Raw genomic sequence first — 50,856 nt, 5'->3', positions numbered from 1 at the left:
CAAGTTGTCACAGATCCTGATCAATCTTGTCGGAAATGCTGTGAAGTTTACGGAGATCGGCGAGATTGTTGTCTCAGTGGACCTTGGTGGAGAGGTCGAGAAGCCGATGCTTGTCATTGGGGTGCGCGATACCGGCATCGGGCTCGGTCTAGAGCAGATGTCCAGCCTGTTCAAACCTTTCTCCCAGGCCGATACCCGCATATCGCGCCGATATGGCGGGACAGGTCTTGGGTTATCGATCTGCAAGCAGCTTGTCGAGCAGATGGGCGGCAGGATCGGCGCGGAAAGCAAGCCGGGTCAGGGAAGTACCTTTCGCCTTGCCATTCCGTTGCGTATCGCGAGCGAGGATCGATCTGGCATCGTTTCGCCGACAACGATGGGCGACCGCCATGTCCTGATCGTCGACGACAGCGCCAGCGCACGTGAAGCACTAGCCGACATCGTGACATCCTTCGGCATGACGGCGACCTGTGTCACTGGCGGCGCGGAAGCTCTCGAAGCGCTACGCCTTGCGTCTGTCGCAGCGCGCTCATTCGACCTCTTGTTGATGGACTGGCGCATGCCGGGCATGGACGGACTGGAGGTGGCTCGTCGCATTCGTTCTGACGAGCAGATCCGGCGCCTCCCCGCGATCCTGATGGTAACGGCTTTTGCCCGCGAGGAAATCATCAGCCAGGTCGATGCGTTGGACTTGCAAGGGCTGTTGATTAAACCGGTGACGCATTCGATGATGTTCAACGCGCTTCAGCACGCGCTCGGCTCGACCGAGTTAGGCACGATCCAGTCGGCACGTCGGACGCGCGTTAAACTGGCGGCTGCCGAAGTACTGGCCGGCCGCCGGGTTCTGGTCGTCGATGACAACGCTCTCAACCGGGAGGTCGCCGAGGATTTTCTCAAGCTTGCCGGTATAGTCGTAGACACAGCGACAAGCGGTGCGGAGGCGTTGGAGCAGCTCGATCGCGCGTCGTATGATGCGATACTCATGGATATGCATATGCCTGATATGGACGGGCTCGAGACAACCCGTCGGATACACGCCAATCCCGACTGGTCGTCATTACCGGTGATTGCGTGTACCGCACAGGCCCGCTTGGAAGATCGTGATGCTGTAATCGCGGCTGGCATGGTCGCGCATGTTACAAAGCCGATCAACGAGACCGTGCTGTACGGAACGCTTGCCGCGATATTCTCGGGACAGAGTGCTCGAGTGGACGAGAGATCGTCAGGTATCACCGACAATCTGTCATCTAAACAGCTTGATGCAGAACCGATCGATCTCAACCTTGCCTTTGAACGCCTATTTGGCCAAAGGGGCAGACTGGATCGCCTATTACGCGGGTTTCTTCGTGATTTTGCCGACATGCCGGTAAGGCTTCGACGCGCCGCCGATCATGAAAACTGGCCGGAGCTTTCAGAGCTCGTTCATCTAATCAAAGGGAGTGCCAGCTATCTCGGGGCGCAGTCGCTAACAGATGCCGCGCAGGATATCGAGCAGGCGAACCTCGACAACAACAGTCCTGCAATGTTTGCATCGCTTCAGGTGTTTATCACAAGTCTTGAGGCTGTGCTGGCCCGTGTCGAGGAAGCCTGTTTCAGCATGTCTACATCATTGCCCGCCGCTCCTGCAACTCCATGGACAGAAGCAAAAACACTCGCGGACCGGATCGGGCCCCTTCTTGAGCGCGGCGATTATGCCGCCAGCAGTCTGCTGCTGGAACTGTCGGGATATATGGAGGGTAGCGAACTGGCACCGCTGGTGGAAGAGGTTCGGACATATTTCGACGACGTCGAACTCGGCAAAGCTTTGGACGCGCACCGGCGCCTCCAGGCCATGCTTTTAGGGATGGAAAAGGAACAGACGACATGAGCGAGATCACCCGACCTACTGTACTCGTTGTGGACGATGAAAGGATCAACCGCACTCTCCTTGCCGAGTTGTTGCACGACGAATGCCGGGTCATCGTGGCCAAGGATGGTGCTTCCGCATTGCATAGGCTAGGCCAAGAAAAGATCTCGCTCATTCTTCTCGATGCGAGGATGCCGGACATGGACGGTTATGAAGTACTACGCCGCCTGATGGCTGACGAAACCAGCAGAGACATCGGCGTCATCTTCGTCACCGGTCAGGCGGATGAAGAGGACGAAGAGCGCGGTCTGAGACTTGGCGCTGTGGACTACATTACCAAGCCGATACGCCCGCTCCTCGTCAAAGCGCGTGTGCGCAACCACCTGAAGCTGGCCCGACAGCGCGAGGAACTCGAGCAACTGACCCTCCGTGACGGGCTGACCGGTATCACCAACCGCAGAGGTTTCGATCAGGCTTTCCGCCTTGCGTGCCACAAGGCGGTCATAACGGGCGAGGCGCTAGGCCTGGGAATGATCGACGTAGACCACTTCAAACTCTACAATGACCATTATGGCCATGCCGCCGGAGACGAGACGCTTCGACGGGTCGCTAGCGTTCTTGCCGGCGTTGCGCAACGATCGTCAGACATTGTCGCCCGTTACGGAGGCGAGGAATTCGCACTGGTGACGCAGCGTGCCGCCGACTTGCCCGCCCTGCTGGAGAGCGCCCGAGCCGATCTCGAAGCGATGGAGATTGCCCATACGACATCAACGACAACCAGTTCGGTAACCATCAGCTGCGGCGGTGTGATTGCCGCGGGCGCGGGCGCGAAACAACCGGAAGCCCTACTACAGCATGCCGATGGGGCACTCTATGATGCCAAACGTCAGGGGCGAAACCGGATTGTGATACGAGACATGCGGGTCACCGGCCTTGTGTCGCAGGCTTATCGAGCATAGCGTGGAGGTGTTGATGGCACGATCCGAGCACCGAATGTCGGGTAGCAGATGTGGATCACAAGCCTATGGCGGTGCTCTAGTCCTGCAAACAGAAGATTACGGATACCGGAGACAACGAAACACTTCAAGAGGCACAAGCGCGCAGATCGCTCGATCCAGTGCGGCCGAGATGGCACCATGAGCGCATCACGTCCGACTATCCTCATCGTCGATGACGATCGTTTGAGCCGCACCATCCTCGCCGAGCTCCTACAGGATGAATACACCGTCCTGGTGGCTAGGGACGGGCCGGGCGCACTGGAGCAGGCTCGCCGCCATGCGACGGAGATCGTGCTCATCCTTCTTGATATCTCCATGCCTGGAATGGACGGCTATGAGGTGTTGTCTACTTTAAAATCTGACAAACAAACAGCAGAGATGATGGTGGTCTTCATCACTGCACAAATCTCGGCAGCCGATGAGGAACATGGCCTGAAGCTTGGGGCGGTCGATTACGTCCACAAGCCGATCCGGCCGGCGATCGTCGGCAGGCGTGTACGTAACCTCGTCGATCTCGCCCTTAAGAACCGCTCACTGACGCGGCTCGTCCATCTGGCGGGTTTTGGCGAAGGCATCATGCTTGTCGATCAGAACGAAGGCATCGTCTGGGCGAATGAGAAAGCTCTCGCCGTTCACAATGTCGCAACGCTAGAAGAACTCGGGCAGACGCCGGAAGGATATCAGGACCGGTTCTGGCTTCGAAGCCTTGATGGTAACGACTTGAGCTTTGAGCGGTATCCTCTCAAGCTCCTGCTTGGAGGGGAGTTCATTGACAGCATAACAGTGGAGGTGCGACGGAGAGGGAGCACAACCGAGGGTAGCTGGAGCTGCATTCACGAAGTGCGAGGGCAGAGTCTCGTGGATGCGCAGGGATATAGAACCTCCTTCGCACTTGTCATCCTCGATGTCACGGAGCGCGTCAGAGCTGAGAAGCGTTTCGAACAAGCCTTCGAAACAGACCTTGCTCCTGCTGTCATCTGTAGGCTTTCTGATCTGCATTACGTGAGAGTCAACCTTAGTTTCCTTCATATGACAGGGCTGGCACACAAGGACGTCGTCCACCGATCCATCTATGACCTGGATGTTCTGGAGAATGCGCCTAACAAGCATGAAGCCATAGCGAACCTGCGCGCGGGCCGCCCGATCGCGCAAACCGAGGCCACGCTACATATCGGTGAGAGTGTTCGAGCCGTTATCGTCGCTGGCGAGCCGATCGACGTTGGCGGTGACCGGTGCATGTTGTTCACCTTCACCGATATCGAGCCGCGCCGAAAAGCTGAGGTCTCCCTGCGCCAGAGTGAGGAGCGATTTTCGCAGGCCTTTCGTCTGATGCCAATTCCCACGATGCTAGTGATGCGCAACAGCTTTCAATTTCTGGATGTTAATGACGCTTTCGTTTCGGCCTTCGGCTATGCCGAAACGGACGTAACGTCGCGGCCTGGCGCCGCGTTGCGGCTATGGTCCGACCCTCGCGCAGCCCACCGGATCGAGAGCCAACTTGAAAAAGTCGGCAGTTTGCGGAACATTGAGGTTCAGCTTACCACCGTTCGGGGGGAAACCCTAGACTGCTTGCTCTCGGCCGTGACTATGCCGATTGAAAGGGAGAAATGTGCTTTGATGGTGGTCCAGGATGTCAGCGAACGCAAACGCACGGAGGCCGAACTGATGGCCGCCATTGAGACTGTTATGCAAGATACGTCATGGTTCAGCCGTAGCGTCATTGAGAAACTCGCTAACCTACGGTCGGGAACCAGCACCCGAGCGCATGTTCGGGAACTCGCGAATCTAACAGATCGCGAGCTCGAAATCCTCGCGATGATGTGCCGCGGGCTAAGCGATAGCGATATCGTCAAGGAGCTGCGCCTGACCCGAAATACCGTCCGCAATCATGTCGCTCGAATCTATAGCAAGGCAGACGTTCATAGCCGCGCTGCTGCGGTTGTCTGGGCGCGGGAGCGAGGGTTTACGGGAGCGGATTACAGGCCTGCGCGTGTAGCGCGATGAGCTCAGCTTAGGGTGTATGTCATTCGAACCGGTCAACTCGTCAACCGGCCCAGAATAATGGCTCGCGTGTGTTCAACGAGAACTTCCAGGTCAACGGACTTTACAAGGTCGAGGTCATCCATCGGCGAGGACCGTGGCGAAACTTCGAAGCCGTGGAGTTCGCCACGCTGGAAGGGGTAGATTGGTTCAACAACCGCCGCCTTCTGGAGCCAATCGGCAACATACCGCCAGCCGAGGCCGAAGAACGATACTATGCCATGCTGGACGCGCAAGCCATGGCCGCATAACTTAAGCCAAACGGTCTCCGGTTAAGCCGGGGCGGTTCAAACCGCGCGGAATCATCGACCGCAGATCGGAAATTTAAGGCGATGACCGCCTGATGCCAGGCATCGACATCAATAGCCTGCACACCGCGTCGTTCTTACACCGAAACGGGCGCACAAGCTTCTCGGCGATATGTGTGGGCGCAGCCGAAATCTTCTGGATCTTAATCAATCAGTCGTGAGTCTCGTTGACCCCGGTATGTAAGATTTAAGGAACCAAAGCGTCTGGAATAGCCCTACAGTTCGCGCAACAGGAAATCGTAGAACCTCGGATCGTCGGCGCGCGAGACATTGATGCGGATGCCTCTCGCAAATTGGCTTTGCTTGTCGATGCAGAAGACGCTGCCCGGAGCGATGAGGATGCTTTCCTTCGCGCCCTCGCGGGCTAGGTCTATGTCACTGATCCCGGTCGGTAGCATGAGATACTGGTAGAAGCCCCCGACCGCTTGGGAGAAGGTGTGCCAGCCGGCCTGATGCAGCCGCCCCTGCACGCTTTCCGACGCCGCTTCGATCCTCTGCCAGAGGCGCTTCAGGTGTCGCTCGTAGTGCCCGTCCGCCATCAACCGGTGCAACAGGCGCTCGACATGGCCCGAACTGTTGACGGTCGTCAGCATCTTCAACTGCGCCAGCGAGGCGATCTGCTCCCTGTGCGCGACGATGTAGCCGGAGCGCAGGCTGGCTGACAGCGTCTTGGCAAATGTCCCGATGGAGATGACGCTGCCCAACTGGTCAAGCGTTGCCAGCCGGTGCGTCGAGGCCAGCGGAAGATCGGCAAAAGGATCGTCCTCGACGATGGTCAGATTGTGCAGGCCGGCGGCGGTCAGGATCGCATGCGCCACCGGAAGCGTGATCGATCCGCCGGTCGGATTATGCCCAAGCGACTGCGTGAAGAACAGCTTCGGCCGCTCGCTCGCAAGCTTGGCTGTGAAATCGGCGACATCGGGACCTTCCGGTGTCCGGCGAACGCCGACCATCCGGACCTGTGCCAGCGCGAGCTTGGCGAAGAGCGGATAGTAGCCGGGATCATCGACCAGCACCGTGTCGCCCGCCGAAAGCAGGCCGCGGATCACCAGGTCGAGCGCGTGGTTCGCGCCGAAGGTCATCAGGACGTTGTCTTCCCGCGCCTCGATCTGCTGGGCGGCAAGGCGCCGGACAATCTGCTGCCGCAGCGGCAGAAAACCCAGGGCCGAGCCATAGGCATCCGCATCAGCCGGCAGTGCCCGGCCATAGGAGCCGAGGTGACGCTTGATTTCCGACTGTTCCGTCCAGGATGCCGGCGGCCGCCCGTCTCCGACGCGGATCTCGAAGCTCTGTTCGAGTTGGGCACTGAGTAGCGAGGCGATGTCGACCGCTTCGGCAACGTGTTTTGGACGATGCCGTCCATCGATGTCGGGGGCCTGCAGGACGACGAAGCCGGATCCCCTCCGCACCGCGACCAGCCCCGCGGCGACGAGACGGTCATAAGCCTCGACGATCGTGTTCTTGGAAACGCCTATGGCCTCCGCCGCCTTGCGGATGGCCAAAAGCCGCGTGCCGGCCGGCCGGCTGCCGGAGACGATCTCCTCCCGCAGCCGCAAGACAACCGAATCCACCAGGGAAGTCCCTCGGCTGTTCAATCCACCTGTGGCTGTCACGATGCTCTCCGATGGGTACAATTGCGGACAATTTTTTTTAACTGTACCTTTTCATCACGGTAGCAAAATGGCCATAAGCCTTACAAGAGGTTTTGAATTACGCATGGGAGGCGGCCTTGGCCGACGTGAACAGGGGTGCATCGCGCCCGTCCATCAACTCGCGCCTGGAAAACATGCGCAACCTTTCGCCTGCCGAGCGGCTAGCCAAGGTTGCCGACGCAGTGTCGCTTGCCGACGCCGACAAGAATGTCTTCAGCCACGCCGGATTGCCCCTCGCCCTTGCCAACGGCATGATCGAAAACGTCATCGGCACGTTCGAGCTGCCGATCGGCATCGCCACCAACTTCACGATCAATGGCCGCGACTATCTGGTCCCGATGGCGGTAGAAGAACCCTCCGTCGTCGCCGCCGCCTCCTATATGGCGCGCATCGCCCGCAAGTGCGGCGGCTTCCAGACGTCGAGCACGGGGCCGATCATGCGTGCCCAGGTACAGGTGCTGGAGGTTCCGGACCCGCATGGCGCAAGGGCAAGGGTGCTGCGCGAACGCGAAGCGATCATGGCCGCCGCGAACGCCCGCGACAAGGTGCTGATCTCGCTTGGCGGCGGCTGCCGCGATATCGAGGTCCACGTTTTCGAGGATACGCTTGTCGGCTCGATGATCGCCGTGCACCTGCTTGTCGACGTGCGTGACGCGATGGGGGCCAACACCGTCAACACCATGGCTGAGACCGTGGCACCGCTCATCGAGACGATCACTGGCGGTGTCGTGCGCCTGCGCATCCTGTCCAACTATGCAGATCTCAGGCTGGCGCGCGCCATGGTGTCGCTGAAGCCGGATGCGCTGAAGACCGAGGACTATTCCGGCGAACGCATCGCACGCGGCATCGTCGAGGCCTGCGCCTTCGCCCTCGTCGATCCCTATCGCGCCGCCACCCACAACAAGGGCATCATGAACGGCATCGACCCCGTGGTGGTCGCCACCGGCAACGACTGGCGGGCCATCGAAGCCGGCGCCCATGTCTGGGCGGCCCGGTCAGGTCGCTATACGTCGCTGACGCGGTGGGAGATGGACAAGAAGGGCGACCTCGTCGGCACGCTGGAAATGCCGATGGCGCTCGGCCTTGTCGGCGGCGCGACGAAGACCCATCCCGCCGCCCGCGCGGCGCTGAAGATCCTCAGCGTCGAAACCGCGCAGGAACTGGCGGAAGTCACAGTCGCCGTTGGCCTCGCCCAGAACATGGCGGCCCTTCGCGCGCTGGCGACCGAAGGTATACAGAAGGGGCACATGGCACTGCATGCGCGCAACATCGCCATCGTGGCGGGTGCCGCGGGCGACGAGATCGAAACGATTGCTACGGTGCTTGCCGCCAACCACGATGTCCGCGTCGATACCGCCAAGGAAATGCTGGACGTGCTCCGCACCGGCAAGAGCTGAGTCCGATGAACACACCCGCCGCCCGTGATGACACCCGCCTGCGACTGCGCCTCCTGCGCAGCCAGGAAGGCATCGTTTTCGTACTGGCGCTGCTTGCCTTCGTGCTCTTTTCGATTCTGCTCCCCAGCTTCCTCAGCCCCGGCAACCTACTCGTGCTCGTCCGCAGCGTCTCCATCCTTGGCCTTCTCGCCCTCGGCATGGCGCTGGTGGTGATCGCGCGAGGCATCGACGTGTCGATGATCGCCATCATGGTCGTTTCGGTGTCCTGGGCCTTCGTCATCACGCGGGCCGGTTATTCCTTCGAACTTTCGCTTCTGGTCGGGGCAGGTTTCGCCATCCTCGCCGGCATCATGATCGGCGCGCTGATCACCTTTGGTGACGTCCCGCCGATTTTCGCGACGCTTGCGGCCGGCTCGGTGATCTACGGCACGGGACGGACCTTCTTCTTCACGCTCGAAATGCAGAACGTGCCGCCGGATACGGACTGGTTCGGCGTGATCGGCCAGGGCAGCGTGCTCGGCATTCCCGTCACGATCATCGCCTTCGCCGTGCTGGCAGCACTGTTCCATTTTCTGCTGACCTACACGCGCTTCGGCTGGATGGTCTACGCCATGGGCAACAACCCGAACGCCGCGCGCGTCACCGGCATAGCTTTCCGGCCCATGGTGCTGGCGCAATACGCCATCAGCGCCTTCGTCGCCTTTATCGCCGGCCTGATCCTGTCGTCCTCGGCGGCCGCCATCAATGCCCGGCTTTTCAATTCGACGATGATCTACGACATTCTGCTCGTCGTCGTTCTCGGCGGCATCGGCCTCAATGGCGGCCACGGCAGCGTGCGCAACGTCATTCTCGGCACCGTCTTCGTCGGCATCCTGCTCAACGGCATGACGATCATGAACATCGACTACACGATCCAGAACCTCGTCAAGGGCGTCGTCCTGCTGCTCGCGATCATCGCCGATTCCATCGTCAACCCGCGCGACGAACAGACGTCGCAACAGGGAGACCTGTAACCGCATCACGAACCGTGTTCGAACTGGGAGGAGAACATGAAACCCGCATTCCTGAAGACAATGGCGCTCGCAGGCGCCGTTCTGGCCGTCGGCGCCTCGTCATTGACGGCGCAGGACAAGGGCCTCGAAAATCCCCGCAGCACGAGCTTTCACAGCGTGCTGAAGGACAAGAAAGTCGCTTTCGTGCCGCTTTCCATGGGCTTCGACCTTACCGAGGGCTGGGCCGCGCAGATGCGCAAACAGGCCGATCGCCTCGGCTACAGTTTCGAAATTCGCGATCCCGCCTGGAGCACGGATGCCGGCACCAAGGCCATCCAGTCGCTGATCTCGGAAAAACCCGACCTGATGGTCATCCATAACCCCGACATCCAGTCCTATGCCCGCCTTCTCAAGCAGGCGCAGGCGGCCGGCATCAAGATCGTCCAGATCAACCTCGAATCCAACACCACGACCGATTCCTACGTCGGTGCGGACTGGACCGAAATCGGCCGCAAGGCCGCCGAAGCGGTCGTGGCGAAATGCGATGCCGGCAAGGGCGTTTCCACCAAGGTGGCGATCGACACGGGTGTGCCGACGGCGGCCTCCGACGTCTTCCAGCTCGACGGCATCTACAAGGTGCTGGAGGCGCATCCGGATATCCAGGTCGTTTCCCAGCAGGCGACGGAATACAATCCCGAAAAAGCCCGCTCGATCATGTCGACGGTGCTGCAGCAGCATCCGGACCTGTGCGGCGCCATCGGCATCTGGGACAACCAGGACACCGGCACGGCATCCGCGATCAAGGAAGCGGGCAAGAGCGATCAGGTCTTCCTCGTCACGTCAGGCGGCGGCAACCGCGTAGGCTGCGAGAACGTCGAGAAGGGCCTCTTCAACCTCTACATAAGCTACAACGTTCCCTTGCAGGGTGACCTGCTGAACCAGGAAATCGTGCGCCTGCTGACCTCCGAAAGCCCGGCGGGTGAAATCAAGACTATGTATTTCAATCCGCTTACCCTGATCACCAAGGCCAATGTCAACCAGCGCAATTGCTGGACGCTGGAAGAACTGAACTGAGGTGACGCAGGCCATGACGAACAGCAACGCGCTGACCCGCCTGCGCTACAGATATTTCTCCGGCCGTCTGGTCGGAGAAATCCTGTCCAAGAGCTGGATCGACAGCGCAATTCCCGTCGCCGCCCTCCTGGTGGTGACGATCATCATGGCCTCGCTCATCCCCGGCCTGTACAATGCCGCCTATCTGTCGGATCTTTCCCGCCAGCTTGCCGAATTCGGCCTGATCGCATTGGCGTTGACCATCGTGATCATGTCCGGCGGGATCGATCTTTCCGTCGGTTCGATGTTTGCGCTCTGCGTGCTTGCCGCACTCGTCGGCATGAATGTGCTTGGCCTCCCCTTCCCGGCAGCGCTTGCCATGACGCTCGCGACGGGCCTTGCCTGCGGCCTGCTGAACGGTGTCCTGATCGGTTATCTCAGGCTTCGCGCCTTCATCACCACGCTGGTGACGCTCGTCATCTATCGCGCGATCTACGACATCATCTTCCCGCGGCTTGCCAGCGCGATCGTCGGCAGCATGCCGGAATCGCCCGCCTGGGATTATCTCGGCTTCGGCGATTTCTACGGAATAGCGGTTTCCTTCCTGATTTTCGCGATCATCGCCGTGCTCATCCATATAGCCCTGTCGCGGCTCAGGCCTGGTTGGCGGCTGCGTGCCGTGGGCGGTGCGCGCAAATCCGCCTATAATGCCGGCATCGACGTCAAGCGCACGGTCTGCATGGCCTATGTGTCATCAGGCATCCTGACGGCGATCGCCGCCTTTCTCTTCGCAGCACGGCTCAGCAGCACGGGCGCCGATACCGGTATCGGCCTCGAGATCCAGGTCCTGACCGCTGTCGTGCTGGGGGGCGTCTCATTGGGTGGCGGGCGCGGATCGGTTGGAAGCGCCATCATCGGCGCCATCCTCGTGCTGGTCCTGACCAACGGCCTGATCCGCCTCTCGACACCCGGCTCCGTCAATCAGTTCCTGCTTGGCCTGATCCTCATTCTCGCCGTGCTGTTCGATGCGAAGTGGGTCAAGAACCGAAGCAAGATCCTCAGCAAGGTCTATGTTTCTCCGACCTATCTAGAGCTGCCGAAACGCGCGCCCTCTGCGGATGCACCGTTTGCGCTCAACAACCGGCTCGCCGACGTCGAGACCATCGGCGTCGGTGATGTCGAGGGGCCGGAGGACGTGGTCCTCGACCGTGACGACAATCTCTATACGGGCACGCGTCACGGCACGATCGTCCGCTTTCTCGCGCCGGATTACACGAAGAGCGAAGTCTTCGCGCGCATCGGCGGACATCCGCTCGGCCTTGCCTTCGCCGAAAACGGCGATCTCGTCACCTGCGTCGGCGGCATGGGTGTCTACAAGGTCAGCCCGGCGGGTGAGGTGTCGCGTGTCACGGACGAGACCAATCGCAGCTGGCTGTCGATCATCGACGATTCCCGCCTGCGCCTTCCCGACGATCTCGACGTGGCACCTGATGGCCGCATCTTCTTCAGCGAAGCGACGATCCGCTACGAGATGGCAGACTGGGTTGTGGACGCACTGGAAGGGCGCGGAAACGGCCGCCTGATCTGCCATGATCCGGCCACCGGCAGGACCCGCACGTTGCTGCGCGGCCTAATCTTCCCGAACGGCATCACCATCTGCCGCGATGGCCAGTCGCTCCTCTTCGCCGAGACATGGGCGTGCCGGATTTCACGCTACTGGTTCGACGGCCCCAACAAGGGCAAGCGCGAAACCCTGGTCGCCAACCTGCCCGGCTATCCTGACAACATAAACCGCGGCTCTGACGGCACCTACTGGATCGCTCTCCTCGGCACCCGGACACCGACCTTCGATCTCGCCATGCGGGAACCGGCCTTCCGCCGCCGCATGGCGCGACGCATCGCGGCGGACGAATGGCTCTTCCCGAACGTCAATCGCGGCTGTGTCGTGCAGGTCTCAGAAAACGGCGACATTCTCGATGTTCTCTGGGACGAGGCAGGCGAGAACCACCCGTCGATAACCTCGACCTGCGAGCACAAGGGTTATCTCTATCTCGGTGGCGTCTCCAACAACCGCATCGGGCGCATCCGTCTGCCGAAGGCCAGTCCGGACTGGACCGCACGCAAGGATTATTGGGGGAACGACTGATGGGTATTTTCTCCCGGATCGCCACTTTTCTGGGCCGTAGCGAAGAGGATGCCCTGAGCATCCCGCCGATGGACGGCGTCTTCAAGCCCAACACCCATCTGGATACGGCAGAGCGCGTGCTGGACGTGCCCGCCATCGACAACCTCGTGGCTTCCGTCGATGGCAATCTGTTTTGCTCGAGCGGCAACCACCTTCTTCGCATACACCTCAAAGGTCGGATGGCCAGTCTCGTTCACGCATTCGACGGTCCGATCAGCATGATCGCCCCTCGTCCCACCGGCGGTTTCGCCATTGGGGTGGAGGGAACGGGCCTCGTGATTTTGGACGAAGGCGGCAACACGCACGCGGCAGGCCTGCCGCCTGAATACGCCTCCTGCCTTGCGGCCGGGCTTTTCGAGGACGACGACACGCTGCTGCTCGCCATCGGCTCGCGCCGGAATGCGCTGTCGGACTGGAAGCGCGACCTGATGAGTCATGGCGCAAGTGGCCTCATTCTCCGCTACTCGATCAACAGGGGGGAAAGCCTCATCCTGGCAGATGGCCTTGCTTTTCCTTACGGCCTGGCAAAACGGCCCGAAGGGACCATCGCCGCGACGGAAAGCTGGCGCCATCGCATTATCTCGGTAGCGCCGGGTGCTGCGCGCCCCGCGGCCGTTTTGCGTGATCTGCCCGCCTACCCCGCCCGGCTCGCGCCGGCCCAAGGCGGCGGTTACTGGCTTGCGCTTTTCGCGCCACGGCGGCAATTGACGGAACTGGTGCTGCGCGAGGACGGCTATCGCCTGGAAATGATGGCGACGATCCCGCCGGAAGCCTGGATCGGCCCCGATTTTGCCGATGGAGGCAATGTGGATCAACCACTGCAATCCGGCTCGGTGCGCCAGATGGGCATCATGAAGCCCTGGGCGCCGTCGCGCTCCTATGGCCTCGTCGTTCGTCTTGATGCCACCTTGCAGCCCGTCGCGAGTTACCATTCCCGCGCCGATGGCAAGATACACGGCATCGCTTCCATCGCCGAAGCCGGAGGCTCCCTTTATGCAGCCTCGCGTGGCGCCGGTGTGCTTATCCGCCTCGGGGCCGTGTCGGGAGAGGCAGCATGACGGACATCGTTGAGTTCAGAAATGCCACCAAGGAATTCCGCAGTGTCGCTGCCTTCAGGAATGTGAACTTCACCCTTCGCAAGGGGGAAGTTCATGCCCTGCTCGGTGAAAACGGTGCCGGCAAATCGACCCTCACCAAGGTTCTCGCCGGCCTGTATCCGCTGACGGGCGGAGAGATGCTGGTCGACGGAACCCCTTGCAGTTTTGCCTCGCCTGCCGAGGCCCTCGCACACGGCGTCGCGATGGTCTTTCAGGAGACCAACCTCATTCCCTCCATGACGGTCGCGCAGAACCTGTTCCTCGGCGAGGAAAATTTCTTCAATCGTCTGCGCGGCATCAACATCAAGGCCCAGCAGCAGTTGCAGCGGCTGAGCTTCCATGTGGAGCCGACGGCCCTGGTCTCCTCGCTTGGAGCGGCCAAGAAGCAGATGGTCGAAATTGCCCGGGCAGTGCAGCATAACGCCCGGATCTTCATCTTCGACGAACCAACGGCAACGCTCACACCGGAGGAGAAGCAGCATTTCTTCACGCTGGTCGAACGGCTGAAGGCCGATGGCGGCTCGATCATCTTCATCAGCCATGCGCTGGAGGAAGCGCTCGCCATCGCCGACCGCGTCAGCATCCTGCGCGACGGCGAACTTGTGATCACCGACGATGTCGGGAACTTCACGCGCGACCGCATTGTGCAGGCGATGGTCGGCCGCCAGCTGAAGGACGAACTCTACGTCAATCCGGCACGACGCACCGGCCGTCCGGCAGGCCGCAAGGTGCTGGCACTGGAAAACGTCTCCATGGGCAAGGCGGTGCGCAGCGCGACCCTCTCCGTCTATTCGGGCCAGATCACCGGCATGTTCGGGCTGGTGGGTGCTGGGCGGACCGAAATGATGAAGATCGCCGCCGGCGTGCTGAAGCGCGATTTCTTTCATGGCGGTCGTATCAGGCTGAACGGGAGGACGGTGCGGTTCAACGTTCCGCGCAGTGCCGTCAGGAACCGCATCGCCTATATCACCGAGGATCGAAAGCTCGACGGCCTGTTCGATACGATGGGCATCGCGCAGAACATCTTCTACGGCAAGCTTGTGAAGAGCGCCAATCCGGCATCCCTCATCACCATGGCCCAGGTCCGCCGCGATGCGACGGAATGGATGGAGAAGCTGCATATCCGGACGATCCGGCAGGATGCCAAGGTCGTCGAACTGTCCGGCGGAAACCAGCAGAAAGTCGTGATCGCCAAGAGCCTGATCCAGGCGCCGGAGCTGATCATATTCGACGAGCCGACGCGCGGTGTCGATGTCGGCGCCATCGCCGAAATCCACGACATGATCCAGAAGCTGGCCGATGCGGGCGCCGCTGTCGTTGTGATTTCCTCATACCTTCCTGAAATCCTTGCCTTGTCGGACCGTATCCTCGTCGCAAGGCAGGGCCGCATCGTCGAGGAATTGTCCATCGAGGAAGCAACCGAGGAGAAGATCATGTACGCGGCGGTGCATTGATGATCACCACGGAACAGCGTGTAACGATCGTCGAAGTCGGGCCTCGAGACGGCTTGCAGAACGAGAAAGGCGTGATTGCCACCCAGGAAAAGGTGGAACTCATCCGCCTCCTGGCGGAGGCCGGTCTTCGCCGCATCGAGGCGACCGCCTTCGTTTCTCCCAAATGGGTTCCGCAGATGGCCGACCACGATCAGGTGATGCGAAGCGCCACTCGAAAGAAAGGGCTTCTGCTTTCCGCGCTGGTGCCGAACGAAAAGGGAGCCATCGCGGCAACCGAGGCCGGGGCGCAGGAACTGGCCGTCTTCGCCAGTGCTTCGGAAACCTTCGCGATGAAAAACACCAACTGCTCGATTGCCGAAAGCATCGAGCGGTTCGTTCCGATCCTGGCCCTGGCGGCAACGCACGGCCTGCCAGTCCGCGGCTATGTCTCCTGCGCCGTGGATTGCCCCTACGAGGGCGCGATTGCACCCTCTGCCGTGGCGGGCGTAGCCGAGCGGCTGTTACGGATCGGCTGCACGGAGATCGCCGTTGCCGACACGATCGGCCGTGCCGTGCCGGAGCGTGTGGATGCCATGCTGCGTTCCGTGCTGGGGCTCACGCCTGCCGAGCGGCTGGCGTGCCATTTTCATGATACGTCCGGAATGGCGCTCGCCAATATCGATGTGGCGCTCATGCATGGCATCCGGATCTTCGACAGCGCGGCGGGGGGCCTGGGCGGATGCCCCTATGCCCCGGGCGCCGCTGGCAATCTCGCGTCCGGTCGGCTTGCGCGACATCTTTCGAGCCTGGGCTATAAACACCAAATCAACCTTTGCTCACTAGACCAGGCCGAGAAGTTCGCAAGAGAGTTAGGCGCCCGCGCCAAACGAGTTCCAAGTTCCATTCGACTTGGCTTTTGAGCGGAATCGAACCCTCGACCCGTTTGATCGATAAGGTGTCAGGGAAAACGGACATCGTGCAACACTATCAACACACCGTCACAGTCCGTGGATCATCAATCGAAGCGCGCCCGCATATTCTTCAACCGCGCATTCTGCAGTCGGAGCTTGTCCGTAAGCTCGGTTCGGAGCACGGCAATCTCCTCATCGAGACTCACCATGAATTCGCGGGCCCGTGCCAAACAGAAAACTGGCTCAAATCCTGCTGACACTCAGCAGTGGGGTTACGACGGCGCTTACGACTCAACTCTGCAACAATCTTAATAAACCGACGCCGTCATCTAGCGGCTGGCGCGTCCTGCATCTCCGCCGCCCACTCCAAATAATCTACGGTTGGTTCCGCGACCAGAAGCGGCTGTTCGGCGACGGTCTGGACGCCGCCGACCCAGGCGATTAAGGCGAGCTTGTGCTTGCCAGCCTCTGGGTGATCGGCCGCGGCCATGAGGTCGCCTTGGGCAACGGTTTTGCCATTCAAGCGCCATTCGACGCGGTCCGGCGCAAGAAGGTTCCCAAAAGCGTCGACGACCGAACCTACAAGCGATAGGGGCTGTCCGTACCGGTGCTCACCCCGCGGCGAAACGATCACCGCGGTTGGCGGCAAGGCTGGCCGCTTGAAGCGGTGGACTTCCGTCTCGGACGAGCGAACCCCGTCGCTGACGGCGAGCAGGATCACGCCCTCGCCGGGGAGCGGCCACTGTTTCCAGTCCAACGTGAAGGCGTTCTTCTTGAGATCGCGGCCCAGCGTGATCCGCTGGCTTTTGCCCACGAGAGCGACGACCGAATAGAACAACTTGGTTTTAGGAGGCGCTTCCCATGCGAGCGTCAGTCTGTTTCCGGTTTCGCTCACCGTCGCCTTCGGCGCGGACGGCGGGCTTGTCGGGATGTCGGCGCTATGGACGACGACGCCGTCCGCGATCAGTTCAAATCGAACCGCGTCCGGATGCAGCGGCACATAGGCGGAGATGCGCGTCCGCTTTCCGTCGTGGCTGTGGCCACAGGCACGCTCGGATGCCTTGGGATGCATCCGTGCAACGCGTCGTCCCTTCGCATCCAGCAGGCTCACTTCAAAGCGCTCATCGCCTTCTTCCGCGCGCCGCGCGTGGCTCGATTCAAATCCGGGCCGCGCTCGAAACGTCATGTCGTCGAACAGCGTGCCGCGAATGCGCAGATAGGAATTGGCCATTGCTACCATCCTTCAACCAGTCGGTTGATCAGCTTCTCCCACGTTGAGCGCACAGGACCGCGGACGATTCGGCCATCGTCAACGCCGTAAAGATAGCTCATCAGGTCACCCATCGGCGGGAGGACAAGGTTCATTCGCGGCACTTCAAGGTAGGGCCGGATATGATAGCCATTGTTGGAAGCCGTCGAGTACGGGCCATCAGGTTCGCCGTCGCCAAGCGGGAGACGCACGTGCTTCAAACCCAATGCATGGCTGAGCTCATGAGCGCCGGTCTCGGGCAGATGGCCGATCGCCACTGCGACGTTTCCGGGCCTGCCGGCGCGGCCGCCGGCGCGGCCCCCTTCCTCCTGGCTGGGTCCCTCCAGAGCGAATTCGGCGGGAACTACGATTAGCCAATAGACATTGTCGGGAAGATCCCGATCCTCATATTCGTCCTCCATCCAGTCCAGAAGGTCGACCCATGCGTCGGCGCCGCCGAACCGGCCGCGGTAGTCTTCTGAATCTGGATACGCAGTCAAAGGCAAATTTGAGAGACGGTCGAGGGGCGTCGGAAGATACGCCAACGCATCGGTCGCATAGTGAAGGACCGGATCCGAGAGGGAGGGCGGGCCGCCAAAAGGGAGGATCGCCGTCTGCACTGTAAGGCTGTTGACGCGCTTCCATGTCCAGTCAAGCGCATGTGTCACGGTATAATGCCCGGTCTGCTCCCAGACAAGAATCTCGATCGACAGGTGATGAACGCCGGCTGTCGCCCATGCCGCTGGAATCAGGAAATTGAGCGTCGTTTCGAGATCTCTGTCGTAGGACTGGCCTTCTAGTAGGCACTGTTCCCAGCCTGGAATCACTCGGCCATCGACCCGTAGCGTTCCCTTCATCATGATACGGTTCGAGAAGAAGCCTTCGCGACTGCAATACATGTGCACGCGAACCGCGGTGTCCTTCAGCGCAACCGTCGTAACCATACTCGGTTGGTGGTAGTGCCCGTCCTCCTGGATCCCTTGCGTCACCTCCACCCAGTCGATACTCACCTCCGCCGGGATCGTTATCCATAAGGCGATATGGGTTGCCTGCGCGGCGCCACAAGGTCCCGACGCCTCAATGAAGAACGCCGAGGGCGTTGGCGCAGTTACCTGCGGGACGCGAAGATGCTCAGTGCCAGACGCTGGCAGGTTATCTTTGGGGATCTGCCCCTCCAACCACATCTTCACGTGTGTCGGAACCAGATTAAGGAAACCACCCCCGCGCGCCCGGTACTTGACGCTGAGCCATTCGCCTGGCCGCGCAGACAAGGTCGGCATTGGTAGATCAAGATCGATGACGCGGCCATTGATTTCAAGTTCGACGATCTTAGAGAGGCCGCCGTAGAAGCGCTTCGAGTTTCCGGGGCGATAGAGATATAGCGTCTTGCAACCATCGATCTTGATTGAGTAGCAGCCAAGATGGAGATCGCCGGGCGTGGCCCAGCCGGGAACCATGACGACGATCTTGGTGTCGGACCAGCTCAGCGGCTGCGCTGCCCAGGCCTCGTCGCCGCCTCGGTAGCCACCCATTGCGGGGTCGTCGTACTCTACCGAGGGAAACCACACCTCCCCCGCCTCGCCGAAGTTCGTTCCAAACAGCGTGATGACCTCCCCGGGACAGGCGTGGGGGTTGGACAACCGGTCGATGTGGTAGTGCGGTGTGCCAATGCCCGGTGCCACGCACATCGAAACCTTGTCGCCACCGTCCAGGCAATGCCAAGGCGGCGCGGTCCATTCGCCCCGCCATTCTGCGATGTGCTCTGACACGTAATCTGGACCTTTGGGCGGTCTTGGAGGATGCCGCCGAATGATCGCCGTCGCCGCCGCTTTCGTATCCTTACAATCCCGCATCCGCTCCCGCGTGGTGGCTAGGGACAGCGCTGAGAGATTGTTCAGTGAATCGCGTCGGCCCTCAAGCGCGGCGTTGGCGGCATGGGCGATGCGCTCCAACATGAACACCGGCTCCAGCAAAGTGCCGAGACGCTTCATGGTGTCGACAGACGTCGCCTTGTCGGGCGAGCCCCAGCAATTCCCGCCGATCGTCTGCAGCAGCGTATCGCCGTTGAAGACGATACGCGCCGCCTCGATTTCGACCGGGGCGAGACGGTCGAGCAACTGGCGCGAGGCCGGGCGATCGATGCCGGGATCGTCGAGCAGCAACCGCATCCTGAACCCTGCGTCCTCGTCGCCGTTTAGGGCGGCGACCGACTCGCGGGCAATGTGTTCGACGGTGGGCTCAACCGCCTCGAGCGCCGCGCGCGACGACGCCGCCAGTTCCTCCTCCCCCAGCTTCAACAACTGCGTCATCAGCGCTTCAACGACAGCCACGTTGATCAGCGGCTCGTAGATGTTACGTGGCTCCGATTCCGGACGTTGATTTCGTTCGACAACCATGCCTTCAGGGTCAGTCTTACGCATTTTCACCTCCGAAACGCGTACCACAGGTCTCCCCAAGTGCGAAAATCAAGAATCACCCAGGGACCGACGACGGTCGGAATCGTTTGACCATCCAACCAACAGTAATAGCGATGACAGCCATCGCAAGTAAATCCGACTTTATTTCGCAGTCGTATGCCAGCGAATGCAAATATGGTGCTTTTATCCCAAAAACCACATCATTTTTACTGGAGTTCTCCGCGCTAGTCTAGCAAAAATCATCGATGGTCGGGAATAATACGCCCCTTCACTGACTAGAACTCATTTGCCCATTCTCTGCGTCCGATAGAGATGATGCGCCAAGGCTGGCTTTCGAGTTTTCGTCCGGAATCGCAGCAATGATCGACGATGTCGTCGTAGGATTTGAATGGCCTGCCCCCACGGGGTGATCCGTTTGGAATGTTAGTGCATGCTCGGGTTGAAGCGCTTAGCTGCGGTGGTGCGGCTGGAACGTTAGCCTCCAGCGGGGATGAGGCTGTTTTAGCCCACCGAAGTCACTGCACCGTCAGCATATTCTGCCGGTGACAAATAGCCAAGGGCCGCGTGAGGCCGGCTCTCTGCTCGCACAATACCAATATGATGTTGGTGCGCGGATCTCTGTCACCCCAGTCAACGTACCGGGTCAGGAAGCCATATACGACGGGTGGTGCCAATCGCGTCTCGACCGCTTGTTGGATCGCGTGGCGGTCGATCGTCGCCTTCTGCGTGAGCTTTACGGAAAAGCCTCTCGGGTCGCGGCGCAGAAGTTCGAGCGCGCACGGTTTCATCCACCCTTTCAGGAAGACGGGACTTACACGCCATATGGCCACGGCAATATGATACCACGTCCCATTTGCCTCTCTGTCGATGCCGTACCATTCTCGTAAGCGTATAGACGCGTGCAGGAAACGCTGACGCAAGGCAAGCTTGCCATTGTCCCGGCCCATGTCGCCGAGGAGAAACGGTTGGATCCGGAAACGTGCCTATTTCGTTCAAGCACCGAGCGGATCGCCTGGTCGATTGCGGCCAGGCATCTGGCCAGCGGCCAGAAGGATCCGGTCAAGATGATCGTTGAAGCGATCGAGCACGAGCGTGGCCGCTGCGTTGCCTTGTTGCAGGCTGCCGGCGGAACGGACGCCAGTATCCCAGGCTACCTCATCGATCCGGATATGGACTGGTAGCCTACGATCCCGCGAGCGTGGTTATGCCTCCGATCGACGTCCGCGAAAGCTTCGAAGCGGCGGCAATTGCGTGTGAACGTCAGCAGCGCCTCGAGCCAGGTTTCAAGCTCGTCGGGAATCGGCTCGTTTCCGGCTTCCATGGCCTCAATCCAGGAAAGCTCGCATTGCAGGGCCAAGGCGAGATTGATCGGCGTCCAGCGGATCAGGATAAGACATTCAAAGAAGCGGGCGGGGGACACTCTGGCACGTCACGTTGGCAGCGACTGTTGGCATGGAAATCAGCTGCGATAGCGGCTTAAGGTCATTGGATACGACAATCGTCTGCCGATCGCTATGGTACCAATCGTCTTGGACCGTTAGGGAACGGTCCGAGACGATTGAGACAAGCGCATACGCAAAACTCAATGCGCTCGCCAGACCCTATCGCAGCGTATCCAACAAACTGTAAACGAGGTCACCAAAATGGAAACTGTAACGATCGAACATCGCAGCGATCTGGCACAATGGGCAATCGAGCGGGCGAAGGCGATCGTTGCAGAACAAGGCGGCAACCTTTGTCTTGCGGCGCGCGACCAGGGTGACGAGCAGATCGCTGCCGCGGCCAATGCGCTTGGCCAGGCCATCGTCGACGCCCTGCTGGAGGTTTTCGACGGCCTGACGCAAGAGTAAAGCGGGGTCCTATCGCTCCGCGCCGTCCCGGTCATTGCCGCGCTGGCGTTCCTGCTCGGCTTGCCGGAGGATTTGCTGACGCTGTTCGTCCTGTGCATTTTTGGCAGCGCCGGCCTGTTCACGGGCAGCGCGCGCGGCGCGGCCGGCGGCGATCGCCTGCTGCTGAGTGGCAATAGCAGGATCGACATTCGAAGGCGTCGGCCGATCCACGGCCTGGCCGTTATCCACGCGCGCCGCCGTCGACGTGCCCCCTGCCCCGCCGGCCTGCATGGCCGATGGCACCTGCTGCATTTGGATGTCCCGGCGCTGCTCTTCAAAGAGCGCGGAGATTTCCTTGCGCATGTCCTCGACCGCCTGGCGCTCGGCGCCACTGTCGACCATCCCTTCGAGGCGATCCATCGACTTGTTGGCGCGCGCAACGCGCTCGTCGAACTGTTCGAGCGATAGGGGCATGGCATTTTCCTTCTGCTGTTTGAGATCTGTCAGTGTCGTCATCACGTCCGCAAAAGGCGTCGCCGATTTGACCTGCGCCTGTCGCCGATGCCTATCGAGGCGGTTCTGCAGCCACGCCGTCGGCACGCCGTCTTTTGCCGAGCCTGCGGCTTCAACGGACACAGTCGCCTTCAATCCTGCCTGCAGCAGGCGCGCTCCGATGCCACGAGACACTGCCTGCATCTCCGCGCCGGAGCCGAATTCATCGTTTTGCCGCGCCAGTTCCCGTTCGATCTTGCTGACGCTCGCGGATGTCGGCATGAGAACCGTGATCGAGCTGCAATCGACCGAGACAGCTTCACGACCAACACCGATGGCGCTCTGGATCGCCGCGACCATCTTTCCCTGATCCACCGGCTGCTCGACCGCGATCCTCAGGAGCACGAATCCTTTGGCGGGTTGGGCGGCGGTCTTCTCAGAATAGCTTGCTGCAGCGGCTGCGAACCTGTCGGCTGCGGCGATGACTGATGGCTTCGCCCCGCCCCCCTTCAGCGCGATGGCCGTCGCCTGCCATTTCGGGACGAGCGCAAGATTGCCATTGGCGAGCGTCGCACGATCGGCAACGCCTGCCCGCTTGCGTTCGACCCGCTGATTGAGCGCGGCGGACTTCAGATAACGCGGATCGGATCGGCCGCGCTCATAGGCGCCGGCCTGTGCCTGGCTATAAGGCCGCGTTGCCGCCACATCGGCGCGGCGTGTGGCAACCATGGCAATGCCGTGCTCCCGCGCCTTCGCCGCGAACAGCTCCCGCCACGCGTAAAGTTCCGGCTTCGTCAGCCGCAATGCCTTGCCGACATCGTCTCGCGCCGAGATCATCGCGTGGATATGCACATGACCGGTATCGGGGTGATGAGCGGTGATCCAGCGATGGCCAGCAACCTGCTCGCTGAGGAAGTCACGCACGGCACGTTTCATCGCCTCCGCACTCGTCCCGGCACGGGCGGAAAAATCACATGGAAGGCGTTGCGCGGTTCGACCGTGCGGATATCGGCCGACCAGCCGCGCCATATCCCGTCGGCGACATCCTTCACCGCCGCGCCACGCTTGACCGCCTCGCCGGCGCTGGTGACGACGTGTTTCTCGGTTCGAAGAAACTTCTCGAGAAAATACCGGCCTGATTTGTCGGAGACCGCAGCGCCGACAATCCGCACCTCGGCCAGGACACCGGCGTCCGACATTTTGCTTGCGATATCCGCCTCGGCCTTATCGAGCGTGCGGGCCGGACGTTCATCCCTTTCGCGCGCCCTGAGCGCGCCAGCGATCTTCTTCGCGGGCAAGTTTGTGACGGCATAGACGGAGACACTTCCGTCCTGATGGCGAGAATAGAGAAAGGGCTTGGCGCCGAAGGCCACATTCAAGGCGTCGTGCAGTTCCTCGTCGCCGGCCGCATCCGCCAGTTTGATCGACAGAGTGGCGACGGCGTCCAGGGCATAGGGTTCGCGAAACTCCGATAGCCAGCCCTGAAGGACGGCGGCGCGTTCCTCGCGGCTGGCAATCGCGACCCCATCCTGGTCGAAGATCGGAATATCCGCCTTGCCCTTCTCACCGTTCTCCTTTTCGATCTCGCGCGTTCCCAGATAGGTCATCAGGCCGGCGGCCGACGCCCTGCTCGAAACCGTCGACGTGACCTTGATCACCACGGGCTGCGCGCCGGCCGCGATCGCAGCACGGCTTGTGCTCTCGGCCAACGCCTGTTTTGCGGCGGACGGCCGAACAGCAAGCGACGGGACGATACCAACCCCCTGGGTCGTTCCCCCTCCCCCGCCGCCCGACCTTCGGAGCTCGTCATCGGTCTCCGGGTTCGCGCCCGCACCAAGAACGCCGACCAAAGCAATGATTTCCCGAGGTGCGCCCTGCGCTGGCCGCAGGATGGCGTTGATGGTCGTTTCATGGGCAGAGATGGACGACCTTCGGCGCTTGGTGGAGATACCGGACGGCATGGACGGCTGTGTTGGAGCCTCAGCGGTCAAGGCGATCCTCATCGCTCCTGCCCGCCGGCGGCGCTCGTCTTCCTCGTCGAGAAGGGATTTTGCCCGCCGCACCGTAAAGCCCTCTATATCCCCGAGCAGGCCGGACCAGTCATAGACCATGGCTGCCCCTCCTGCGCTCCTGCCGGCTGATCCGCAGCATCAGATCGACGTCCGCCCGCAGCCGAAACACATCTTCGAGAAGGCGGCGCAGCGCGGCATCGAGATGCGGTTCATAGCCGACGCGCCCTTCATTCATCGCGCGGACGGCCTGGTTGAGATTGATGCCGATGCGCCGAAGCTCCTCATTGGTGCCGCGCAAGGCCAGAGCTTCGGCCGGTCCGACGGGGAGCGGCAAACCGGCCTGGTCGCGAAACAGCAGCCGGATCACGTCGCTGGCGGTGCGATCGTCGCCGCAAAGATCCGCCAGAGCTTGCCGCTCCTCCGGCCTTAGACGGACCCTGACCACTTCGCTGCGCATCGCTTTCCTTACTCTTGCCAGGTTGCCGGAGGCGACCCCAGAGCGCCACCGGCGCGAACCTGAGCCCTGCCAGAGGCGGGACGACGTCGAGTTTGTACCACAAACCTGACTATCCTGCCACCTAAAACTAAACTCTATTTTATTCTGGTTCCTTCATCGCAACACAAACTGCCTCGCCCAAGCTCCCGCTACAAGGTCTCACCTCCAACGCCACCCGATCCCGTTAACAGTTGCCCATTGTTCGTGCGACCATTGCCAGCAATATCACTAGCAATCACCAATTACCCATTACTCACTGACAGTTAACCGCGTTGTTATTGCTCACTACCAACGGGCAATTGGCAATTGCCCGTTGGTCATTGCCCGTTGTCGGCGGTCAATCATCAATCGACAATCATCAACGGTGAACGAGCAATGGGCAACGAATGCATTGCGAAAAGAGGGGCGAGGAAATAACTATAGTTTATTTGCAGAATGAAGGAGCCAATATGATCGTCACCATCGCCAACCCGAAGGGCGGAACCGGCAAGACCACTCTCGTCCGCGCTCTCTCCGGCACGGCCGCCCATGCCGGTAACGACGTGTTCCTGATCGATGCGGACAGCCGCGCCAATACGATGCGCTGGGTCGCGATGTCGAAGCAGATGCACGTCTGGCCCGACCGGCTGGAGGCCGAAAGCTGCCTCGATCCCAACCAGATCTACAAGCTCGCTCTCCAACACCAGCAGGAGGGCAAAATCGTCTTCGTTGATGTCGAGGGCACGACCAACGAAAACCTGTTCGCTGGCCTCTACTGTGCCGACATCGTCCTGATCCCGCTGCAGACGACCCAGGACGACGTCGTTGCCGGCATGCAGCTGGCGCTGAATCATGTTCCGGTGGTCGAGGAGGATCAGAAGCGCAAGCTCCCGACGATGATCGTCATCAACCAGCACGATCTGGTGACCGGCCGCGCTAAGGCGTATGAGCCGCTCCGGGAAATTTTGCGCGAAAGCGGTGTCGCTCTCGCCAGCCATCCGATCGCACGGCGCGCGTCCTATCAATCGATTGGCGCCGCCGGCACGCTCCAGACATCAGCAAAGCCTGATCCGAAGGCGATCGCCGAAATGGAAACGCTCCTTGGCGAGCTGCTCGCCCTCTATCGGTCGAAGGCCAGTGAGGCAAAGCAATGAGCGAGGGCGCAGACAGCAAGAACCTCGTCCTCGGACTTATCTCCACAGGCCGCGACCGCCCGTCGGTTCGCGAAAAGATGGTGCCTCCCGCAAAATCCACTGACGACGACCAGGCGTCCGCGCCATCAGCGAAGCTGCCATTGGCGCGCGGCCAGCTCCGCGACATGGTGGCCAAGGGCGAAAGCCGCGACCCGATCGCCGGCAAACGCTTCCGTGACACGGAAAAAGTCACGACCGGCATCCATATCCGCGCCGAGGTCCACAAGAAGCTGAAGATCCTCGCCGCGATCGAGCGGCGGAAGTTCAACTCCTACATCGAGGAGGCGATCGACGACTATCTCGAAAAAATCGCCGAGCGGATCCCCGATATTTCCTGAGCGGGGAAAGGGGGAGGCCATCACGCGCTTCCGTTCTCGCCCCTGCCATTAGCATCTGCCCGAGACGGAATTGACCACGCGCCGCCAAGCGGACGAGGCCGCCATAGTGCCTCTGCCCTACGCAGGCCTCCCCGCAATGATCGCCACCACGCTCACCGCTGAAGAAGTCGCCTCGAGACACAACGCGGCGAGCTGACGTGTGGCAGTCCGGCGGTGCTGAAGGTGGACCGCAAGATCGATTGCTGCCTTGATGTGGGCGCGGATTTCCTTGTTGTCGCCACCGGGCATTTGATGATGAAGCCAAGCGAAGAGCTGCCTGCGGGCATCCGTCGAGCCGATCTTTTTGCCGTCCATGTCGGTATCGCCGTGGACATCATTATCGTATACGGCCTGACCGAGACTGATCAGGATTTCGCGCCCCAGTAGACAAACGGTCTGCCATTCCTCCTCCGTGGAAGCGGCGTTGAACTGCGCCTTCGCCTTGCCCAGTGATCGGTCCACGCGCTCCCACCCTGTCGGCTCGCGTTCGGCCACAGGGCTGGGGTTGTGAACTCGTCCGACAGCAGACAGCACGGGGGCGTTGAAAAGCTGTCGAACGTAATTCCGGCGCTCGGCATAGGAATCCATGCCCTGCGCCTTCCAAAAATGGAACCAGTCCCACAGAGATAGGTGTGGGTTATCGTATTTGATGCCAGCGGCGGCACAGCCTTCGGTCAATCGGAGCTGCCGAGCGACGTAGTAATCGTCAACTTCCTGAATCTGCTGTTTGCCCGTCGCGACAGCAACCATCATTTCCCGATGGATGATGAGATCGGGCAGAATGGTCGCAGGACCGCTCATCGTCTCCCCGACTGCTTTAACTTTGATATCCGACGCGGGCATCGCATCATAAGACCGATTGCTTAGAGCCGCCTCGGCAATACGCTTCCGGTCGTGAGGCGCGAGCTTATCCAACGCCTCGGCAAACGGTTGAGGGGCGCGAACAACGACGACGATGCGATTTCCCAGGTAGCCTTCGCTTGTTACACCGATGTCTATCTGGGCATGCAGAAGCAGCGCCGACAGGTCGCCCCGTCTCAGGCTCTCGAGGAATGCCCTCGCGTTTTCTCCGTCGGAAGTCGTGTGCGTCATGTCCGCCCTGCATAAGATCCCGGTTTTATCGACAAGATTTGGCCCGAACGCCTTGGTTTAACAAGCCCTCTCAACCCGCCTTACGGTTGACGGAACTGTTGGCTCGAACAAGCGCCATGAGCATGGGACCGATTGCGAACTCCCCGGCCTCGGTCCGCCGCGTGAGATCGCGGAGGTAACCGCCCGCCGAGTTGATATGCCCTCCCCTTTCGAGGATGCAGGCGATGACGGTCGCTGCGTTCTCCGGTCCCATGGCCACGCATGCGGCCTCGTATGCCGACGGGCTAACGCCGAGCATCGATCTGACGACGACGGCGGCCGACATGAGGTCGCGCCAGTTGGCAATCTTGCCACCGGGGGCATAGTCGGCAATATCCGGGCAAGCCTGCAGGACCAGTCCAAGTGGGAACGATTTTAACGGGCCGTTCTCAGAAGAGGTCGATGCCTTCCGTCTCTGGCGTTGCTCGTCTGCACCGCCGCCGGCGGAATTCGAGATATCCCTGTCGTCTGTCATCGGCACACCCTGCCGCCCGATGGTATCCGCCGAGTTTGCCCCAAGCTTCGTTTCGAAGCCCGGTTCAGATTCATGATTGAGATCCGGATTTGAATTCTGTTTGTGGCGCTCAATTTGAGACTCATTGGAGTCGATTTTTCGTGTTTTCGTGTTTGCATCCAGCTGGTTGACGATCTCCTCGCGCAGCATCTCCATCTCTTCGAGCGCGGAAGCCAACTCTGCAATACCTGGCGTCCGAGGAAGTCGGCCGACCATCTCGCGGAACATGAGCGAAATCCTCTCCCATTCGCCCCTAACCCCCTCGCCGATCGCTGCGGCGATCAGCTTGGCAATGTCACGACGGCAAATCGTCAGGCGCTGCTTGGTGATCCGCAGCTGCTCGCGGCCGGCTACTGCAAGGGCCGCCAAGGCCTCGATCTCGGCCGCCCTTGCCAGCAGTGGGGCAAGCGAGAAACCGAAGGCCTCCTCGACCTCCCCTGCCCTCCCCCGGCGCGCGTAACGCTTTCCGTTGGCGCTGTCCTTCCTCAGGATCAATCCGGCGTCCACGAGCCCGGCCAAGTGCCGCCGTAACGTCGCGGGGGTCATCCCTCTTGCGCGGATCGACAGCTGGGCATTCGACGGGAAGACGATCAGGCCGCGCTCCTCGGATAGCTCGTCGGCTGGATAAAAGGTCAGCAGCGCGTCGAGGACGGTCAGAGCGCGATCCGTCACCCCCAGCGATGGCCGTGCTTCGCAAATCGCCCTGAACAGCTTCCACTTGTTTCGCGAAATTCCGGGCTCGATGTTTTCGGCAATCTGTTGGCTTGCCAACATGCCGAGCGACATCGCCCGCCGCCCAAAGGGCGTCGTAACGTACGCATTCTCCATGGTTCTCTCACCTATGTTTAGGCAAAAGAAATCCGCTCACCAAAACGGTGCCAAAGACTCTTGACTGGGATTCGTGGAAATGCGATTCTCGATCTTGCTAGAAATCTGAGGAAGGCTTCCACGACGGAAACGTTTGGGGGGCCTTTTTCTTTTGCGGGCTACACTCCTTGTTGATCCTGTTTGCTCCGGTAGGCCTGATACAAGTCGGCAAGGTTCTCTGCGATGTAATCGCCAAAGCCTCCTGCATCCTTTGCCTTAAGAGCGAAGGTGTATGTCTTGCCGTCGTTCCGAATATCGGCCGACACGGCCTTGTCATCCGACGCCCACTTCTTGGTCTTGGCGGTTTTCGGCCGGGACTGTTTCCCAAGGCTCTTCACGAAAGCCAGAAGCGAATTGAATCGGTCGTCCCCGGCTTTTGCCTTAAAGCCTTCGGACTGGATGAAGGCTGACGCCTGTTCGAGCGACGAAGGCTTCTCCAAGAGGTTCTTCAGCTCATACCAACGGTCGCGCCCGATGCCCTTAGCCGCGCCGACGACATCGAGGACGTGCTTAGGTATGGTCGCCACGGCCAGCATTTTCGAGAAGGTCGCCCGATCGATGGAGAGAGCGGAAAGCGCAATCGCATTGTCGCCATCGAACTGGCGGCGGGCAATCTCGGCGGCGAATAGTGCCTTCTCGAGGAACGACAGGTTGGCCCGCGCGGAGTTCTCCTGGCCCTGCGCAACCAGGTGATCACTGTCCTTGAGGTCTTTCACGACCGCTCGGACCTTCCGACCAAGTGCCTTGGCCGCCCGTAGTCGGCGGTGGCCGAAGACCACCATGTAGCGGCCCGTGGTCGTCGGGTGCGGCCGGACCAAGATCGGCGTGTCCTGTCCCCGATCCCGAATTGCCGTGACGAGCTCTTCGAAGTCTTGCTCGTCATCTTCGAGACGGTCGCGAACGAATGAGCCGTCGATGATCTCGGGGGCGAGATCGACCACCGCCTCCCCTTCGAGCAACCTATCCGCTTGCGCGGCCAATTCGTCGAGAGAGTGGATGAGCGACTTAGAAGCTCCCTTGTTCGTGTACTGAAGGATTGCCTTGTCGTCATCGGGCGCTGCGTCGCCCATGATGTTCATGAAGGGGTTTTTCCGAGCCATATCGCTATCCTCGAAATTGAGTTAAATGGTTGATAGTCTTGGGCTGAAAGTAGATTTTTACGGCAGTCAAAACCATCACATCCTCCCCCATGCCCGATGGATCAGGCCTTGGATCTCGAAATTCACGCCGTCCATGCATTCTATGGCGCGGTCGTAGGTGTCCCTGTTGAAGTTCGAGCGGTCCAATTCATACAGGCTGCGCTTAGTCAGGCCCGCGTCAGAGATCGCTGTGGTTTTAAGCATCGGCGTCTTCAGAATTTCCTCCGCAAGCATCGACTGCATGAAGCCGACCATCTGCACCTGCGGGACGTCCTGCGGCTCGAAGCGGGTGATCAAATAGCGGAGCCAGTCCAAGCGGACGTCTGCGCCAGCCTGCTTGATCGTCTTCGTGATGTTGCCGAGCATGAGCAGGAACTGCGACATGCTCATCAGGTCGAGCATCTGCGGGTGAACCGTGATCAGGACCGACGTCGAGGCCGTTAACGCAGTCAAGGAAAGATAGCCAAGCTGCGGCGGGCAGTCGATGATCACGACATCGTAGCGGTCATTGACATCCAAGAGGGCTTTGCCGAGGCGGGTGAAGAACCGCTTGCCTTCGCTGCCTGCCTGCATGGCGAGCGGGGTGTCGTACTCGTATTCTTGCAGTTCCAAATTGGCCGGGATGATGTCGAGGCCGGGGAAGTTGGTCTGCAGAATGATATCCGCGATGGGCTTCCGCTGATCGTCGTAGCGGATCGTATCGTAGAGCGATGGGTTCTCATCCAGCTCCGGTTGAAAGCCGTGGAGAGCCGAAAGCGAAGCTTGCGGATCGAGATCGATTGCGAGGACGCGATGACCTGTGAGAGCCAAGTGTTGCGCAAGATGGGCGGCCGTGGTCGTCTTGCCCGAGCCGCCTTTGAAGTTAACGACGGCAATTACTTGAAGCTTGTCGCCGGGTTTTCGCTGCGGGACGTATTTCTTAGCCTCGCTCTTCCCGGTTTCAGCGAGGTAGTGCCGTAGCTCCCACATCTGCTCGGCCGTGTAGAATTTCCGGTTCCCAGACATGGTGGTCGGAATCGGCCCCTTGCGATCAAGATACAAGCGTTTCAGATTGCTCGGAGTGACACCGAGATAGTGCGCCACTTCCGCTACCGAAAACTGGCGGAGGGTCTTCTTCGCGGAGGGCGGAAAGTTCTCAAGGCGCAGTTGATTGAGCTTGCGCGAGATTTCGGCACCCTGCCTCAAAATTTTATCGTCGAGCTCAAAAGACGGGAGCGGACTGAACGCGTTCATGATGCCTCGGGCCATTCTGCCGGTAAAATTACCGATTTTGATAATATGCCGTCATTATCTCCGATTCTCGCAATCCGGCAAGGAAAATAGGGTTAACAAAAGGTTAACGTATGTTGGCCCATTGCGAGAGAGCACATGAAGCCGATTCTGATGACATAGGAATAGGGAGAGAAGTGTTTTGCACCGTTACGTTGACTGCCGTCAAAACTAACGAAATCTGCTTTATTTGCAGAACTTTAGGCGACAGGTCCTATCCCGGCGGGATGAGCACGGCCTGCCTTAAAAGGGCGGCTCGGCGCTGATGCGGCCATTCTGTTCGGCCAGGATCGTTTCCCGTTCGGCCCGCGCCAGGCCGAGTTCGGCCTCGATCTGGCGGCGCTCGGCCGGATCGGCGTTGCGGGCTTCAGCTTCGAGTTCGAGGATCGTGCGGTCGAGGTCGTAGGTCATCGTCGTCTCCTTGACGTTTTGTGAAAGACGACGCGCGCGGTCATGGTGGCAGGCGGGGGTCAAGGATCGCGGAACGCGACCGGCGGACCCGGCGAGTGGGGGAGCCGAATTTCTGGCGCGGCCCGCAAGGGACGGGACTGAAATTTGGGGGGACCGCTCGTCCTTGAGGCCTGGCTGTCGCCATGGCACCCTCGGACGGACTGAGCAGACTTCTCCTCTCCGTATGGCACCCAGAAAGCGGGATGCGGGCTCGATGCCCGTTTCCCGCTTCATCTATGGAGGGAGCGCCCCACCTTGGCAGGCGGGGCTTCCGGGATCAGGCGTCGCGCTTCGGGCGGTTCCAGACCAGGTCGTAGTCGCCGTCGGTCTGGCTCGGCCACAGGGCCGCGTTGATCGGGGCGTTGAAGCTCGGGTCGTCGAGCTTGACCGAGATGTAGGGTTCGCCGTCGGTGGAGGTGGCGTTCCAGCCTGCGCCGACCTCGGCCATGCCCGCCATCACGCGGAAGTCGGGAGCGTCGCGGGAGGTGCGCTCGATCGGAACCAGGCGGGCCTTCATCGAGACCGTCAGGGTGCGGACTGCGCCGCTGATTGCGTTGCCGTTGGTGGAGAAGTTGCCGATGATAGCCATTTTCGAGATCCTTTCGGGTTGCTCGGGTCGCGTCCATCGCGACCTCGATGGCTGTCGAAAGGATCGGGGACGATCGGACCGCACCCTTTGGGCCGGAACGAAGTGGAGGGCGGCCGGAGTCGGCTTTCTTGTCTCGCGAGGAATGACGGCGACCCGGGGTCCCCATTCGACGTGTCGAATGGGGTGGGTTCCGGCAGGGGAAGAAAGTTGACGACGGCCGTTGCGGGAGGACGATCGAGGCGCAGCCGGTCTCCGATCAGACATGCCACATCGAGGACGTGATGGCCGCGCCACGGTTGACCAAACCGGAAGGCTCTCGAAAACGGCGGGCCGTCATCGGCAGCACTTCTTCGCCGCCCGCGGCAACCACGTCGGCTCCAACGGGCTGCAGCTGTGTATTCGGTGTGCCCGCCGTCACCGATCGATCCCGCTGCTTTCGATATCGCTCCCCCGCGTTGGCTTTCGGTGGGCTGCCTCGCGTGCCGGCTGGAGGACACCGCCCTCCACGACACGGGATCCTCTTCTTCCACAGGCATAGGGGCACCGGCTCTATGCACTCGGCGCATCTACTGCCGTGGCAACGCCCTGCCGCGAGTCCACCTGGGCTGGAGCCGTTGGACAGATGACTGATGCCCAGCCCGCCTGCCAAGGCGGGGCGCTCACGGTCTTCCGGGTGCCCCGCCAACCACCATGAGCAAGCGCGATCATTCGCACCCATCTGGAGAAGACAGCGCGGCCGGGGCGACACTAGAGGCGGCAAAGCGCGGTACCGGACAAGTCGATCGTCACCGGCATCGGCGGAGACGGCCGAAGGCTGGCTGCGTGCCGGAGGCATAGAGCGCGGTCGCCGCAGGCGATGGCCAGAACCAAGATGCGGCAAAAGCCTGCCGGTCCCGACGATCCGCGTGGCTCCGTTGAACGACCTACGGTGCGACCTTGGCCTTCGCGCCATACAGGATGAGCTGCCTGATGTGCGCGCGGACCTCGCGTTCGGTTCCGTAAAATCGGTCTTGTCCTTCGGGATAGGCGATCATCCAGGGTTCATCGGCTCCCATCATGGTGGCTTCGAAGATGTCGCCATTGCCCGCGGTGACGGATATCGCACGAGTTGGTTCTGCCGAAGATTGATCCCGCACCAGTGAAAATGACACCAACCAGCTCGGGCCATGGGAATTTCGCAGCGCCTGCATGACGCCTGTTGTGCGCGCATTCATCCAGTCATCGCGCAGACTGGCTTTCCAGTATCTCCCATGCTCCATGGCATAGGCCCTAATGGCATTGTGCTCGGCTCGGGTGAGCGGGCGCAGTGTGGTCATGGAGTTTCCTTTCAGGAGGAGGGACGAGGTGGTGGGTCCGACGCGGCCGGGTCTCGATCGCGCCGCAGATCCGCGAAGCGGGCAAGGCGGGATCTGAAGAGATGAAGAGCATCGGAGAAATAAGCATAGCGACGGCCGCAGGCCGGGATTTCGGGAATTCTCGACGCGCCGGCGCGGGAGAAAGGGCAGCCGTAGGAGCCTCAGCGCAGCGGCTCGAAGAGGAGGCGGGACCGACTGCCCCCCGCGCCGGCGCTCCCTATCCTCAGACACAGCACATCCCCTCGCATTCGTTCGGCCAGAGGTCGAGCTGACCGCGATCAGAGGCCGTCGATAGATCGGCCTCGTCCAGCGGCACGTACGAGCGATGCAAGAAGACCCCGCCACGGATACCGCGAACGCCGTTGCGTAGCGCCTGTTCGACCTCGACGGCGTCGACCCATGCCGCAATATCGTGATCGCGCATGATCGCGCGAAGGAGAATGGCGGCGGATCCTTCCTCTGACGGATCGAGACCATGCGGAGAGAAGAACATCAGCGTCCCTCCACGAATTCACGGTCCAGCCAGCGGCGAAGATCGCGACGCATGATACCGATGGAACCGTTGATCTCGGCAATCCGAGCATCGCCGACGATATGACCGCCTTCACGGAACAGGTCGACGAGATGATGCATGACATCGAGATAGAGATGGCCGCCGACAAGGGCGACATCCGAGAAGGGAACACGTCCATAGCCCGTCAAAGTCGCGATGTGCATTCCGGGATGCTCGCCGGAGGCAATCGCACGGCGCTTGGTCTTCTGCTTCGGCCACCGCGTTCCGAGATCGCCCGCCTTCATCTCGCCCGCGATCGCCGGGGTCATGCGCGCGTCGTAAAGTTCGATCGGCGTGGCTGCGGCGCGGAACCCCAGTCGCGCGGACAGGAAGGCGACCTTCGCCTTCTCTCCACGTGGGTCGACCGACCGCAGCGTCTTCCAAAGGGGGCCGTCATAGCGTTCGATGGCCGGCATATAGGCCGGGCCGTCGCGCTTTGTCGCCGAGCAGGCAAGGATCAGTAGGCGATTTGCGGGATAAGGAGTCATCATGCTGCCTCCCGCTCTTCAGCAGTGGTCGGCTGCAGTCCGTGAAGATAGGCGACGGCGCGCTGCGCGTGCGCAGCGGCGGCGAATATCGCCCGCTTGTCGTCGGACAGCACCTGCAACCACGACTGAAGGTATGAGGCATGATCCGGGCGGGGCTCCAGCTCCGGCGCAATGCCGAGGTCGGCGCAGAGGAAGCAACTGCCGAGCTCAGCGATGAGTTCTTCGCGGGCGCGTTCGCTGCGATCCTTGCTGTAGCGGCTGAGATCGCGGCCGACGCGATGCGCAGGGGCCGTCCAGTGCGTGGCCTCATGGCTGAGGGTTGCCACGTAGGAGGCCGTGTCCCTGAAGCTCTCGACGAATGGCATCTGGATATGATCGGTCGCAGGGCTGAAGAAGGCCCGGTCGCCGCCATGGCGGATATGCGCGCCGGTGTTGCGGAAGAAACGATCTGCATGCTCGATCCGCTCGACGGGATCGGTAACAGGCGGTTCGGCTTGGTAGTAGCGGTCCGGCAAGCCGTCGATCTGCGCGACGTTGAAGACGGTATATGCCTTCAGGAACGGTATCTCACGCTCAATCTCGCCGCCGCGACCGTCGGATTCGGACTTGCTGAAGCGACTGGCGAAGACCACGGTCGCGCCGGACTCGCCCTTGCGCACGGCTGCGCCAAGCTCCAACGCCTGCCTGAACGTCATCCACATCGGCGAGGAGAACCCCCGGGCGATGCCCTCCGACCACAAGAGCAGGACGTTCATGCCGCTATAGGGAAGGCCGTTGTGACGCAAAGGTCTGGTAATCCGGCCTGCCATGTTGGACACGCGCCACGGTTGGACCCATGGGCGGACACCGTTCGAGAGATCCTCGACGATCCTGTCGGTGATGCGCGTATAGATGTCCACGCGTTGCGCTTCGGTCTTTTTCCTCATTTTCCTTACCTCCGTTCCAGAGGTCGCGCCTATCGCGACCCCGTCACGGCGGTCCGGAAGCCGGAACGATAGGGGGACGGCGCACGCAAAGCGCCGGAACGAAGTGGAGGAGGGCGAAGCCCTTGCGCTGAATCCCGGTTCCGGCAGGACCCGAGCCGGACGGGCCGCCTGGCGCGCGTCGTCCGATTTCCTTTTCTGATCTGGCGAAAGAACGTCAGGCATGCTATATATCTGACCATCTGACTAGGTGAGGCGCATGGGTAAGCAGACACAACTTTCAGGGACGAACAGGCCGGTACACCCGACGATGAACGGACGCTGGAAGCTTGAGGACGCGAAAGCGCGTTTCAGCGAAGTTGTCCGGCATGCCAGGGAGGACGGTCCCCAGCGCGTGACCGTTCGAGGTCACGATGCGGTTGTCATCATGAGCGTCGAGGAGTTCGAGCGTCTGACACCGACTGCGCCTCGCGTGCCGTTCGTCCAGTTCATGGAGGCGTTGCACCTCGACAACCTGGATCTCGAGCGCGACGCCGACCACGGCCGGGATGTCGACCTGTGAGGGGATGGATGCTCGATACCAATGTGGTGGCCGCGCTGATCAACCCGCAGGGCGCACCCTCGGTCAAAGCATGGGCAGCCGGTCAAGATGAAGAGACTTTCTATCTCAGCATCCTGACACTCGCCGAGTATGACAAGGGAATTCATAACCTGCCAAACGACCATCCCGATCGCTCGCGCTATATAGCGTCGCGGGACGCTCTTGCGGATCGTTTTGGTGATCGTGTGCTTTCCCTGCGCGACGAGGCCGTGCGGCTCTGGGGACGCATATCGGGAGAGGTCAAGAAGGACACCGGGCATCCACCCCCCGTGATCGATACGCTTTTGGCGGCGACCGCAATCGAGTACGAGCTCTATCTCGTCACGCGCAACGTAAAAGACACGCGCCACTCGGGCGCGGCCATTTTCGATCCATGGACCGATGACCCGGCCAAGTTTCCGCTGAGCCCAAGGGCCAATAGGCCCCGATAGCGAAGGAAATGGCGGGGCCGAAGCCCCGCCTGACCGCTCAACCGAGCGCGTCCATCTGCGCTTCGGCCGCCTTGCGATCGAGCGCCTGGCCGGGATTGTCGACTGGGCGATCGAAGGGCTTCCAGGATTCCCCGACGGCGTGTTCATAAGCCGCGACCGCGCCTTCGGCGGCCATGCGGAGCGAGAATGCCTGGATGCCCATGTCGGCGGCGAATTCCCGCTTGCGCTGGGCGGAACTGTCGTAGCCGACAATGCCGTCCCGGTCGTCGTCGCGGGCGTCGCTGGCGGCCTTGGCCGTAGCGTCGCGGGCTTCCGTCACGGCGCGCGAGTAGAACTGGCCGGCGCCATGGGCGGAACCGACGAAGGCTCCGACGATGCGTTGCAGGTGGATCTGCATCGCACGCTCGCCGAGGCCTTCGGACAGAGCGTCGACGGTTTCGAGGATGAGGCGCTCGTGCGTACCGCGCACGCCGTCGCCGTCGACGACGGCGGTCCCGAAGCTTTCGGCGATCCGTAGCGCCTGGACGGCGTCCGGGCAGGTGAGACGGACCATTTCGAGGGTTGCACCCTTGCGCAGCTGGACGACGCGGGCGGACGGACGGGAGGTCGCTGACTTGGCCATTTTCGATTTCCTTCTCGGTTTCGTCAGAAGGCCCGCGCCGGCCCGTTGCCGGAGCGCCCTTCGGTACGGTCGAAAAAATCCGGCGGTCAGACGGGCGCTTTCACAGGTCCGGAACGCTTGAGCGAGAAAGGTAGGCTTGCGGACAAGCGGGGGCACAGCCCCTGCGCGGGACGCGGGCCTGCCTTGCGAAGGGAGGGTGAACCGGCCGCAACGCGGCGCGCAGCGGCCTTGAAACGACCGGCCGCCGGGTTAAGACCGTGCTGAACCGAAGGGTGCTCCGGCAAGAGGCCGGCTCATCGCCCGAACCGAAAGGCAATCGATGGCCGAGAGCGTCCTCAACCTCACGCCTCATGCGCCTATCAGGCACGCATGGTCCAGTCCGGTCCGATCGAATAAAATACCTGATGGCGATCAGGCCGCAACGCATTGCGGGGGCAGGCGGCCCAGTCCTTGGATGACGCGAGGTTCTGCCTCCCGATACCAACCGCGCAGGTAGGGCAGGGGACGCGGGCGACGGGATGGTCCGGCCAGGTTTCGCCGCAGCGGCCGCAGGAGAAAATTATGGCGATGTCCGCCCACCGGGTCGCTCGCGCAGTGCCGCTATTGACCGGTCCTGCCGGGCGAGCTTGCGCGATAGAGCATCGATCTCCTGCTGCCGCTCGGCCGTGATCGCGGCAAGGTTGGCGCGGTAGCGGGCGAGGAAGGCGCCGGGCTCCGGCGGCTGGCCGCGTCGATAGGAGCGCCGGCGCGGATGCAGGTGCGGGATGATGGCCGTAATCCGGCGGATGATCTGCCGGTCGATAAGGTCGAGCTGGTGCTGTGTCTGCCGACGAGCCTCTTCCATGCGCGACAGGAGCGAGCGGCAGCCGAGAAGCGAATTCCCGCCGGGGAGCCCTGGCCCGTCTCACCGCATTTGCGGACGAGACGGCTGGAGGCGTTGTTGCGCTTCCAATGATAGAGCGTCGCGAGATGGTGTTTCGGGGGAGGGGGGCTTGCGTCGGACCATTCGACGACGGAAGCGACAGGCGGGGGCGAGATGATCAGGTCCGCATTCATGGCGTTCTCCTGCATGGTAGGGTTGCTGAGTACGCCTCCGCCGCCGGGCGATGCCGGCCGCGGAGGTGTCGAGCGGGAAAGGGAAGTGCGGGGGCCTATTCGGCGGCAACCGAGTAGGCGGTGTCGTCCTCGATGACCTTCTCCTCCGTCTGCGTGTCGCCGTCCGCCTGCGGAGCGTCGTCGATCAGCTCGGGGGTAGCTTCAGCGGCCGAAGCGTGATCGTCGTCGTTTTCGGCCTGATCGTCCTCCGATTGTTCGTCGTCCTCCGCAGCGATGTCGCGGGCCTTGAGGATGTCGGAAAGCTCGGCCAGCTCTGGCGCGAACCGGGCAGCGGGGTGGACGAAGTGCCCCTCCTTGAAATGCTCGACAAGCGCCGCGCGGGTTTCGCGAACGCGCGAACGCGGCGAGACCGACGCATCGCTGCAGGAGGCTTCGAGTGCCTGACGAGAAAGGCATTCGAGGAAATCGACGGTGCCCATGTTCGGAAGAAAGGCATCGGCCCCGATGGCCCCGCCGGCAACGCGGGACAGGACACCGCTATTGGACATGCCCCGGCGGCATGACAGGACGTCGATGAGCGTCTTGCGCGCAGCAATGCGCAGGGTGTCGACGTCGAAGAGAAACTTCCCCTCGTCGTCGAACAGCATGGCCGCGTGCCGGTTGAAGCGGGTTCCGCCGAACATCGCGCCACCGGCGCCGGAATCGACGCGGACGTTGGTTCCGGCATAGCCGAGGACCAGCAACGCCATCAGCGTGTCATCCTCGATCGGCGCGCGGCCGAGTGCCTCGTGCAAAGCGTCCGTGCGGTAGTCGCCGATCATGTCGTGACCACGCTGCGTCACATCCGGGCGCGGCTTGGAAGCCACGATGGGCTCGTTTGTGCCGCTGTCGCCATTGCCCGATGCCGTGGCGCCCTTGCCCGCCGATTTCTTTTCGTCGGGCAGCCGGTAGACAACCGACTGCACCTTGCCCTCGCGGTCGAGATACATTGCCGTACGGTCTAACTTCAGCGCCTTGCCATGGACGCGCTCGGCCTTCTTCGGCAGCTCCGGCTGGCCGTAGCCGTTGACTTCGACGATCGCGCCGCGCTTCGGAAGGTTCGACGTCATCCACTCGTGCTGCGCGCCAAGGAAGCCTTCGACATTGGTCGTGTAGCGATTATCCTCGTTCGCCGGCGCGAAGAGGTCCTCCGACCATTCGATGCCATAGGATGCGGCAAGGTCACCGCCGAAGCTGGCATCGCGAGCATACATGCGCTTCTTGTTCAAAGCGTTGGCGATCGACCACCATTGCGCCGTGTCGCCCTCCTTCGGCTTGCTCGCCTTCCAGACCGACTCCTGGTCCTCGACGCTTGCTGCGGCGATGATGCGAAGCTGCTGCTCGCTCGGCATGTCGCCCCGCGCGATCTGCTCAAGCATACCGGGGAAGAGATTGGCAAGCAGGCGGAGCTTCTTGATCTGGCGGACGGGGAGGGCAAGCGCCATTGCGATGGCTTCCTCGGTCCAGCCGAGCGCGACAAGGCGTTCGACCCCGCGCCATTGGTCCACGGGATTGAGATTCTCGCGTGCGATGTTTTCGACCATGTTGCGCATCGCGCCATTGTCGTTCGCCGCCTCGACGACCAGCACCTTGATCTCGTCGAGGTTGGCGGCGATCGCCCCATCCCGCCGGCGATGGCCGTTGTCGATGATGAGGCCGTTTCCACCACCGGGTTCGGCAAAGACGATCGGAGGATTGATGATGCCGACAGCCTTGATCGTGGCGACCATCAAGGCATCGGCTTGGGGCGACGATTTCGACTGACGAGCCTTGTCGGGGTTGTCCTTGAGCAAACGGGGATCGACGGTAGCAACACGCATGGGATTTTCCTTTCCAGAGTACGGACGCGGCCCTCTTGCCGGTCCTTCTCGTGTCTTCTTTTTTCCGAAGACACCTACCGGACCGCGGGGCGGCCGGACCGGCGCAACTGCGGGCGAGTGTCCCTGCGGCGAAGGACAAGCGGGGCCAACGGACCTGCGAAGGACGAGTTGCCGGGATGCGCAGGCGGCGGTTGAGCGAAGCGGCGCCGGGAGGACCGATCTGCGATCGGGTTCCTCATTTTCTCCCTTTCTCTTTACCCCTATTTTCCGAGGGCCGATCCGGACGACACAGTCGCCGCAGAATCGGCGGGGTAGGGGGCGGATGGTGTTGCAGCTCTTGATTTGCCACCATTAAGGTGGCATATCCAGGCATGGAAAAGAAACGCCCGACATACGATCTCGACGCGATCAAGGTGGCATTGGGATCGCCCAGGACGTTGGCGATCACGACGACGGCACTGCGTACGGCGATGGCTTTGGGGTATGACCGCGCTGGCATCGTCCAAGCGGTCACCGGATTGGATCGCTCGATGTTCTATAAGTCGATGACGACCTATGCGGATCACCGGGTCTGGCAGGACGTCTATCGTGCACCAGCCGAGGACGAAGGGTTGGTCCTCTATATTAAGTTCCAGGCGGACGTGGTCACCGAGTTCCGGGTCATGTCGTTCAAGGAGACATCCGATGGCAGTTAAGATGCAGGTTTTGCCAGACACGATGGTTTCCCCGGAGACGGGAGAGATCCTATCCCGGGATGTCCGCCTGTTCGTCGTCACCTACAAGGGCCGTACCAAGACGGTCGACCTTCCGGGCTATTACTCCGCGGACAGCGACGACGGCGTTCATGTCGGTGACGACATGGAGGCGTCGGACGCTGCACTGCGGGCGCTGAAGGAAGAAGTCGAGGGTATACCGTCGCCGGCGACGATCCGGCGGGTTCGCAAGAAGCTGAAGCTCTCGCAACGCGAAGCCGGCGGGATCCTCAAGGTGGGCGAGAGCGCTTTCGACAAGTACGAGCGCGGTTTGGTCGAACCGAGCGGGCCGACGAGCCAGTTGCTTCGGCTGCTCGACCGGCATCCCGAACTGGTCGAGGAACTGCGCCAGCCGGTATAGACGACGATAGCGATGAGCAAAAAAATGGGCCTGCGAAACCGCGGCCCATTGAAGTGTGGAGATCTGAACCTCCAGAGGGGAACAGCTGACGCGGCGGCACTGGGAGGAGAAAGACCGCCATGTGCATCAACTGCGAGCATAATGCCCGTTCCTTGATCATTTGGAAAACATTTATTGTGCAACGCAGCTATGCGGCGGCTGCGTTGCTCCCGGCATGAACGTCGCCGGCGTTACGCCGCTTGCGCGACCGGCTCGGCGGTGGCGCGGGCTTCGGCGGCCAGCACCTCCTCGACCTCCTCCAGTTCCCGGCGCTTGGCGGCGAGTTCGTCGGCGAAGGCAAAGGTGCCTGTCTCATGCGCGCGATAGGAGGCGAGCCGGCGGTTGGCGTCTTCGAGATGCTGGCGCTGGCGGTAACGCTCGCCCTCGAAATCATGGAGCGCATGTTCGAGACGGGAGATCGCCCCGAGCGGCGTGATGGTCACCGGCAGGTCGATCTCATAATCGGCGCCGGTGCGCTGCAGGACGGTGCGATAGTGGTAGCCATTCTTACCGAAGCGCTCGCCCTCGTAGATGACGTCGAAGCCGCCGATCGAGCCGAGCTGCGCCTCGCCCTCCTGCTGAAGCTGGATGAGTGTGAGGATCTCCTTCATCACCGCGCGACCGGCGTCCTTGCGCTCACTATGCTGTTCGCCGAGGACGGTCATGGTGAAGGCCTCGCCTGATGTCGGAACCAGCCGCGCGATGTCCTGGCCGATTTCGTCGATCCGGCACGTCGCGACCTCGATATCGCGTTCGGCTTCCCGCAGCCGCCGGCGCACCGAGAAGAGATCGTCGTCATGGGCGGCGCGCAGGCGCTTGAGGCGGGCGATATCGGCCTCCAGGCCGGCTTTCTTCATCAGGCGCTCGTCGCCGCTGGCAATGGCCTTCGCCATCGCAAACTGGTTGGCTGCACCCTCAACGAGATCTTCGAGCCGGCGGATCGACGTGTCGCCGGAGAGTGCCGCGGCGATGAACCGGGCTTTGCGCTCGTTGTTCTGCCACATGCTTGCGTCGAGACTGCCTTGCGTCGCATAGGCGAAGATGTCGACGACGTCGTGCTGGTTGCCCTGGCGAACGATCCGGCCCTCGCGCTGCTCGATCTGCGACGGTAGCCACGGCACGTCGAGGTGGTGAAGCGCCTTAAGCCGGAGCTGGGCGTTGACCCCGGTGCCCATCGTCTCGGAGGAGCCGATCAGGAAACGGACGCGACCCGCGCGGACGTCGCCGAACAGGCGTTGTTTGGCTTCGCTCTTCTTGTAGTCCTGCATGAAGGCAATTTCGCCGGCGGGGACGCCGAGCCGGACCAGCTCATCGCGGATCCAGCGGTAGGCCGAAAAGCCCCGCGTCTTTTCCACGTTGATCGTACCAAGATCGGAAAAGATCATCTGCGCGGCACCGGGCAGCTCGTAGGGCTTGCCATCCGGCCGCACGAATACCTGATCCGCCGTTTCCTGCCAGATCCGGAAGGCATTCCCGACAAGCAGATTGAGCTTGTTGTCGGGCTCATTGTCGTTGGCCGGCATCACCAGCCTCAGGTCGATCGCCGCATGGCGACCGTCGGTGATGACCGAGAGCAGGATATCGTCGCCCGGCTGCGCCGGTCCCTCGCGCATCTCGATTGCCTTGATGCGACTGTCGAGGATCTGCTTGTACATCTTGAATGCCGCGGTCGGCTTGGCGGTGACGATTTGCCGGCCGCCTGTGGAGATGGCCGGAACGCGGACATATTCCCGGAGATCGGCGGGCATCACCACGTCCGCGAATGCCCGGAACATGGCGATGAGTTCCGGAACATTGACGAAGGAGGCGAAGCGACTGACCGGCTTGTATTTGCCGGACGGCTGGATCTCCAGTTCGGTAGTCGTCTCGCCGAAGGTGCTCGCCCAGGCGTCAAACTCATGCAGGCCGCGTTCATGGAGAGCGTCGTAGCCGAGCAGGCGCTGGACGGAAAACATCTCGCCGAGCGTGTTGGTGATCGGCGTGCCGGAGGCGAGCACCAGCGCGCGGCCGGGGTTCTTCGTCTCGATATAACGCGACTTGACGTATAGATCCCAGGCGCGCTGCGAGCCGTTCGGATCGATGCCCTTCAGCGTCGACATGTTGGTGGCGAAGGATAGCTTGCGGAATTCCTGCGCCTCGTCGACGAAAATCTGGTCGACGCCGATCTCCGAGATCGTGAGCAGGTCGTCCTTGGGGGTGGCAAGCGCCTGCAGACGCTCCTCCAAGCCTTCCTTCAGCCGTTCGAGACGCTTGCGCGCCACGCGGTCGTCCGGCTCGACCCTGGTCAGCAGATCCTCGTAGAGCTGAAGCTCGTCGTGGATCATCTGCTGTTCGAAGGCCGAGGGCACGCCGATGAACTTGAAGGCGGAATGGGTGATGATGATCGCGTCCCAAGTGGCCGTCGCCGCCCGGCTGAGGAACCGCGCACGCTTGTCCTTGGTAAAATTGCTCTCGTCGGCGACGAGAATGCGGGCGGAAGGATAGAGGGCCAAGAATTCGCGCGCCGCCTGCGCGAGGCAATGGCCGGGCACGACCAGCATCGCCTTGGCGATTAGGCCGAGACGGCGCTGTTCCATGATGGCGGCCGCCATGGTCATCGTCTTGCCGGCGCCGACGGCATGGGCGAGATAGGTCGCGCCATCGGCGACGATGCGCCAGATGCCACGCTTCTGGTGCGCGTAGAGCTGAAACGCGGCTGAGGCGCCGGGCAACTGGAGATGCGAGCCGTCGAATTTGCGCGGCGCGAGGTTGTTGAAGCGCTCGTTATAGACGCTGGCCAGCCGGTCGGTCCGCTCCGGATCGGTCCACACCCAGCGCTCGAATTCCGTCTTGATCTTCTGCAGCTTCTCGCGGGCGGCTTCGGTATCGACGACGTTCAGCACCCGCCGTTCGCCGCCGACATCCTTGATGGTGTCGAAGATCTGCGGCACGCGGCTGTTGAGCGCATCGGCAAGCAGTTCGCCGGCGTGGCGTCGGCTGGTGCCCCATTCCGACGTGCCGGCGGCGCGATAGGCGAGCTGGCGCGCTTCGACGGTCCAGGAGCCGAGTTCCGGCATGTGGTGGATCCGGATATCGGCGTCCATCTTCTCCTTGACGAAGGCCACAACGTCGGCCGCTGGAATCCACGGCGCGCCGAGACGCGCGGTGATATCCGAGGGGCGAAGGGGCGAGGGCTGGACCGCCTGCAACGCACGGACATGCGCTCGAAGATCGGATCAAGCGCCGCGGCGGCTTCGGCGGCGGCAAGCTTGGTGCGGACCGGGCCGGAGAGATAGGCGTCGGCGGTCTGCCACGCGCCGTCGGCCGGGTTCTGGAACACCGTGTCACCGAGCTGGTCGACCACCTTCTCGCGGTCGCAATGGAGAAGCTCGGCGATATGGTCGAGGTCGACACGGCCACGCTCGTTGAGGACGACGGCAAGCGCGTCGCCGGCATTCGTCACCACCGGAAGGGCAGGGGGCGCGATAACACGCTCAGTGAAGATCGGACCGGGCTTTGCCGTGTCGGTGTCGAGGTCGTAGTCCTCGATGGAGGCGACCAGCCAGCAATCGGGATCGTCCCTGAAGGGCTGGAGGTTCGGCTGGCGATGCGTCTCGCGCGTCTCGCCGGATTCCACATCCTCGGTGATACTGACGGTCGTGTGGTTGATCGGCCCGAAATCCCTGACAAAGCTCGACCAGGCGATACGCAGCCGCACTTGCAAGTCGCGCCAAGGTCGGCCGCTCTCCTGTGCCTTCAGCACCTCGCGCACCGCGTCGCGGACGGGGATCAGCTTCTGGATGGTGCGGACATGCTTTTCCGTCAGACCGTCGCCGGCACGGCCCTTCCTGACCTTGATCACGACGGGCTGGCCATCGACGATCTGCATCAGGCCCTGCCTGTTGTCGACGAAGTAACTGCCTTCGCGCACATTGGCATTGCCGGGCCGCAGATCGACAATCTCGGCCAGTTCCTCCTCAAGATCGAGATCGAGCTCGGTGGGCTCGCCGTCATAGATGTCTTCCGGCAGCCGGCTGACGGCAGCGTTCAGCAGATTATCCAGATCCTCGTCGGCGCGGCGACGGCAGGTATAGGTCTCGCCGAACGGACCGGAGGCCAGCGCATGGGTGCCAAGGACCATGCCGGGATTGTCGGCGAACCAGCGGTTGACGCGGATGGCGCCTTCGTCATCCGTAGCCGAGCGGACTTCCTCGACGTCGAGCCACGATAGATCACCCACCGGCTCGCCGGGCTTGCGCTTGCGGAAGAAGAGGATGTCGACGACGGTGTCCGTGCCGGCGTCATGGCGGAAGCTGCCCTCGGGCAGGCGGATAGCGGCGACCAGGTTGGCCGATTTGGCGATATGTTCGCGCGCCGCCGCGTCCGCCTTGTCCATGGTACCGCTGCTCGTCACAAAGGCCGCCAGCCCGCCAGGCTTCAACAGGTCGATCGCGCGGGCGATGAAGTAGTCGTGCAGCCGAAGCGCAAGCGGTCGATAGTGATGGTCCGAGCGAACCGTCCGATCGGAGAAGGGCGGGTTGCCGATGGCGAGGTCATAGACGACGCCGAGATCGGTGCGGGCGAAGTCGCCATTGACGATGCGCGCCTTCGGCTGCAACAGCCGCACGATGCGGGCCGTGACCGGATCGAGTTCAATGCCGGTGACATGGCTAGTAGCCCGATAGGTCTGTGGCATCAGCGCGGGGTACAGCCCCGTGCCGATGCCCGGTTCCAGTACGCGGCCGCCGCGCCAGCCGAGACGCTGAAGCCCGGTCCACATCGCCTTGACGATAAATTCCGGCGTGAAGTGCGCATACTGGGTGCAACGGGCGAGCGACGCATAGTCGGCCTCGCTGACCGAAGTTTCCAGCGCGCTGCCGAGATCGTCCCAGCCCTCGCGAAACTCCACCTCGCCCGGTCGGCGGAACATGCCGTTGGCAAGCTCCGATGCGCCGAAGCCCGTGAAGCGGATGAGTTTCTGCTGTTCTATCACGCCGCGGCCGCATCGGGCAGGTAGCGCAGATGCATCGGCAGCTTGGCGGCGATCTCCTCGTCGGCCATGGCGTCGAGGAGCTTCGGCACGCTGCCCAGTTTGCCGCCGAAGAAATGGACGGTGCGCCGGCCGCGCGACGCGTCGGGCCAGCGATAATCGGCATAGCCGCGATAGGGCTCGGCGGTGCTGCTCCAGATGTGCTCGAGACGTTCTTCCCGCGTCATCGCCCGCACCGGCCGGCTCTCGCGTTCGATGATGGCGAGACGCATGCGCTCGACTGACATATCGTCGGAAAGATCGCAGTAGCCATGAAAGTAGCGGATGGCATCGTCGATGCGCAGCGCGAAAAACACCGATGTCACCGACCCAGTCAGGAATTGCCGGAGCGCAAACATCGAGCCGCGGATCCAGAGCGGCGCTTCCACCGCGAACATATAGTCGTGCTCGGCCTCGCCGATCTCGAACCATTCACCTGCATAGAGCGCCGTTGCGTCATCCGCGCGGCGGTGGTCGCGGCCGGCATGGCGGTCGAACATGCGATACATCTGGTGGCGGTCGGCAATGCCCTGGTAAACCTTGCGGATTGCGGGTGCGGTGGTCATGTGCGGCTCCGTCGGGTTGTCGGACCGAAGCGGCACAGCCTTCTTGACCTGCCCTGTTGTTCAGTCCTTCGTTACCCCTTCCGCGCCGCCGGCATCGCGCTCGGCTGGGTCAAGGGCCGGCGCCGCCGGGCGAAGCTTCCCTTGACGCGGGCGGCACGCATCCGGCACGCCTCGCCTTTTTCCATTCCTCCCTCGTCTCCTTTTCCACCTTTGCCTTTTCCTGGAGCGCCTCGTTCCAGTCGTCCGCCATCGGCCGCAGCCGCTGCCAGATACAACCGGCGCTATCGGCGAGGACGCGTAGGCGCTCGGCAAAGGTCTCGCCCTGATCATTCGCGTCGGTTGCCGCGACCAGCGTGACGCCGGGGCGCGACGCCAAGATCCGCAGGGCCGCATCGGTAAGGGGGGACCATCCCCCGCCGGTGCTAAGATAGAGCGAGCACTCGCGGAGACCTTCGAAGGCGGCGAGGCTCATGGCGTCGATCGCCGCCTCCGTGACGCACAGGCGCAAGGCATCCCGCGCGCCAAGACGGAATAGAGTTTTCGAGCCGCCCGTCGAGAACCCGCGCCATTCCGGACCGCGCTCCTCCCAGCCGCAGACCGCGCCGGCATTGTCCGTGTGTGCCGCCCACATGCTTCCGTATGGACCTTCGCGAAGCTGGTTGTTCGAGATGGCCATTCGCAGCACGCTCGCCGGAAAGAAACGGGCGGCGGAAAGATAGCGCCAGGTCGCGGACCCGCGCCAAAGGACGCGTCGCGCCGACCAACGATCCGCAAGACTGGTCGCTGCGGGTCGCTCGCGGGCTGCCTTCGCCCAGACCGGATCACTGGTCTGGAATCCGACCAGAGACGCCACGCTTGCGACACCCTCGACGAAGCCGACATGATCGAGACGTCGCACGAGCGCGAAGATATCGCCCTTGTCGTCGCTGAGCGGATCGAACCAGCCCTTTCCCTCATGCGTCACAATGACGATCTCGCCACCCCGGCGAAACTTGATCGCCCGGCGCGTGCATTCCTTGACGTCGGCGGCAAACCCGGCCCGCTCTAGAAGAGCGCCGCAATTCACCCTCTCCTTCAACTCTCTGATTTTCTCTCTTTTCATGCCAACCCGGCCGCGCGAGCGGCCGCTCCCTTCTTTTCCCGTCGACACATTTGCGCAGCAAATCGACACCCGCCGCGCCAAGCGGCGGCTGCAAGGGCGCGGAGATCGGGGCGAGGGGAACCCGCGCCTCGCCGCGGCGCCGCTTCCCTTGCGGACGCCGCATGGATGCGGCACCCGAGAGAAGAGCAGGGCGGGCTCAATGAGCCGGCCCGAAGTCGAAGGGATCGATTTCGTGGATCACGTCCGCATCGGCGTCGTCGAGCTCCTCGCTCGGCAGGACGCCGTATTCTCCGGCCGATCGGAACAAGGTCACCGGGACCATGAGCGTGCGGGCGAGGTGAAAGGCATGCGATTGGGCGAGCGAGAGATCGTGCGACATGGTGAGGCTCCATCCGGGAGCGGGCCAATTCCCGCTCGATGGCACCAGGATTGGTCCGGGGCGGGGCGCGATCACCGCGAAGGCGCATGCCGGAGCGGCCGTAGCTTGCTAACGGACCCCCTGCGGGTTGATCGTCAAAGCCCGGCACTGGACCAGGTCGCCATCCCAGAAGAGCGGGATTGGTCCGTTCCCCATGGAGGGGTCGGTTGCTGCACAGGCGTCGCGGCAGAACACATCTCCTCTCACGGAATTTTGCTCGGGTTGTTCACCCCGAGATCAGGGACTGCCATCGGCTGGAATAGGCCTGCCTTCCCCGAAATCATCGAGGTCAGCTTTGGCACCATGGCTTTCGCCAGCTATCCCACCGACGCGCCAAACCATGCTTGATCAGTGTTTCTCCGACGTCGTGTCGGTCCACGGCAACGCGCGCCAACTGGCGTCCGTAGCGGTCAAGTTTGCCACGAACCAATTCGATCCGATGACCCGACACCTGGGTTGCCAGTTCGTCTTTCGCTTGCAGCGCTGTGGCGCGTTCCGCGGCGCAACGCTCCGTCAATCTCCGGCGCATCGATGTTCTCGATGCGGATCTTCTCGCGCCTCCCGGTCCGGTCGTTGACGGTGAAGGTATCGCCATCCCAGATCCAGAGCGTAACATCCTGGCAGGCGCCACGATCACAGACCGCTGCACCGACAATCGTGTGACGGTTCGTTGAAGCCGAGGCGCCGGCGAGCATCAGCAATTGCGAGATCCCCACGACCATCACGCACCGCGCCAGCATTATGAGGTCTTTTTCGATACGAGATTAAAGAGCTGCGCGATGACGTCGGTGGCGTAGACCTTTTCACCGCCGCGGTCATAGCTGTTGTTGGACACGCGGATTCCACATAGACAAGGTCACCCTCTCCGACGTATTCCTCGATCCACTCCGCCTGTTTCTTGTCAAGGACGGTGATCTGAACCCAATCGGTGGCGCTCTTGCGTTCGCCATCCGACTGCCAATCGCGATTGCTCGCCACATTCACCTTCAACACGCCCTTCAGCGGGATGACGTTTCCGACGTAACCAAGCAGGGTATGGCGGTTGATGCTGCGCATGGACTCATACCTTTCTAAGGTGGAAAATACCGTCTATCTGTTGAGGCTGAACCAATGCCGCTTGGTTTGCCCTGAGGTGTCGTTCTTGATATCGAAATAATATGGCTCTGACCGCAGCGGTCGGGGTACGGAGACCGTCTGCATGCAGTTCCGCTGTCGATCAGAGTGATAGAGACCGTGCGCATCGCCCCGGCAAATGTTGACTGTTTTGACGCAAAGATCGTCTTCCTCGGCGAAGCTGTTGCGGTTGCTCTTTCTTCCAGCCCTGTAGCCTTCAGGGCATTCCGCATAAGTTTCATGACCTGGCGTACCGGTTCCGCCCTCGGGGCAGGTCGGCCAATCGAAGCCGGGTTTTTTCATTGCGGAGATAAGGCGGCTCATGGGCGGATGGCAGGCGGACACGCCCCGCCAGGATGGATTGGAAGACGACGCGCACAGCAGGACTTCGCAGCCCCATTCGCTGCCGGCAGCGGGAGCGGGAAGCACCGCGGCCGCCAAAAACAATCCGAGGACGACATGGTGAGGCATGGCTTTGGCGATCATCAGCACTCTTCCCATCAAACACACTAACGAATAAACTATAGTTTATATGGCAATGATGAGCAAGCGCAAGAAGGCAGACACCGAGCTTGGTACGAGGATCCTGAGAAACATGGCACGGGTCATCGAGCGCGAACGGGAACGGCGCGGCCTCAACAAGAAAGAGATGGCCGAACTGTGCGAAGTGACATATCCGTTTTATTTTCAGATTCTTGACGGGAAAGCGAATCCCTCGTTGCAGACCATTACGCGGATCTGCGTCAATCTCGATGTGCCTTTCCAGGAACTCGTGAGCGGGGCGGCGCCTCTCTGATCGGCAACGTTGGGAAAGATCATCTCCGGTTCCGCTCGCATGGACTAAACCCGCATTCCGGCTAAATTGATTGGCAGAAACATAAACTATATTTAATTACTCGCCCTATGAGTTTGACCGCCGGATGGCCGCAGGGCTACCGGCGCCACATGGGGGTATTGCCGGCATGAAGTCTTTCGCTGCTTCCGTTTTTCTCGTGATCGCCTCGGCCGCACATGCAGGCGAGAACCCGATGTGGCCGACGAGCCTGACCTGGACCTGCGCCTTCTCGTCGGTCATCCGGTGCGAGCGTTCGGTTGATTGCGGGACGGTCGCGGAGGAGGGCGAACTCGCCCTGGACTATCGCGAAAACAGCCTGACGGATCGGAAGGGTACGGTTCATCCGATCAAGCGCCACTATGTCCAGACGGTGGTCGGCAGAGGTGAAGATCGAGCTCGATACGAACGAGGTGATCTGGCTTTCACCAGCCGACGGAGCAGGGGTGTTTTCGGACAACTGGGTTGGCGCGATCTTGTCGCCGAAGACCGGCGTGATCGTGCAAGAGCTTCGGCCGTTGGTCTGCAAACCGATAAAATAGCGTAGCGCTCCATTGCCCACTTATGTCTCATGCGGCTGCCCAAGCAACGAGATGATGAGGTCTCTTGCAAAATCAGACGGTGGGTACCGTGATCTTTAGAGAGCGCAGCGTGGAAAACGACGCGGGCGAGATCAAATTTGAGGCGCGCTTGCTGTGAAAATAAAGCGCCGCGTCCGTTCATACCGACCGGGAGGGCGAGCTGATCGGCGAGACCATCGTGTGGCGTTTCCGGTTTGGGGGACACGTCATACGCGCCTGGTGGCAGAGCGCGGACGAGCTTGCGTTCCGCAACGCCTTCGCGAACCTCCAACCGAACACGA

Annotated in this window: 45 protein-coding genes and 4 pseudogenes; 21 read left to right on the top strand and 28 right to left on the bottom strand. The window is 61.7% G+C overall.

Annotated features, from left to right (window positions below; all coding sequences use genetic code 11):
* From AC27VQ_RS25055 to AC27VQ_RS25040, 4 genes and pseudogenes are all read left to right on the top strand, one after another.
* The coding region (locus AC27VQ_RS25055; protein WP_488718469.1) for a response regulator at window positions 1-1,867 on the top strand (1,867 nt) is incomplete at its 5' end.
* Window positions 1,864-2,805: a GGDEF domain-containing response regulator gene (locus tag AC27VQ_RS25050; RefSeq protein WP_488718468.1), complete on the top strand. Its 942-nt coding sequence runs from the start codon at window positions 1,864-1,866 to the stop codon at window positions 2,803-2,805. The genes AC27VQ_RS25055 and AC27VQ_RS25050, both read left to right, overlap by 4 nt.
* Window positions 2,806-2,982: 177 nt before the next feature.
* Window positions 2,983-4,848: a PAS domain S-box protein gene (locus AC27VQ_RS25045; protein WP_488718467.1), complete on the top strand. Its 1,866-nt coding sequence runs from the start codon at window positions 2,983-2,985 to the stop codon at window positions 4,846-4,848.
* 89 nt (window positions 4,849-4,937) lie between these two features.
* Window positions 4,938-5,135 (top strand): annotated as a pseudogene (locus AC27VQ_RS25040) (IS3 family transposase); the annotation flags it as partial.
* Window positions 5,136-5,407: 272 nt separating this feature from the next.
* Here AC27VQ_RS25040 and AC27VQ_RS25035 read toward each other — a convergent pair.
* Window positions 5,408-6,763 carry an aminotransferase-like domain-containing protein gene (locus AC27VQ_RS25035; protein ID WP_488718466.1) on the bottom strand — a complete coding sequence of 452 codons (1,356 nt, stop codon included), beginning with the start codon at window positions 6,761-6,763 and terminating at the stop codon, window positions 5,408-5,410.
* 158 nt (window positions 6,764-6,921) lie between these two features.
* Here AC27VQ_RS25035 and AC27VQ_RS25030 point away from each other — a divergent pair, with 158 nt between their 5' ends.
* Genes AC27VQ_RS25030 through AC27VQ_RS25000 form a run of 7 tightly spaced genes read left to right on the top strand, consistent with a single transcriptional unit; the run spans window position 6,922 to window position 15,921 of the window.
* On the top strand, window positions 6,922-8,241 hold the full coding sequence (locus AC27VQ_RS25030) for a hydroxymethylglutaryl-CoA reductase, degradative (protein ID WP_488718465.1): 1,320 nt from the start codon (window positions 6,922-6,924) through the stop codon (window positions 8,239-8,241).
* A 5-nt stretch (window positions 8,242-8,246) separates the two neighbouring features.
* Window positions 8,247-9,254, top strand: coding sequence for an ABC transporter permease (locus tag AC27VQ_RS25025; RefSeq protein ID WP_488718464.1), 1,008 nt, complete (start codon window positions 8,247-8,249; stop codon window positions 9,252-9,254).
* 36 nt (window positions 9,255-9,290) lie between these two features.
* Complete coding sequence (locus AC27VQ_RS25020; protein ID WP_488718463.1) at window positions 9,291-10,307, top strand: sugar ABC transporter substrate-binding protein; 1,017 nt, start codon at window positions 9,291-9,293, stop codon at window positions 10,305-10,307.
* A gap of 13 nt (window positions 10,308-10,320) precedes the next feature.
* Window positions 10,321-12,432 carry an ABC transporter permease gene (locus AC27VQ_RS25015; protein WP_488718462.1) on the top strand — a complete coding sequence of 704 codons (2,112 nt, stop codon included), beginning with the start codon at window positions 10,321-10,323 and terminating at the stop codon, window positions 12,430-12,432.
* A complete protein-coding gene (locus tag AC27VQ_RS25010; RefSeq protein ID WP_488718461.1) occupies window positions 12,432-13,529 on the top strand; it encodes an SMP-30/gluconolactonase/LRE family protein in 1,098 nt (365 codons plus the stop codon). Before AC27VQ_RS25015 ends, AC27VQ_RS25010 begins: the two co-directional genes overlap by 1 nt.
* On the top strand, window positions 13,526-15,022 hold the full coding sequence (locus tag AC27VQ_RS25005) for a sugar ABC transporter ATP-binding protein (protein ID WP_488718460.1): 1,497 nt from the start codon (window positions 13,526-13,528) through the stop codon (window positions 15,020-15,022). The genes AC27VQ_RS25010 and AC27VQ_RS25005 overlap by 4 nt, the downstream gene beginning before the upstream one ends.
* Window positions 15,022-15,921, top strand: coding sequence for a hydroxymethylglutaryl-CoA lyase (locus tag AC27VQ_RS25000; RefSeq protein ID WP_488718459.1), 900 nt, complete (start codon window positions 15,022-15,024; stop codon window positions 15,919-15,921). The genes AC27VQ_RS25005 and AC27VQ_RS25000 overlap by 1 nt, the downstream gene beginning before the upstream one ends.
* 316 nt (window positions 15,922-16,237) lie before the next feature.
* On the opposite strand, the gene AC27VQ_RS24995 is transcribed toward AC27VQ_RS25000, so the two are convergent.
* From AC27VQ_RS24995 to AC27VQ_RS24985, 3 genes are all read right to left on the bottom strand, one after another.
* On the bottom strand, window positions 16,238-17,143 hold the full coding sequence (locus tag AC27VQ_RS24995; protein WP_488718458.1) for a hypothetical protein: 906 nt from the start codon (window positions 17,141-17,143) through the stop codon (window positions 16,238-16,240).
* 2 nt (window positions 17,144-17,145) lie between these two features.
* On the bottom strand, window positions 17,146-19,581 hold the full coding sequence (locus AC27VQ_RS24990; protein ID WP_488718457.1) for a hypothetical protein: 2,436 nt from the start codon (window positions 19,579-19,581) through the stop codon (window positions 17,146-17,148).
* Window positions 19,582-20,093: 512 nt separating this feature from the next.
* Window positions 20,094-20,366 (bottom strand): hypothetical protein, encoded by a 273-nt coding sequence (locus AC27VQ_RS24985; RefSeq protein WP_488718456.1) that lies wholly within the window; start codon window positions 20,364-20,366, stop codon window positions 20,094-20,096.
* A 111-nt stretch (window positions 20,367-20,477) separates the two neighbouring features.
* On the opposite strand from AC27VQ_RS24985, the gene AC27VQ_RS24980 reads away from it, so the two are divergent.
* Together AC27VQ_RS24980 and AC27VQ_RS24975 are read left to right on the top strand one after the other, a co-directional pair.
* A complete protein-coding gene (locus tag AC27VQ_RS24980; protein ID WP_488718455.1) occupies window positions 20,478-20,759 on the top strand; it encodes a hypothetical protein in 282 nt (93 codons plus the stop codon).
* A 462-nt stretch (window positions 20,760-21,221) separates the two neighbouring features.
* Window positions 21,222-21,428, top strand: a complete 207-nt coding sequence (locus tag AC27VQ_RS24975; protein WP_488718454.1) for a hypothetical protein — start codon at window positions 21,222-21,224, stop codon at window positions 21,426-21,428.
* A gap of 9 nt (window positions 21,429-21,437) precedes the next feature.
* On the opposite strand, the gene AC27VQ_RS24970 is transcribed toward AC27VQ_RS24975, so the two are convergent.
* The 3 genes from AC27VQ_RS24970 to AC27VQ_RS24960 are packed head-to-tail and all read right to left on the bottom strand — an operon-like array spanning window position 21,438 to window position 24,368.
* On the bottom strand, window positions 21,438-22,835 hold the full coding sequence (locus AC27VQ_RS24970) for a relaxase/mobilization nuclease domain-containing protein (RefSeq protein ID WP_488718453.1): 1,398 nt from the start codon (window positions 22,833-22,835) through the stop codon (window positions 21,438-21,440).
* Complete coding sequence (locus AC27VQ_RS24965) at window positions 22,832-24,010, bottom strand: hypothetical protein (protein WP_488718452.1); 1,179 nt, start codon at window positions 24,008-24,010, stop codon at window positions 22,832-22,834. Before AC27VQ_RS24965 ends, AC27VQ_RS24970 begins: the two co-directional genes overlap by 4 nt.
* On the bottom strand, window positions 24,000-24,368 hold the full coding sequence (locus AC27VQ_RS24960) for a plasmid mobilization relaxosome protein MobC (RefSeq protein WP_313523047.1): 369 nt from the start codon (window positions 24,366-24,368) through the stop codon (window positions 24,000-24,002). The genes AC27VQ_RS24965 and AC27VQ_RS24960 overlap by 11 nt, the downstream gene beginning before the upstream one ends.
* A 488-nt stretch (window positions 24,369-24,856) precedes the next feature.
* Between AC27VQ_RS24960 and AC27VQ_RS24955 the strand changes: the two genes are divergently transcribed.
* Together AC27VQ_RS24955 and AC27VQ_RS24950 are read left to right on the top strand one after the other, a co-directional pair.
* A complete protein-coding gene (locus AC27VQ_RS24955; RefSeq protein ID WP_488718451.1) occupies window positions 24,857-25,540 on the top strand; it encodes a ParA family protein in 684 nt (227 codons plus the stop codon).
* The gene (locus tag AC27VQ_RS24950) at window positions 25,537-25,917 is read left to right on the top strand and encodes a hypothetical protein (protein ID WP_488718450.1); all 381 of its coding nucleotides are present in this window, start codon (window positions 25,537-25,539) and stop codon (window positions 25,915-25,917) included. The genes AC27VQ_RS24955 and AC27VQ_RS24950 overlap by 4 nt, the downstream gene beginning before the upstream one ends.
* 117 nt (window positions 25,918-26,034) lie before the next feature.
* Here AC27VQ_RS24950 and AC27VQ_RS24945 read toward each other — a convergent pair whose 3' ends face one another.
* From AC27VQ_RS24945 to AC27VQ_RS24900, 10 genes and pseudogenes are all read right to left on the bottom strand, one after another.
* Window positions 26,035-27,048: a hypothetical protein gene (locus AC27VQ_RS24945; RefSeq protein WP_488718449.1), complete on the bottom strand. Its 1,014-nt coding sequence runs from the start codon at window positions 27,046-27,048 to the stop codon at window positions 26,035-26,037.
* Between the two features lie 70 nt (window positions 27,049-27,118).
* Complete coding sequence (gene repC / locus AC27VQ_RS24940; protein WP_313523038.1) at window positions 27,119-28,429, bottom strand: plasmid replication protein RepC; 1,311 nt, start codon at window positions 28,427-28,429, stop codon at window positions 27,119-27,121.
* Between the two features lie 158 nt (window positions 28,430-28,587).
* Entirely contained in the window at window positions 28,588-29,568 is a 981-nt protein-coding gene (gene repB, locus AC27VQ_RS24935; protein ID WP_313523036.1) for a plasmid partitioning protein RepB, read from the bottom strand.
* 75 nt (window positions 29,569-29,643) lie between these two features.
* The gene (repA, locus tag AC27VQ_RS24930; protein WP_421590521.1) at window positions 29,644-30,840 is read right to left on the bottom strand and encodes a plasmid partitioning protein RepA; all 1,197 of its coding nucleotides are present in this window, start codon (window positions 30,838-30,840) and stop codon (window positions 29,644-29,646) included.
* Window positions 30,841-31,119: 279 nt separating this feature from the next.
* Window positions 31,120-31,287, bottom strand: a complete 168-nt coding sequence (locus AC27VQ_RS24925) for a hypothetical protein (RefSeq protein WP_421590519.1) — start codon at window positions 31,285-31,287, stop codon at window positions 31,120-31,122.
* Between the two features lie 316 nt (window positions 31,288-31,603).
* The gene (locus tag AC27VQ_RS24920; protein WP_421590518.1) at window positions 31,604-31,915 is read right to left on the bottom strand and encodes a DUF736 domain-containing protein; all 312 of its coding nucleotides are present in this window, start codon (window positions 31,913-31,915) and stop codon (window positions 31,604-31,606) included.
* Between the two features lie 923 nt (window positions 31,916-32,838).
* Complete coding sequence (locus AC27VQ_RS24915; protein ID WP_488718448.1) at window positions 32,839-33,231, bottom strand: hypothetical protein; 393 nt, start codon at window positions 33,229-33,231, stop codon at window positions 32,839-32,841.
* Between the two features lie 262 nt (window positions 33,232-33,493).
* Window positions 33,494-33,694: pseudogene (locus AC27VQ_RS24910) on the bottom strand (hypothetical protein); the annotation flags it as partial.
* Between the two features lie 68 nt (window positions 33,695-33,762).
* A complete protein-coding gene (locus AC27VQ_RS24905) occupies window positions 33,763-34,314 on the bottom strand; it encodes a hypothetical protein (protein ID WP_488718447.1) in 552 nt (183 codons plus the stop codon).
* Window positions 34,311-35,237, bottom strand: coding sequence for an ArdC family protein (locus AC27VQ_RS24900; protein ID WP_488718446.1), 927 nt, complete (start codon window positions 35,235-35,237; stop codon window positions 34,311-34,313). Before AC27VQ_RS24900 ends, AC27VQ_RS24905 begins: the two co-directional genes overlap by 4 nt.
* Before the next feature lie 256 nt (window positions 35,238-35,493).
* Between AC27VQ_RS24900 and AC27VQ_RS24895 the strand changes: the two genes are divergently transcribed.
* Window positions 35,494-35,796 (top strand): type II toxin-antitoxin system Phd/YefM family antitoxin, encoded by a 303-nt coding sequence (locus AC27VQ_RS24895; RefSeq protein ID WP_488718445.1) that lies wholly within the window; start codon window positions 35,494-35,496, stop codon window positions 35,794-35,796.
* Window positions 35,793-36,266: a type II toxin-antitoxin system VapC family toxin gene (locus AC27VQ_RS24890; RefSeq protein ID WP_488718444.1), complete on the top strand. Its 474-nt coding sequence runs from the start codon at window positions 35,793-35,795 to the stop codon at window positions 36,264-36,266. Before AC27VQ_RS24895 ends, AC27VQ_RS24890 begins: the two co-directional genes overlap by 4 nt.
* Window positions 36,267-36,303: 37 nt before the next feature.
* On the opposite strand, the gene AC27VQ_RS24885 is transcribed toward AC27VQ_RS24890, so the two are convergent.
* The 4 genes and pseudogenes from AC27VQ_RS24885 to AC27VQ_RS24870 form a co-directional block, all read right to left on the bottom strand.
* Window positions 36,304-36,888, bottom strand: a complete 585-nt coding sequence (locus AC27VQ_RS24885; RefSeq protein WP_488718443.1) for a hypothetical protein — start codon at window positions 36,886-36,888, stop codon at window positions 36,304-36,306.
* Between the two features lie 559 nt (window positions 36,889-37,447).
* Entirely contained in the window at window positions 37,448-37,732 is a 285-nt protein-coding gene (locus tag AC27VQ_RS24880) for a hypothetical protein (RefSeq protein ID WP_488718442.1), read from the bottom strand.
* 107 nt (window positions 37,733-37,839) lie between these two features.
* Window positions 37,840-37,944, bottom strand: a pseudogene (locus tag AC27VQ_RS24875) (hypothetical protein); the annotation flags it as partial.
* A gap of 95 nt (window positions 37,945-38,039) precedes the next feature.
* Window positions 38,040-39,803: a ParB N-terminal domain-containing protein gene (locus AC27VQ_RS24870; protein WP_488718441.1), complete on the bottom strand. Its 1,764-nt coding sequence runs from the start codon at window positions 39,801-39,803 to the stop codon at window positions 38,040-38,042.
* Window positions 39,804-40,174: 371 nt separating this feature from the next.
* Between AC27VQ_RS24870 and AC27VQ_RS24865 the strand changes: the two genes are divergently transcribed.
* Together AC27VQ_RS24865 and AC27VQ_RS24860 are read left to right on the top strand one after the other, a co-directional pair.
* Window positions 40,175-40,498 (top strand): type II toxin-antitoxin system MqsR family toxin, encoded by a 324-nt coding sequence (locus tag AC27VQ_RS24865; protein ID WP_488718440.1) that lies wholly within the window; start codon window positions 40,175-40,177, stop codon window positions 40,496-40,498.
* On the top strand, window positions 40,488-40,916 hold the full coding sequence (locus tag AC27VQ_RS24860; protein ID WP_488718439.1) for a type II toxin-antitoxin system MqsA family antitoxin: 429 nt from the start codon (window positions 40,488-40,490) through the stop codon (window positions 40,914-40,916). Before AC27VQ_RS24865 ends, AC27VQ_RS24860 begins: the two co-directional genes overlap by 11 nt.
* A 230-nt stretch (window positions 40,917-41,146) precedes the next feature.
* Here AC27VQ_RS24860 and AC27VQ_RS24855 read toward each other — a convergent pair.
* The 7 genes and pseudogenes from AC27VQ_RS24855 to AC27VQ_RS24825 all read right to left on the bottom strand — a co-directional run.
* Window positions 41,147-45,921 (bottom strand): annotated as a pseudogene (locus tag AC27VQ_RS24855) (Eco57I restriction-modification methylase domain-containing protein); the annotation flags it as partial.
* A gap of 2 nt (window positions 45,922-45,923) precedes the next feature.
* Window positions 45,924-46,529 carry a DUF1419 domain-containing protein gene (locus tag AC27VQ_RS24850; RefSeq protein WP_488718438.1) on the bottom strand — a complete coding sequence of 202 codons (606 nt, stop codon included), beginning with the start codon at window positions 46,527-46,529 and terminating at the stop codon, window positions 45,924-45,926.
* Between the two features lie 109 nt (window positions 46,530-46,638).
* On the bottom strand, window positions 46,639-47,712 hold the full coding sequence (locus AC27VQ_RS24845) for a DUF3991 and toprim domain-containing protein (protein ID WP_488718437.1): 1,074 nt from the start codon (window positions 47,710-47,712) through the stop codon (window positions 46,639-46,641).
* Window positions 47,713-47,827: 115 nt separating this feature from the next.
* On the bottom strand, window positions 47,828-48,010 hold the full coding sequence (locus AC27VQ_RS24840; RefSeq protein ID WP_488718436.1) for a hypothetical protein: 183 nt from the start codon (window positions 48,008-48,010) through the stop codon (window positions 47,828-47,830).
* Between the two features lie 328 nt (window positions 48,011-48,338).
* Complete coding sequence (locus AC27VQ_RS24835; protein WP_488718435.1) at window positions 48,339-48,578, bottom strand: thermonuclease family protein; 240 nt, start codon at window positions 48,576-48,578, stop codon at window positions 48,339-48,341.
* Window positions 48,579-48,682: 104 nt separating this feature from the next.
* Window positions 48,683-49,105, bottom strand: a complete 423-nt coding sequence (locus AC27VQ_RS24830) for a single-stranded DNA-binding protein (protein WP_488718434.1) — start codon at window positions 49,103-49,105, stop codon at window positions 48,683-48,685.
* A gap of 33 nt (window positions 49,106-49,138) precedes the next feature.
* Window positions 49,139-49,648, bottom strand: coding sequence for a hypothetical protein (locus AC27VQ_RS24825; RefSeq protein ID WP_488718433.1), 510 nt, complete (start codon window positions 49,646-49,648; stop codon window positions 49,139-49,141).
* 109 nt (window positions 49,649-49,757) lie between these two features.
* On the opposite strand from AC27VQ_RS24825, the gene AC27VQ_RS24820 reads away from it, so the two are divergent.
* Both AC27VQ_RS24820 and AC27VQ_RS24815 read left to right on the top strand, forming a co-directional pair.
* Window positions 49,758-49,958 (top strand): helix-turn-helix domain-containing protein, encoded by a 201-nt coding sequence (locus tag AC27VQ_RS24820; RefSeq protein ID WP_488718432.1) that lies wholly within the window; start codon window positions 49,758-49,760, stop codon window positions 49,956-49,958.
* A gap of 166 nt (window positions 49,959-50,124) precedes the next feature.
* Complete coding sequence (locus AC27VQ_RS24815; protein WP_488718431.1) at window positions 50,125-50,541, top strand: hypothetical protein; 417 nt, start codon at window positions 50,125-50,127, stop codon at window positions 50,539-50,541.
* Window positions 50,542-50,856 lie beyond the last annotated feature (315 nt).

The organism is Shinella sp. 20P9.1.1 (genome assembly GCF_057798995.1).
The sequence above is the reverse complement of the archived record's forward strand: the minus strand, read 5'-3'. Positions and strand labels throughout refer to the sequence as shown.

Bases quoted from the DNA above. Each gene is read 5' to 3' on its own strand.
- AC27VQ_RS25050 (WP_488718468.1), top strand. From the start codon at position 1,864: ATGAGCGAGATCACCCGACCTACTGTACTCGTTGTGGACGATGAAAGG.
- AC27VQ_RS25045 (WP_488718467.1), top strand. From the start codon at position 2,983: ATGAGCGCATCACGTCCGACTATCCTCATCGTCGATGACGATCGTTTG.
- AC27VQ_RS25025 (WP_488718464.1), top strand. From the start codon at position 8,247: ATGAACACACCCGCCGCCCGTGATGACACCCGCCTGCGACTGCGCCTC.
- AC27VQ_RS25020 (WP_488718463.1), top strand. From the start codon at position 9,291: ATGAAACCCGCATTCCTGAAGACAATGGCGCTCGCAGGCGCCGTTCTG.
- AC27VQ_RS25015 (WP_488718462.1), top strand. From the start codon at position 10,321: ATGACGAACAGCAACGCGCTGACCCGCCTGCGCTACAGATATTTCTCC.
- AC27VQ_RS25010 (WP_488718461.1), top strand. From the start codon at position 12,432: ATGGGTATTTTCTCCCGGATCGCCACTTTTCTGGGCCGTAGCGAAGAG.
- AC27VQ_RS25005 (WP_488718460.1), top strand. From the start codon at position 13,526: ATGACGGACATCGTTGAGTTCAGAAATGCCACCAAGGAATTCCGCAGT.
- AC27VQ_RS25000 (WP_488718459.1), top strand. From the start codon at position 15,022: ATGATCACCACGGAACAGCGTGTAACGATCGTCGAAGTCGGGCCTCGA.
- AC27VQ_RS24995 (WP_488718458.1), bottom strand. From the start codon at position 17,143: ATGGCCAATTCCTATCTGCGCATTCGCGGCACGCTGTTCGACGACATG.
- AC27VQ_RS24990 (WP_488718457.1), bottom strand. From the start codon at position 19,581: ATGCGTAAGACTGACCCTGAAGGCATGGTTGTCGAACGAAATCAACGT.
- AC27VQ_RS24985 (WP_488718456.1), bottom strand. From the start codon at position 20,366: ATGAAACCGTGCGCGCTCGAACTTCTGCGCCGCGACCCGAGAGGCTTT.
- AC27VQ_RS24975 (WP_488718454.1), top strand. From the start codon at position 21,222: ATGGAAACTGTAACGATCGAACATCGCAGCGATCTGGCACAATGGGCA.
- AC27VQ_RS24970 (WP_488718453.1), bottom strand. From the start codon at position 22,835: ATGAAACGTGCCGTGCGTGACTTCCTCAGCGAGCAGGTTGCTGGCCAT.
- AC27VQ_RS24965 (WP_488718452.1), bottom strand. From the start codon at position 24,010: ATGGTCTATGACTGGTCCGGCCTGCTCGGGGATATAGAGGGCTTTACG.
- AC27VQ_RS24960 (WP_313523047.1), bottom strand. From the start codon at position 24,368: ATGCGCAGCGAAGTGGTCAGGGTCCGTCTAAGGCCGGAGGAGCGGCAA.
- AC27VQ_RS24955 (WP_488718451.1), top strand. From the start codon at position 24,857: ATGATCGTCACCATCGCCAACCCGAAGGGCGGAACCGGCAAGACCACT.
- AC27VQ_RS24950 (WP_488718450.1), top strand. From the start codon at position 25,537: ATGAGCGAGGGCGCAGACAGCAAGAACCTCGTCCTCGGACTTATCTCC.
- AC27VQ_RS24945 (WP_488718449.1), bottom strand. From the start codon at position 27,048: ATGACGCACACGACTTCCGACGGAGAAAACGCGAGGGCATTCCTCGAG.
- repC (WP_313523038.1), bottom strand. From the start codon at position 28,429: ATGGAGAATGCGTACGTTACGACGCCCTTTGGGCGGCGGGCGATGTCG.
- repB (WP_313523036.1), bottom strand. From the start codon at position 29,568: ATGGCTCGGAAAAACCCCTTCATGAACATCATGGGCGACGCAGCGCCC.
- repA (WP_421590521.1), bottom strand. From the start codon at position 30,840: ATGAACGCGTTCAGTCCGCTCCCGTCTTTTGAGCTCGACGATAAAATT.
- AC27VQ_RS24925 (WP_421590519.1), bottom strand. From the start codon at position 31,287: ATGACCTACGACCTCGACCGCACGATCCTCGAACTCGAAGCTGAAGCC.
- AC27VQ_RS24920 (WP_421590518.1), bottom strand. From the start codon at position 31,915: ATGGCTATCATCGGCAACTTCTCCACCAACGGCAACGCAATCAGCGGC.
- AC27VQ_RS24915 (WP_488718448.1), bottom strand. From the start codon at position 33,231: ATGACCACACTGCGCCCGCTCACCCGAGCCGAGCACAATGCCATTAGG.
- AC27VQ_RS24905 (WP_488718447.1), bottom strand. From the start codon at position 34,314: ATGATGACTCCTTATCCCGCAAATCGCCTACTGATCCTTGCCTGCTCG.
- AC27VQ_RS24900 (WP_488718446.1), bottom strand. From the start codon at position 35,237: ATGAGGAAAAAGACCGAAGCGCAACGCGTGGACATCTATACGCGCATC.
- AC27VQ_RS24895 (WP_488718445.1), top strand. From the start codon at position 35,494: ATGGGTAAGCAGACACAACTTTCAGGGACGAACAGGCCGGTACACCCG.
- AC27VQ_RS24885 (WP_488718443.1), bottom strand. From the start codon at position 36,888: ATGGCCAAGTCAGCGACCTCCCGTCCGTCCGCCCGCGTCGTCCAGCTG.
- AC27VQ_RS24880 (WP_488718442.1), bottom strand. From the start codon at position 37,732: ATGGAAGAGGCTCGTCGGCAGACACAGCACCAGCTCGACCTTATCGAC.
- AC27VQ_RS24870 (WP_488718441.1), bottom strand. From the start codon at position 39,803: ATGCGTGTTGCTACCGTCGATCCCCGTTTGCTCAAGGACAACCCCGAC.
- AC27VQ_RS24865 (WP_488718440.1), top strand. From the start codon at position 40,175: ATGGAAAAGAAACGCCCGACATACGATCTCGACGCGATCAAGGTGGCA.
- AC27VQ_RS24860 (WP_488718439.1), top strand. From the start codon at position 40,488: ATGGCAGTTAAGATGCAGGTTTTGCCAGACACGATGGTTTCCCCGGAG.
- AC27VQ_RS24850 (WP_488718438.1), bottom strand. From the start codon at position 46,529: ATGACCACCGCACCCGCAATCCGCAAGGTTTACCAGGGCATTGCCGAC.
- AC27VQ_RS24840 (WP_488718436.1), bottom strand. From the start codon at position 48,010: ATGTCGCACGATCTCTCGCTCGCCCAATCGCATGCCTTTCACCTCGCC.
- AC27VQ_RS24835 (WP_488718435.1), bottom strand. From the start codon at position 48,578: ATGCGCCGGAGATTGACGGAGCGTTGCGCCGCGGAACGCGCCACAGCG.
- AC27VQ_RS24830 (WP_488718434.1), bottom strand. From the start codon at position 49,105: ATGCGCAGCATCAACCGCCATACCCTGCTTGGTTACGTCGGAAACGTC.
- AC27VQ_RS24825 (WP_488718433.1), bottom strand. From the start codon at position 49,648: ATGATCGCCAAAGCCATGCCTCACCATGTCGTCCTCGGATTGTTTTTG.
- AC27VQ_RS24820 (WP_488718432.1), top strand. From the start codon at position 49,758: ATGGCACGGGTCATCGAGCGCGAACGGGAACGGCGCGGCCTCAACAAG.
- AC27VQ_RS24815 (WP_488718431.1), top strand. From the start codon at position 50,125: ATGAAGTCTTTCGCTGCTTCCGTTTTTCTCGTGATCGCCTCGGCCGCA.